Below are 49,419 nucleotides of genomic sequence, written 5' to 3' on the forward strand. Positions count from 1 at the left end.
GTATCCGCCTTTGACCGGCACTTTGAAGCCGAGGTTGCCGCCTTCTTCTTTGCGGGCGCTATTCCATGCCGCTTCTTCGGAGTCGACTTCGAAGTACGATTTGTTCATGCCCGTTTCGAAGCGGACGTCGTCGAAGATGAAGAACTCGGATTCGGGAGCGAAAAATGCGGCCGTACCGATTCCCGCTTGCTGCAAATATTCTTCCGCCTTTTGAGCGATCGAACGCGGGTCGCGCTCATACCGTTCGCCGTCCGGCGTATGAATGTTACACATAATAATCAAGGTTGGATGTGCGGTGAAAGGATCCACATAAGCGGTTTCCGTATCCGGCATCATGACCATGTCGGATTCTTCGATTCCGCGGAAGCCCGGGATGGAGGAACCGTCGAATGCCACACCGTTTACGAAAGTATCTTCGTCTACCTCACTGCTTGGCAAGCTGATATGCTGCGCTTTACCCAACAATCCGACAAAACGGAAATCTACCCACTCGATATTTTTTTCCTTGATCAGATTGAGCACATTTTGGACAGACATGATTTAAATCCTCCCATTTCCGAACATTCACCGCATCACGATCGATCATTGTTCAGGTTTTTTATTGATTATGGAATTAATTATAATCGCGGTTCAAAACAGCGTCAATACTTATGTAAGGTATTTTTTATTATCATGTCAGGTTTGCTTACATTGAAAGCGTTTCACTTCACAATTTCGACAAAAAATCCGCTATTTCATCATAGGCACTTTGGGAAAACGACACGAAATCCCCCTTATATGATCGAAAAGACAACGAAAAGACTCCCGCCTATGCGACGGGAGCCTGCAAGGATGACCTATTATAGATAGCTTTATACGTGAAGCGGCTCTTTCTTCGTCTCGAACGTTTTGCCGCACAGCGGCGCCAATTTCTCGAGATCCTGCAGCAGCTTGGCGAACTGGTCCGGGAACAGCGACTGTACGCCGTCTCCCGTCATCGAGTTGTCCGGATCCGTATGCATCTCGACGATCAATCCGTCCGCTCCCGCCGCTACCGACGCTTTGCACATCGTCTCGACCAGTTCCCGGCGTCCCGTACCATGGCTCGGATCGGAAATGACCGGAAGATGGCTCAGCTGGTGAAGCACCGGAATGGCCGTCAAGTCGAGCGTGTTCCGCGTGTACGTCTCGAATGTTCGGATTCCGCGCTCGCACAGCATGACGTTCGGGTTGCCGCCGGCCAGAATGTATTCGGCCGCATTCAGGAATTCGTCGTATGTCGAGCTGAAGCCGCGTTTCAGCAGCACCGGCGTTTGGATCGTTCCGAGCTTGCGAAGAAGGTCGAAGTTTTGCATATTGCGCGTACCGACCTGCAAAATGTCGGCATGCTCGGCGCAAACGTCGACATATTCCGGTGTCATGACTTCGGTGATCGTAAGCAGGCCGTGTTTCTTGCCGGCCTCGGCCATCATTTCCAAGCCTTCCACGCCTACGCCTTGGAAGCTGTAAGGACCGGTTCTCGGCTTGAATGCGCCGCCGCGAAGCACTTGACCGCCTGCCGCCTTCACGAGCCGGGCGATCTCGTCGATCTGCTCCGGAGATTCGACTGCGCAAGGACCTCCCATAATGACGAGCTCGCTTCCGCCGATCTCTACGCCCTTAATATTGATGACCGTATTGTCCGGGTGGAAATCGCGGCTTGCCAGCTTGTAGGACTTCGATATTTTGATGACGTTCTCGATACCGGACATTTGGCGGAGCTGCTCGGCCAGCTTCGGATCGGCCTTGCCGATTATGCCGATGACGGTGCGGTCCGTTCCTTTGGACACGTGGGCTTGCACGCCTTGCTTCTCGATATGGCGGACGATTTCGGCGATGCGCTCGTCGGAAACTTGGTTGGATGTTACTGCGATCATGATTATTCACTCTCCCTGTAGCTTTGCGTCCGGCGAACGGATCGCTTGTCTTTTCTCACTTAGACGCTTCAACGCGTATACGCTTTTAAGCTTTTATGCTTTTAATCGTTAAAGTAACTATACCCGATAAGCCTTTCCCCGTCAATAGGGAAAACAATGACATTCCAAACAAAAAAGATCGCCGGAACATAACCATGTTCCAAGCGATCCTTCGGGAAGATCAATGATTCGTTTGCTTCAGTATGAGCTGTTCCCGGCGCACCCGGCGCTTCTCGGAACGTTTCGCCGTAAACAGCTGGAGCAATTGCTTGAGCGGGAAATAAAGCAGCAGAGCGATCATCGTTCCGTCCACGATTCCGCCGACGATCAGCTTCGCGTTGACGTAGAGCATTTTCTCGATCCAATGCGGCAAAAACGAGATCCATTCGTTAAACCGGTCCGGAACGATCAAGCCGCCTACCTTCGCATTGAGAAACGCCACCGGAATGTAGATGATTTTCCCGAACACGAAGCCGATCAAGGCCCCGGCGATATTCGCCCGAAATAAATAAACAAGCGGGAAAATAAGGAAAAAGGCCAATCCGAACGTCGGCAAAGTGACCATCTCCACGGCAATGCCTATAGAGAAGCCCGCGGCCACTTTGGCGGCTCCGCCTTTCGCCCGCGACAGCTGCAAATATTTGTATCTAAACCATCGGGCTATCCCACTGAACGTCCGAGTGAGGCGCGACGGGTTGGCGGGTCTTGTTGTACGCTTCACTTGTACCGTCATCGGGTCCCCATCCTATTCTTGTGAAAGTGCTTTTACCGGCGGGAGCAGCTTGCTTTTGTTGATCGTCCGTTTGATTTCCCATGTCTCGGGACGATCGGGATCGAATTGTTCCAAATATCCGATCACTTCCCTCGTGATCGGAGTAGGCGTGGAAGCTCCCGACGTAACGCCGACCTTGTTAATGCCGGTCAGCCAACCGGTATCGATTTCCGACACATCGGATATCCGGTATGCTTTCGTTCCGGCTATCTCTTCCGATACTTGGGCGAGACGGTTCGAATTGTTGCTCCGCGGATCTCCGACGACGATGACAAGCTCCACTTCCTTCGCTTGCTCGGCCACCGCCTCCTGCCGCACCTGAGTAGCCAAACATATTTCGTTATGAATTTCGGCTGCTGGAAATTTCGCGATCAGCCGGTTCATAATGTGCCGGATATCCCATTGGCTCATCGTCGTCTGGTTCGTAATGATGATTTTGTCGACGGGCAGATCCAGCTGGCCGATCTCTTCTTCCTTCTCTATCAGGTGAACGTGATCCGGTGCGATGCCGATGGCTCCTTCCGGCTCCGGATGCCCTCTCTTGCCGATATAAATAATTTCGTAGCCCTGTCCCGTCTTCTCCCGGATCAGGTCATGCGTCTTGGTTACATCGGGACATGTCGCATCGACGACCGTCAATCCCTTCTCCCGGGCGCGCTTCCGTACTTCCGGCGATACGCCGTGGGCGGTGAAGATGACCGTCCCTTTCTCGATCCGGTCCAAAATTTCTAGACGGTTGGCGCCGTCGAGCGTAATGACGCCTTCGTCTTCGAACGCTTCGGTCACATGACTATTATGCACAATCATTCCCAAAATATAGATCGGCTTCGGCAAGTCGAGGTTGCGGGCCGTTTGGCGCGCGAGAACCATTGCGTCGACTACGCCGTAGCAATATCCTCTGGGAGATATTTTAAGCACTTCCATCGCAATCCGCCTGCTTTCGACACGATTTGACATCAACTGTTTACAATTTCATTATACCGTATTCAATAAGGATTAGAAAGCGAAGGCAGGACGGGCAGCCACACGATAAACGTGGTACCTTTTTCCTTCTGCGTCTTCACCTCGATCGAGCCGCCGTGAGCGTCAATTATCCATTTCGCGATGGACAGCCCGAGGCCGGTGCCGGATTTTTTGCCGCGCGACGGATCGGCCCGGTAAAATCGTTCGAAAATATAAGGAATCTCGTCCTTGTCCATCCCGATTCCGGTGTCGCTTACCCGGATCCCGACTTGACCGCCTGCTTGCAGCGCATCCAGCTCGACATGCCCCTCCTCGGTATATTTGAATGCGTTCTCGATGAGAATGAACAGCAGCTGCTGCAAATAATCTTTATTCCCCTGCACATAAACGTCGTTCAGAACGGCCAAATCCCCGGCTATCCATTCGGCGCTTCGCGGCAAAAACTGCGCCCGGCGAATCACTTCCTCGACAAGCGGCCTCATCTCCACGGGCTCTTGGCTCATCGTAAAGCCGGCGTCGGCCCGGGCAAGCGACAGCATATCGTTGACGAGTCTCGACATCCGCTCGGCCTCGGAAGCGATGTCGTGCATCGCCTCGAGCGACAGCTCGACATTGCCGTCCCGGATCACGCTTATGCCGGTACCGTCTTCTTTGCCCGATTCGAGCGCGGTCGATTTCCATACTTTCTCGAGCAGATCCACATTGCCCCGGATCGTTGTAAGCGGGGTGCGGAGCTCGTGCGAAGCATCCGAGACGAAGCGCCGCTGAGCGCGGTATGCGTCATCCAGCTCGGAATACATCCCTTGAATACGCGTAAGCATGCCGTTGATCGTATCGGTCAGACGTCCGATCTCGTCCATCGGTCCCGCGTAATCGATCCGTTTGCTCAAGTCGGCGCTCTTCTCCACGGCGTTCGCCGCATCGATCACGTTCTCGATCGGCTTCAACGCTTTTCTTGACAAAAACCAGCCTGCGGAGGCGGCGAGGAAAATCGTCAGCAAGCCTATGACGATCAAAATGAGCCTCAAATTGTACAAAAACTGCTCAACGTCGTCGAGTACGGTCGCAACCTGCAGCACGCCGACGAGAGAGCCTTCGAACACAAGAGGGCTATAATACATGAGCAGCTTGTACTCCTGATTGACGTTTATCGTCTCGAAGCCGTCGCCACCCTGCAATACCCGGTTAATCGATTCCTCCGAATATGGAAGGTTGCTGCGCAAATTGCTGGAGCGCTTGATCTGTCCTTGGGTCGAGATGCTTTGCAAATAAATGCCGGCGGATTTGAATTCGCGCAACTCCGGCAGCGAATAAAACACCCCGAAGCCGCGAATCTCTTTATTGACCTCCCGCGCTTGAATGACCAGCTCGTCGCGCAAATCGTTATGCAGCTTAAAGTTGAAAAACGCGTAGAGCGCTATTCCGAATACTAGCAGCGTAACGGCCAGTATGCCCGAATACCAAAGCGTCAGGCGCAGACGTATCGACATCCGTCATTCCCCTCTCAGTACGTAGCCCGCTCCCCGAACCGTTTGAATGATCCGCTTGCCGCCGTACTCCTCGAGCTTTTGCCGCAGCAGCGCGATGTATACTTCCAGCACGTTCGATTCGCCGCTGTAGTCGTAGCCCCATATTTTCTCCATAATGATATCCCGCGACAGCACCCGTTTCGGATTCTGCAGAAACAGATGAAGCAGATCGAATTCCTTGGTTGTCAGCTCGATCGTATGGCCGGCGCGGATCACCTCCCGCGTATCCAGATCAAGCATAATATCCTCGAACTGGGTCCGGTTCGTCTTCTGCTCCGCCGTATCCCCGCGGCGGCGCATCAGCGATCGGATTCTCGCCAGCAGCTCCTCGAGCGCGAACGGCTTGACCAAATAATCGTCGGCGCCCAAATCGAGCCCCCTTACCCGGTCGGCGACTTCATCTTTCGCCGTCAGCATCAGAATCGGCACCGAGCTGCCGCCTTCCCTGACGCGGCGGCATACTTCCCAGCCGTCCATCTGCGGCATCATGACGTCCAATATGAGCAAGCTCGGCTCCATCGCCAGCATTTGCCTCAAGCCTTCGGTGCCGTTGTTCGCCGTTGTGACGGTATATCCTTCGAATGCAAGCGAACGCCGCAGCATGGACGTTATTTTCTCGTCATCGTCAATTACCAAAATATGCTCTCTCAATCGTCCAACCATCCTTTTCCCCAAAAAGTGTAGTGATGCTTTGCAGTTTATTCCGAAACAAAATTTCCCAAAGTGAAGTGATGATTCTATCGTATAATACCCCGCATTGCGAAGGCAAATCCGGCGATTCGGATGTCTCCTCAACGAAAAAGGAAAGCAGGAGGAACGTCCCAGCGTCCCGCTCTGCTTTCCTCCTGCCGAATACGGCTTCCTTCGTTATTTATTCATGTCTCCAACGATGACAGCCGTCGTCAACGTTTTGCCGCTGCGGTGTACCGTGAGCGTTACTTTGTCGCCTACTTTGAAGCTTTTGATCGTATTGCGGAATTCTTCCGTGTTTTTCACCTTCGTGCCGTTCACTTCGGTGATGACGTCGTACGGCTGCAGGTCGGCTTTGGATGCCGGGCTGCCTTGGACGACGGAAGCGACGACCGTACCTTGCGCATTATCCAGCTTCAATTCCTTGACCCATTCTTCGGGAATGTCTTGAATGTTCACGCCGATGTAAGGGATCGGAATTTTCACGTTGTTTTTCAGGTTTTCCAGAACCGACGTCACCGTGCTGGTCGGAATCGCGAAGCCGATGCCTTGCGCCTGCGAGCTGACCGCCGTGTTAATGCCGATTACTTGGCCTTGCAGGTTCAAGAGAGGACCGCCCGAGTTGCCCGGGTTGATCGAAGCGTCCGTTTGCAGCAAATGCTTGTATTCCCGCGTTCCTTGGGTATCGCGAATGTCGATCGGGCGTTCCTTCGCACTGAGCACGCCTACCGTAACCGTATGGTCAAAGCCGTACGGGTTGCCGATCGCGACGACCCAATCGCCTACGCTGATATCGTCGGAGCTGCCGAGCTGCAGCATGTTGAAGTCTTTGCCGTCCTGCTTCTCGATTTTAAGCACGGCCAAGTCGAGGCTGTATTCCGATCCGAGCAGCTTCGCTTTTAACGGCTGGCTGTAGCCTTGGACTTCGACTTCGATTTCGTCGGCGCCGTTGATGACATGCTCGTTCGTAAGAATGTATCCTTCTTTATCGAAGATGAACCCGGAGCCCATGCCAAGCGTCTGACGCTGCGTGCCGTTGCCGGTATTCGGCTGCTGGCGCTGGCCGTTTCCGAAGAAATAGTCGAAGATATCGGAATTCGTACCGCTTCTGGAACGGCTGCTTGCTTTGGCGTACGTATTGATTTTTACGACGGCCGGGCTGGCATTGTTGACGATTTGCGAAATATTGTCGGGTCTGACGATCGATTCCAACGCCGCCGTCGTCGCGCCGCCGTTGCCGCCGCTGCCGTTCGCTTTCGTTACGGAGCTTGATATCGCGCCGTTATTTTGCGAAAGCACTCCCGCGTCGCTGAACAAATTCCATCTATCGGAGGCGAACATCAAGCTTCCGACCACGACCGCGCCCGCCAAGAAAGTAGCGAAGTACGATTTGAAGGAGCCCGATTTTTTCTTCCCGCCATTGAATTCCCATGGATTTTGCGAAGCCGGCATCTGCTGCATCTGCTCGCCCCGGTCGGTATATCCGTAATAAGGGCGTACGGGGCGCGGTGCGGTAATTTCAACATTCGACGTTCCATGCTCCGACGAAGCGGTTGTCGTTTCTCCCGTATCGTTGCCGGCCGATGATTTGAACGGGCCGTACGAATAGTAGTACGATGGTTTCTCGGTTTTGTCGTCGTGTTGCTCGTTATGGTTTGCGCGATTCGACTCGTCGTTCTGCGGTTTAAAGAAGTCGCTATAGTCGCGTTTGTTATTTTCCATTGCAAAATCCTCCTCCGGTTTACATTCTCCCTGCTTTCAATTGTATTGCTGTATGTTGTTCTTCTTGTCTATATATTGCACCCGCAACCTTAAACGAACATTAAAACAAACTAAAATGAAGCTAAATTTACCCCAAAAAGTGACGCGATCCTGTCGAAGCTTATTCCGATTACTTTTCGGGGACCCCGATACTTGCGCCCCAAAAAGTGACGCAAACGCTGTCGAAGCTTATTCCGGGTACTTTTCGGGGACCCCGATACTTGAGCCCCAAAAGTGACGCGATTCTGTCGAAGCCTATTCCGGGTACTTTTCGGGGACCCCGATACTTGCGCCCCAAAAAGTGACGCAAACGCTGTCGAAGCCTATTCCGCGATGCTTCTCTAGTTTGCTTCAATGCGCTTGGCGCAGCTATTCGCAGGGCTTCAGCCGCCGGATTTCCTCAACGTCTGCCTGCTAGCCACGAGGGGCGGCTTGACCCCTACCTCGGTTGAACTTTCATCAGCTAGTTGTGCCTAGCTTGGCTAGGCGCGCACTGGAAAACCTACATCTAATTTTGCCGAATCAGGCGGAAACCGGGGAGCTAACTGGAAAACCTGCATCTAATTCCGCGATAATGGGCGATATGGAGCGAATTCGATAATAATAGCTGCATCTTTTCCATTTAAAGCTGTCCAATATCGATAAAACGTAGAATTAACTACACCTTTTACAGTTATCGACATGCCTTAACCGGCAAACCAACCGGCCGCCCCCCGTCCTCCCTCCGAAACCAAAACAAGCAGGGGCTATACCAGCCCCTGCTCCACCTCTCGCAGCAATTCCGTCGCCTTCCTTACCCAGTGGTCTTCCACGCCGGCATCCTTGTCGACCGGATCCTGGAATTGGTCGATCATCGCCCCGAACGTACGGGGAACCGCTTCGGAATCCAGCCCTTCATTGTAGACGTGCTTCAGCACGAACGGCGTCCCCATCAAAATTTGCGTGCCTGGATTAGGCGACTCGGCGCCCGCCAGCTTGCCGCGGGTCACTTCGAACGGCAGCCGGAGCCACACTTTATTCGCTTCATCCAGCGAATGATCGAAGCAGCCGTGATCATAGTCCCAGTTCCCTCCGAGCGTGAACTGATACTGCTGCAAATGATCTTTGACGCGATCGAATTCGTCCGTACGGTTTTCCAGAGCGGATTGAATCGGCTTCATGGCGCACTCCTTGTTTTTAACAATAGTTTGCGCCAAAAATGCCGATTTTATCCCTGCCTCAGCCCGCCGGCTTGCCGCTCCAGCCTTTGCGGTGAGCGTAAATGGCAAGCTGCGTCCGATCCTCGACTTCGCATTTCATCAGCAGGTTGCTCACATGCGTCTTGACCGTCTTGATGCTGATATGCAGCTCGTCGGCAATATCCTTGTTCGATTTGCCGTCCGCGATCAGCAGCATGACTTCCATTTCTCTGCCCGTCAGTCCCGCTCCGTCATCTTGCCCGGATTGGGTGGAGCGCTGCCGCAGCCCTCTTGTCAGCGCTTGGGACACTTCGGAATTCATAACCTGCAAGCCCCGGTACGAGCTGCGGATCACATGGGCCAGCTCATCGGACGAAACGGTCTTCAGCACGTAGGTGATAGCCCCGGCTTCAATCGCCTGCAGCACCTTCTCATCCTCCAGGAAGCTCGTCAGCAAAATCACCTTCACCTGCGGATACAGCCGGGACACCTCGCGGGTCGTTTCCACCCCGTCCATAAGCGGCATCATGAGGTCCATCAAGATCATATCGGGAAGGCCGTCTTGTCCGGCTCCCTTCAATCGCTCCAAAGCGTCCTTGCCGTTCGCCGCCTCCCCCGTGACAAGAAAGTCGCTTTCCATTGACAAGTACGTTTTCAATCCGAGCCTCACCATATCGTGATCGTCCACAATCATAAGCTTAATAACGTTCTCCATATACGCATGCTCCTATTCCTGATCCGAACCTTGACCTTGGTCGGTTTTCTTCGCCGGATCCTTTGTCGGTACAAATTTCGGAATACTGACTTTAATTCGCGTTCCCGCGCCGGCTTTGCTTCTTACCTCCATATTTCCGCCAAGCTTCTGCGCCCGTTCGCTCATGGTCGACAGTCCGTAAGAGTTGACGCGGACGCTGTCGCTCTCGAAGCCTTGCCCGTCGTCATGGACTTGCAGGACGTACTGATTGCCGTTGTCGTGAAGCGACAACACGACGTGACGCGCCGAAGCGTGCTTGACCACGTTCGCCATTCCTTCTTGAATAATAAGAAACAGCTGATGCTCAATACCGTCCGACAACGATCCGCCGAGTCGAATATCCATACTGCCCTGCAGTCCGTTTTGCCGGCAGTAATCCGGAAACCATTTGTCCAGCGCATCCGATAGCCGTCTGCCCTCGAGTTCGATCGGCCGCAGCTGGGCGATCATGGAACGGAGCTGTTTCTGCGTCAAGTTGGACATCGACACGAGCTGCTGGAGAATCGGGCCGACCTTCTCCGTCTGCCCCCGTTCGACCATTTTGGACAACGACGAAGCCGACATATGGATCGCGAACATTTGCTGGCTCACCGTATCGTGCAAATCTCGGGCGAGCCTTTTCCGCTCCTCGATTACGGCATCTTCATTCGATTTGGCTTGCAGCATGACGTTCTCCTCGCCGACCTGCTGCAGCAGCATGACTCTTTTCTCGATCGAGGAAGCCATCTCGTTGAAATCCCCATATATACGGTCGAATGGATCCACCCCCAAAGGATGGACCCTCTCGCCCAAATTACCGTTGGCCAGCTGCAGAATGGCCAGATGCAGCCTGTCGATTTTGCGTTGGAGCTGGGCCGCGATCAAGTAGGCGATTACGAGCCCGGACACGACGAGCAGCAGCACGTACTCGATCCATAAATTGTTGACGCTGAGCGAATCTCGCCAGTATAACCATCCCAATGCGAAGCCGCCCAGCACGATGGCGATAGCGCCGAGAAAATAACTGAGCAGCTGCCACTTGATATTGATCGATCTCGTTAAACGATTCATCCGACCCGCTTCACCCTCACATCCCCGATGAACGTGCTCACGTTGACGCGAATCCGTTTATCCGCTTCGGCATAGGCCGGGGATTCGGCTTTCATATTGCGGAACAATCCGCCTTCCCATCTGTCGAACACGCTCATGTCGCCCAGAAAAGCCGATGCCCTGACGCTGATTTCGAGCTGCAAATCATTCGGGACGAATATTTTCACGTCTCCGACGAAGGACGATATATTGATCGTCGTTTCCCCGTAAGGAATATTGGCACGCGTCAAATCGATCTCCGTATCTCCGACGAAATGGGAGATGTTGAGCGGCTTCAGCTCCCAATATTCGCGGCCGATCCGCACGTCGCCGATAAAGCTGTTCCGGTTGTCGGCTCTGCCGTCGTAGGAGCAGCCGTCCCATCCATGGCTGTGCCCGCCGTGCTTCCACTGCTTCCATTCGTGCTTCCATTCGCGCTTGCGCTGCCTAAGCTCGTCTTTCCATTCCCGGTTGCGCTGCTTCCATTCTTGCTTGGCCTCGCTCCAGCTTCCCCCGCTATGGTTCATTGCCTGCGGCGGAGGCGGAGTTTGGGGGCCGGCAGTATACATCCCTTGAGAGCTATCGCCTGAAACCGGATCGGACGGGTTCGCATCGCCGCCGGAGTACGGTTTCCACTCTTTGGGTGTATATGGCTCAGGTTCAGGATCGATTCTTGGCGTCCTCGGCCGGAACAACATCTGCAAGCCGACTAGGATCAGGATAGCGGGTATCGCATATTTGAACAAATCCCCGACGCTGAAATTCGGAATCCAGCCGAAATTTTTATTCAGAAACACCAGACCGAGACCGATCATAACCGAGCCCCATATGAACGAGCCGATGTAGCCGTGTCCGAAGTGGCGTACGGCCAAAATCCCCTTAAGCCCGATAATGATCAGCACTACCGGCCAGAAGTTCGAGAAAATGTAACCCAGATCGACCGTAATCATGCCGGTCTGATTGAGCAAAAATACGATGCCGATCGCAATGAGCACCAATCCGCCGACCGACTTGCCCCAAAAGCCGTTTCTCATAGTGAATTCCTCCAGGCGTATGGTTCGCCACCCGTTCTGCTTACTAACATTGTATTGGATTTCCGGTAGGAAACAAAGAGTCGGCGGATTGATTCGTACTCCGTCTCCGGACCGAGTCTTGGATGGACTATCGGAAGCGAGGCTTCCGAGCTTCCGCAAAACGGAAAAACGCAAAAAGCCCCACGGAAAAGTGGGACCGGCGCATACTGATATCTCGAAAGGCGGGAGCCCGCGGGCCCCCGTCTTCTCATCTTTATTAGCGGTTGGTGTTCTGGTTGACGTTGTTTTGCGCTTTTTTGTTGGCGCCGGCTGTAGTCACTTCTTCGGCAAACTCGGCGTTGTTCTTCCGGTTTTTATTTTTGTTCTTCGCCATGTAAAGTCACCTCCACAAAACGTATTATTTGATGGAGGTGACTACTTTATGTAATCCCGTGCTTACCAACCGGTATGTATTCTTGTTACGTTACCGTCCTTATTCGGACTTCAAATACGGATCGTTCAGCATCGCCCTCAGCTGCTCCTTGCCCCGGTGAATACGAGCTTTGACGGTCCCGACGGGCAGATCCATCCGTTCCGCGATTTCTTTGTCCTTCCAATCGTAATAATATTTATAAGTCAATATTTGTCTTGTTTTGTCGTCCAGCTTCTTGATTTCTTCGAAAATGATATTGCGCATCACACGCTCCTCGACCCCTTCGGCCGCAACGAGCGGCATGCCGTTCTCCTCGGCGTCGCCGAGCGAGACGGCAACTTTGCGCTTGATCATATTGTATGCCGTATTGGTGGCGATCACTTTGGCCCATTGGATCAGCTTATCCCGGTCGCGCAGCGTATCCAGCTTGCGCAATATTTTCACCCACGATTCCTGTACGGCGTCCATCGCTTCCGTCTTGTTGCGAATGATAGAGTAAGCCACTATAAACATTTGCTTGTACACGTCCATTAGCAATGCATCTTGCTCTTCCGCGCTATTTAATTCCGTATGCAGCAATCCCGTTCTCATCAGGCTCATCTCCCAGAAACAGGAATTAACCATTGCCAATGAATGCGTTTCCTATATGGAACATATTAGCATAGAGTTGTAGAAAAAAAAAGAAACCAATGCACTGTTCTCGACAAAACAGGACATCGGTTTTTGCGGCTATAGATCCAACGAACCGATTTTTTGCGACGATACCGCAGTCATCACGTCATCCCACAAATCGAGCGTTTGTTCCGTGACGCGGCCGTTGCCATGCTTGACGACGAATACTTGGACGGTCCGTTTTCCCCATTCTTTATAGATTTGGGCCTTCGTTGTATAGTACAGGTCGATCTTCTTCCCTTTGATCGCCGAACCGGTATCGGCCACAATTCCGTAGCCGTACCCCGGGATGTAAAGAATCGTCCCGAGCGGAAACACCTTCGGATCGGCCGCTATGGTTGACAGCACTCCCTGCCGCACCTTTACCCCCGAGAACGTAATGCCGTACTCGGGATGGCCGGGTCTTTTGCCTGTAGATTCGACTCCCGCGTAATATCCCGTAGCGACTACTTCCATCGAGCCCTTAAATTGCGACACATCTCCATGCAGCATCGGGAACCGTTTATTTTTTTCGATAAGCTCCTGGCGGGATTTGAGTTTGGACAGTCTTTCCGCTACGGACTCGCCGGCGGATGCGGCGGCCGGAACGTCCGGTTTGACCGCTTGTGCGGGAAGCTGCGATGGTTCGTCGGAATTCAGCGGATTGCCGGCAACGGCGGATGCGGGAGCCGCGCCCCCCGATGTTACGGAATACGCTTTTCCGGCGGCCGAGTTGCTTTCCATAGGTCCCGGTACGGCCAGCAGTGCCGAACAGAGCAGGGCGGTCCGAAACCGTCTGGATTGACAAAACGTCGACAATAACATTATATGGTTACCTCCAATTAGGAAGAGGTTTCCCCGAAATGCGGCGATCTATACGGGAGCCGGAACTTAAAAACGGAATGGTGTTGAATCGGCGGGCACTCCCTATGCAAAAGGAAGAACCAGCCTTGTTACTTGCATTGCTCGACATCCGGCACAACGAGAGCGGTGTTCGGAAATCGAATCATCCCATTTTGCTTGACGCTTGTCGATTGAAAGGCCTCCGCAGGCCGCCAAAAACCCCCGTGAACGATCTGTTCATGGGGGTTTGATATGGCGTTTGCTGCCGCAGCCTCATTTGCGATTCCGGATATCATCGTTGATTCTCTCCGCGACCTGCTCCGCTTCCATTACGCCGATGTCGCCTTCTCCTCTGAGGCGGACGGAGACCATGCCGTCGCGTGCTTCATCCTCGCCGACGATGAGCATGTAGGGCGTTTTGGACAGCTGTGCTTCGCGGATTTTGTAACCGAGCTTCTCGCTTCGCAAGTCCGCGTCCGCCCGGATGCCGGCCGTGCGAAGCAGCTGCACCGTCCGTTTGGCATAGTCGTCGAATTTCTCGGACACGGGAATGACCGTCGCCTGAACCGGAGAGAGCCATACCGGAAACGCTCCTGCGTAATGCTCCGTCAAAATGCCGATAAAGCGGTCTATCGACCCGTACACGGCGCGATGAATGACGACGGGGCGAAGCTTCCGGTTCGACTCGTCCACGTAGGATAGGTCGAATTTGTCCGGCATTTGAAAATCCACTTGGATTGTGGCGCACTGCCAGCTTCTTCCGATCGCGTCACGGATATGGAAATCGATCTTCGGCCCATAGAAAGCTCCGTCGCCTTCGTTTAGACGGTATTGAACGCCGCGCCGCTCCAGTACGTTCCGCAAAGCCCCCTCCGCCTGCTCCCACAATTCGTCGGACCCCATCGATTGTTCGGGTCTTGTGGAAAGCTCCATCGCATACTCGAACCCGAACACACTGTACATGCGGTCGATCAGATCGATAACTTGGCCGATCTCATCCTCGATCTGGTCCGGACGGGCGAAGATGTGGGCGTCATCTTGGCAAAACGTGCGGACACGCATCATCCCGCCCAAGCTCCCCGACAGCTCGTGACGGTGCACCTGTCCGAATTCCGACAGCCGGATCGGCAGCTCGCGGTACGAATGCATCGTATTTTTGTACAGGATCATATGACCGGGGCAGTTCATTGGCTTCAAAGCAAAAGCCGTCTCGTCGACTTGGCTGAAATACATATTGTCGCGATAATGATCCCAATGCCCGGACTGCTCCCACATTCTCCGGTTCATCATGAACGGAGTGCGGACTTCTTCGTAGCCGTGCTCGGCTTGCAGGCGGCGCGAGAACTGTTCGAGCTCATTGCGGATAACCGTCCCCTTTGGCAAATAAAACGGCATGCCCGGCGCTTCCTCGGAAAACATGAACAGCTCCAGCTCCTTGCCTAGCTTGCGGTGATCCCGCTTCTTCGCTTCCTCCAGCCTGACGAGATGCTCCTCCAGTTCCGCCTTCCGCGGATAAGCCGTACCATATACGCGCTGCAGCATCTTATTGTCGGAATTCCCGCGCCAGTATGCGCCCGCAACGCTTAGCAGCTTGAACGCCTTAATGCGCCCCGTCGAAGGGAGATGCGGTCCCCGGCACAAATCGGTAAACTCGCCCTGCTCGTATAGCGAGATGACGGTATCCTGAGGCAGATCGCGAAGCAGCTCCAGCTTGAGCGGATCGTCCAGCTCGGAGAATAGCTGCACCGCTTCTTCGCGGCCCACTTCCCGGCGCCGGATCGGCAAATTCTCCTGCACGATCTTCTCCATTTCCCGCTCGATGTTCTGAAGCTCTTCCGAAGACAACGGGTGCTCGAGATCGACATCGTAGTAAAATCCGTCCTCAATGACCGGGCCGATTCCGAGCTTCACCGATTGATGGCCGTAAATCCGTTTCAGCGCCTGCGCCATCAGGTGAGCCGTACTGTGGCGATACACTTCGAGTCCTTCCGCCGATTCGAGCGTCACAATCTCCACCTTCGCGTCCCGCTCCAGCCGGTAGCTCAAGTCGACGGCTTTGCCGTCCACTTTTCCCGCCACCGCGTTTTTTTTCAACCCCTGGCTGATCGCGCCCGCTATTTCCTCGATGCTCGTTCCTGGTTGAAACTCCTTGACCGCCCCGTCGGGCAATTGGATTTGAATAGACATACCGACTTCCTCCTTTATATGGTTTTAAATGCATCTCGCCTCCGTTAGGAACTTTAGCGGATGACGTTTCTTCTTTCTAACGACCGGGACTTGCCGGTCCGAAAGCCCAGGTCGTAAGCTAGGGCGGTAATTCCGTTAAAGTTCCTTAGCGGAAAAAAACGCTTGATTTCTCGTTCCTCGACCCGAATAGCGGAATATATTGCATCTATTTTCTCTTTTTTCAGCGGATTGCTCGCCATTTCCGGTCATTTTTCAGGAAATAAGATCTTTTTTTCCTCTATTTGTTCGGCGCAACGAGTTTCCGCCCGAATAACGTCATTTTTTTCCTTTATTTATTGGAGGCAAAAAAAACACGCCCGATCCCGTGAGGGACGAGCGTGCTGCCGTGGTTCCACCCTTGTTCGTTTCGCCGGACGTCCCCGAAAGGACGCAAAGCAAAACCTTATGGCATCCGGTAACGGGGATGGGACGGCATAAGCTACCCGGGACCGCATCGAACATAATGCAGGTCCTTTCGCAAATGCGGCTGCAAAGTGGTAAACGTCCGGTTCGGACTTGAGGGGCTCTCACCTGTCCCCCTCTCTCTGGAAAGCGTCACCGGCGTTCTTGTCTTCGGTCGATGCCTATATAGTATGGGAGTGAATCAAACTTTCTTCGTGCGAATCTCTTCGGTAATCATCGATACGACCGCGTCGGTTGCGTGAGCGCCGATGTCGCCTTCGCCGCGCTTACGGACGGACAGCGTGCCGGCGTTTACTTCATTCTCGCCGACAACGAGCATGTAAGGCGTTTTCTCGAGCTGCGCTTCGCGGATTTTGTAACCGAGCTTCTCGTTGCGGAGATCGGCTTCGGCGCGGACGCCTGCGGCCAGCAGCTTCTCGGTCGCTCGCTTCGCATAATCGTCGAATTTGTCCGATACGGGAATGACGACGGCTTGCACCGGCGACAGCCAGGTCGGGAGCGCGCCGGCGAAGTTTTCGAGCAGGAATGCGGTCATCCGTTCCATCGTGCTTATGATGCCGCGGTGAATGACGACCGGGCGGTGCTTGTTACCGTCTTCGCCGACATACTCGAGCCCGAACCGCTCCGGCAGCAGGAAGTCCAGCTGTGCGGTAGAGAGCGTCTCTTCCTTCTTGAGCGCTGTCTTGATCTGCACGTCGAGCTTCGGTCCGTAGAACGCCGCTTCGCCTTCGGCTTCGTAATACGGCAGCTTCAGCTCCTCGACGACCTCCTTCAGCATCCGTTGGGACATTTCCCACATCTGATCGTCCGGATAATATTTCTCGGTGTCGTTAGGGTCGCGGTACGACAGACGGAAACGGTACTCCTTGATGCCGAAGTCTTCGTATACGCGCTGGATCAGTCCGATAACGCGCGCGAATTCTTCCTTGATCTGATCCGGCCGCGCGAAAATATGGGCGTCGTTCAACGTCATGGAACGTACGCGGTGCAGACCGGTCAGCGCTCCGGACATTTCGTAGCGGTGCATCGTGCCGAGCTCGGCGACGCGGATCGGCAGGTCGCGGTAGCTTCTCATATCGCTCTTGTAAATCATCATATGGTGAGGACAGTTCATCGGACGGAGCACGAGCTCCTCGTTGTCCAGCTCCATCTTCGGGAACATGTCTTCCTGATAATGCTCCCAGTGTCCGGATATTTTATACAGCTCCACGCTGCCGAGAACCGGCGTATAGACGTGATGGTAGCCGAGCGATTCTTCCAGATCGACGATGTAGCGTTCCAGCAGGCGGCGAAGCTTCGCGCCTTTCGGCAGCCACAGCGGAAGTCCTTGCCCGACTTCCTTGGAGAAGGTGAACATTTTCAGATCTTTGCCGATCCGGCGATGGTCGCGTTTCTTCGCTTCCTCCAGCAGAACGAGATGTTCGTCCAGTTGTGCCTTTTTCGGGAAAGCCGTGCCGTAAATGCGCTGCAGCATTTTGTTTTTGGAATTGCCGCGCCAGTATGCGCCCGCGACACTGAGCAGCTTGAACGCCTTGATGCGGCCCGTCGAAGGCAGATGCGGCCCCCGGCACAAGTCGAAAAATTCGCCTTGATCGTAAATCGTAATGACGGAATCTTCAGGAAGATCGCGGATCAGTTCCAGCTTGAGCGGGTCTTCCAGCTCGGTGAAAATGCGCACCGCTTCTTCGCGGCTTACTTCGCGGCGGACGATCGGCAAATTTTCCTGCGTAATTTTGTCCATTTCCTTCTCGATCTTCTCGAGATCTTCCGACGACAGCGGCTGCTCCAGGTCGATATCGTAGTAGAAGCCGTCTTCGATGACCGGACCGATACCTAGCTTGATCGCTTTGGTGCCGTAAATCCGCTTCAGCGCTTGAGCCATCAAATGCGCCGTGCTGTGGCGGTATACTTCGAGACCGTCGGCGGAATCGAGCGTGACGATCTCCACCTTGGCGTTGCCTTCGAGCTTATGGTTCAGGTCGACGACTTTGCCGTTTACCTTGCCGGCGATCGCATTTTTTTTCAGGCCGGAGCTGATCGAGCCGGCTACGTCTTCGATGGTCACTCCGGTTTCGTATTCGCGGACCGCTCCGTCGGGTAAAGTTACTTTGACAGACATGCTTGTCTCCTCCTAGTGTTTGGTTTGCTCTTGCAATTGATCTTGCTCTTGAAAGCCTGGAAAGCGGAGCTTTCCGGCGATTTGCTTTGCTTTGCTTTTGGCATTTGGCTTTTGCCCTTTAAAGCTTGGAAAGCGGAGCTTTCCGGCGATGCTTTTTGCCTTTGCCTTGCCTTTGCCCTTGCACTTGCTCTGCTCGAAAGAAAGCTTCATGACACCGTCATGACGCGGCTCCCTAAACGCAGCACCCATCGATCCTCAGAAGCAGCAGTCAGACCATAAAGGGGCATCAACTTCCCATACACCCGCCGCATGAAAGCGGGTCTTCAGGAAGAGAGGCGTTCTCCGGAAGGGAAGCCTCTCTTCCTGAAGACATAGAGCGCTCCCCGCACCCTGGTTCCGCCGAAGACGGCCCCGTAACTCCGACGCACCCTTGCGGGGTCTTGGGGTAGCCGCCCCGAGTCCTCCCCCTTGGCGAAGGGGGAAAGAGGGGGATCGACCTCAAAGAGCGCTCCCTGCACCCCACTTCCGCCGAAGACGGCCCCGTAACTCCGACGCACCCTTGCGGGGTCTCGGGGCGCCGCCCCGAGTCCTCCCCCTTGGCGAAGGGGGAAAGAGGGGGATCGATCTTCCTGAAAGAGGGGGATCGATAAACGCAAAAAACACGCTCCATCCCAAAAGGGACGAGCGTGTCTATTCTCGTGGTTCCACCCTGATTCGTTCCGCGGCCGTGAATAAGCGCGAAACCTTTCGGCATCCGGTAACGGGGATGAGACGGTGGCGTCTACTGCCGGCCTTGTCGGAAACGCGGCGCGGGTTCAAGCCAAAGCTGCAAAGGGGTAAATCCGCTGTTCGAACAGAAGGAGATTGCAGCGCGGGTCTCCTCTCTCTGGACAGTCTCTCAGGGATTCATGTCTTTGGTCGTCGCTTGTTGTCGGTTTATGTGTAAACATAATACAGCAGCGACGGGAACGTGTCAAGGGTACAGCTGATCTTTATTTTTGCCGGTCAAGACGCTGCCGCACACTTTGCAATACGTGCATACCATCGCCCGGTTTTCGAAAATTTGCATAATCGTCTTGATGACCTGCTCTTCCGGATCGCGCGTATGGATTACGATTTTTTGCGGGGACACGGAAATGAGCGTACTGACGATCATGTCCTCGAAATTGATTTCCTTATCCAGCAGCTCGAGCGTAAAGCCTTCGAACTGCTCCGTATCGATCGGATTCATCTGCTCGTTGTACAGCGTAAATTCATTGCCGCCGCGATGCATCAGATGAGCGACCGGAATTTTCGTTTCCTGGATATACACGAAATATTTGAGCAGGGAGATGAACTCTTGATACTGCTGGTCCATAATATATTCGTCAATGGCGTATTCCGCCACTTCCCGAAGTTCGTCCATATAATCCGCCAAGCGGAATCGGATAAACCCCACTACGTTCATGACGTTGTTTTGCTCCAAATAAGAGAAAAGCGCATCGGCGATCTTATGCTGTCTTCTTTGCCGGGATTTGGGCAGATCGGCGCTGGGCTCGGGCTGGTCCAACACTTGCCGGCAATATTGCTCGATCGAGGAAATGTCCACCTCGTCCACATACCGGTAATGCCCCGTAATGATCTCGCGCAGCAGCCGCTGTTCCATTTCATCCAGCATAAAGACGGCTAACGTCTCGGCCGTCATCCGAAAAACGGCAGAACCGGACGCTTGCAATTGAAACTCGGGCAATACGGCGACGCAGCGTATGGTCGAATGGGTTTTGAACGAATCGCATTCGAATCGGACCTGATGTCCGGCTGTATGTAAATCCCGTGCGGACAACGATAAACGAACGTACAGCTTATCGGCGAACGCAGTCCAGTTTTTTGACAGCGTCAAGGCGAACAGTTCCATCGGACTCACTCCTTTCTTCGCGAACGATGAGATGATTTGCTTTTTTAAAGTATATGGTCGGAGCGGGCCAGATATACAAACAACAATTTGGCACAACCCGTCCGGTTGCCCGGAATAGTTGGACACCAAACGGCCGGGATGGTGTATAATGGGTGTCGGGAATAAGTACTGCATAGCAGTCGGAACTTTCGGGGAGGATGATCGGCATGGCACAAGCGGAATTGCTGCTGGACGCGAAAGCGGCGTTAGGGGAAGGTCCAAGCTGGGACGAACGAAACGGCCTGCTGTATTGGGTCGATATCGACGGGAAAGCTCTTCATACATACGAACCAAGCACGAAGAAAACAGCCGTCATCCCGGTAGGGCAAAAGATCGGCGCAGTCGTACCGCGGCGGTCGGGCGGTGTCGCCCTAGTACTGGAAGACGGGTTTTATGCGTACGATTTTGCCGGCGGAGAGCTTGTCTTTCTTGGCAATCCGTCCGGGCGGAAACCGAACACCCGGTTCAACGACGGCAAGTGCGATGCGGCCGGAAGGTTCTGGGCCGGTACGATGAGCTTGAACGGGACGGCCAATCAAGGCGCGCTGTATTGCCTGGAGCCGGACTTGACGATCCGGACCATTTTCGAGAACGTCACCTGCTCCAACGGTTTGGCTTGGAGCCCGGACAACCGGACAATGTACTATATCGATTCGCCGACGAAGAAAGTAATGGCGTACGAGTATGACCTGCAGACGGGAGAAATGAGCAATCCGAGCGTTGCTATAGAGGTCACCGAGGAAGGAGCCGTTCCCGACGGCATGACGTGCGACGCGGAAGGCATGATTTGGGTAGCGTTGTGGGGAGGATACGGCATCCGCAGATGGAATCCGCATACGGGCGAGCTGCTGCTGAAAGTGGATGTTCCTGCGGAGCAATCCAGCTCTTGCGTCTTCGCCGGGCCCGAGCTGGACGAGCTCTATATTACTTCCGCGAGAGTCGGCATCAGCGAGGAGGAGCAGCCGCTCGCCGGAGGACTGTTTTTGTACAAAAGCGGCGTCAAAGGGCAGCCGACATACGCTTTCGGCGGATAACTTAATTGCCAACTCTCCAAATGCGGAGCTCGCATCATGTCAAAAAACGCCCCGAACAAAGGCCTGTCGGCCCAAGTTTGAGGCGTTTTTCATTTTGTGATATAAATGCGGGGAACCCGCTTGCCGATCAGGCAGACGACTTCGTAGTTGATCGTGTTCATGTGCGAGGCGATTTCGTCGATGGAAATGAAGCCGCGCTCCCCGTCTTCCGGCGTCCCGCCGAACAACGTGACCTCGTCGCCGACTGCCGCACCGGGAACCGTCGTTACGTCGATCATCGCCTGATCCATGCATATTCTTCCCGCTACGGGCGCCCGCCTGCCGCGAACAAGCACCGAGCCTTTGCCTGACAAGGCACGCGACCAACCGTCCGCATATCCGACCGGAACGGTCGCGATGAACGAATCGCGCGGCGGCGAGTACGTGCAGCCGTAGCCGACCGACTGCCCTTCGGGCACCGGTTTCAGCATCGATATGCGCGTCTTGAAGTGCATCGCCTGCCGCAGAAAAGGCATCGACGCTTTCATAGCCGGCGAAGGCGAAAGCCCGTACATGCCGATCCCGACCCGCACCATGTCTAGGTGCATATCCGGGAAATGAATCGCGGCCGCGCTGTTGCAGCAATGATGGAGCGGAATCCGGACGCCGCGTTCCCGCAAATAGGCGATGCATTCGGCGAAACGGCCGTACTGCGTGCGGGTATAGGCCGAATCCGGCGCATCCGCCTCGGCGAAATGGGTGAAGAGCCCTTCTACCGCGACATAAGGCGACGACATCGCGCGTTCGGCCATTTTCCTTATTAGCTCCATGTCGGTCAACCCGATGCGCGTCATCCCGGTATCCATCTTCACATGAATAAGCGCCATCTTCCGCTGCCGCTCCGCGCAGCGCATTACCTCATCCAGCACGGCATCGGAATAGACGGTTATCGTGATGCCGTGCCTGACAGCCGTTTCCACGGAACGCGGCGGCGTGTAACCGAGCGCGAGAATCGGCGACCCGATCCCCGCCGCTCTAAGCTCAAGCGCTTCGTCGAGCAGCGCGACCCCGAGATAGTCGGCCCCCGCCTCGATAGCCGTACGCGCCACTTCCACCGAGCCGTGCCCGTAGCCGTCGGCTTTGACGACGGCCATGAAGCGGCAGCGCCCGTTCAGCCTCGATTTGAATTCGCGCACATTATGCGCGATCGCATCGAGCCTGATTTCCGCCCACGTGTCGCGGTAACCGATCGACGGCCATGACCCGCTACGCACTGACGGTTTCCATCCAGGCGGCGACAGGCACGTAGTCGATGCCGAGATCTTTCGCCACCGACTCGCAAGTAATATGCCCGCCGGCCACATTGACTCCGAGACCGAGCGCGACATTGTCCGCAATCGCCCGGACGATGCCCTTGCCGGCGATTTGCAGCGCGTATGGCAAAGTCACGTTCGTCAGCGCGACGGTCGACGTCCGCGGGACGATGCCCGGCATGTTTGCTACCGCATAATGGATAATTCCATGCTTCTCATAAGTCGGCGCGTCGTGGGTCGTTACCCGGTCGACCGTCTCGAATATTCCGCCCTGATCGACGGCGACGTCGATAATGACGGAACCCGGAGCCATCGCCTTCACCATCTGCTCCGTCACGAGCTTGGGCGCTTTCGCTCCCGGTATGAGCACCGTGCCGATGACAAGATCGGCTTCCGCTACCGCCTCGGCGATATGGTACGGATTCGACATGAGCGTGTTGATCGCATTGCCGAAAATATCGTCCAGCTCGCGCAGTCTCGCCGCGCTTACATCGAGCACGGTCACGTCCGCGCCGAGCCCGACGGCGATTTTCGCCGCATTCGTGCCGACGACGCCGCCCCCGATAATCGTCACCTTGCTGCGCCTCACGCCCGGAACGCCGGACATCAGCACGCCTTTGCCGCCCCGCAGCTTCTCCAGGCATTGCGCGCCGATCTGCACCGCCATCCGTCCGGCCACCTCGCTCATCGGCGTAAGCAGCGGTAGCGTGCCGCCGGTTCGCACCGTTTCGTAGGCGATCGCCGTAACGCCGCTTTCCGCAAGCCTTTGCGCCAGCTCCGGAACGGCAGACAGATGCAAATAAGTAAATAAGATCAAGCCCGGGCGAAAATAGCGGTATTCTTCCGGGATCGGTTCCTTGACTTTCATGATCATATCCGCCATCTCCCAAACCTCGCTCGCGCTGCTTGTGATAACGGCGCCCGACGCGGCATATTGCTCGTCCGCGAACCCGCTTCCCGCACCGGCTCCGCTTTCCACGACTACCCGATTTCCCGCTTTGGTCAGAGCGCTTGCCCCGGACGGGGAGAGAGCCACGCGGTTTTCGTTATTTTTCAGTTCTTTCGGAATTCCAATCAGCATCACAGATTCCTCCCGTCAAAGTCCATCGTTGACCATCCGTAACGCCCAACCGTATTCCGAATCCGGTTTCCCGCGAATTATTCCGCGCTTCTCGGCTGCGTCATTGCCCAGATCGAGATTGAGGTTTCCGTGCCCTCGTTCATGAAACGATGCGGAACGGTGGATTGGAACGAGATGCTGTCCCCAGCCTCCAGCACGTACCTTTTGTCGCCGTACAGCACCGTAAGCTGCCCTTGCTGCACGAACCCGCATTCTTCGCCGCCGTGGGAAACCTGCTGCTCGCGCTCGTGCGCTTCCCCGGGCTGAATCTCGATCAGCAAAAAATCGAGTTCCCCTTTACTGTGCGGAGTAAGCGAATGGTACACCACATTCGAATTCGGAAAATGAATCTGCTTCCGTTGGTCTTTACGGACGACAACATGCTCATCGTCTTGCCCGTTATCGTCTTCGAAAAAAACATGCAAAGGAACATCGAGCACCTTGCACAGCTTCCAAAACAACACCAATGTAGGAATGACTTGCCCCCGCTCGATCTGGCTGATCTGGCCCGTGCTCACATTCGCCTGCTCCGCGAGCTGCTGCATCGTCAAGCCGCGCTGCTTGCGAATCGTCCGCAGCTTTTGTCCGTTAAACGCCTCCGACATTTGTAAAATCCACTCCCATCTGGCAGCATTCTCCACCTTATGCTTCTAGTCTACTATTAACGCTTCTGTGGAAGCAATTCGGTCGAGCGGATGAATCGGCCGGACGATTCGCCTGTAATCGAATCCCGAGAAATCGAACGTCGACAGCCCCGGACAATCGACAGTCATAATGCGCGGAACCCGGTTCTGGAAAAAACCGCGGAAATGCTGGCTCGATTTGATCCCGATCACCTTGTACCGGAGCATATCGATGCCATGAAGCTTGAGCAGTTCGTCATCGAGCAGCTGCGATTTGATGCTGGTCACGATGACGTCGACGTTGCCGATCCGAAGACGGGCGGTTTGACCCAGATCGATCTTCTTGCCGCGCCACATCGGCGACGTCTGGACGAAGGTGCCGTCCGTCAGCATTCGGACCAGGGCGACCGTACTAACCGGACTGCCGTGCAGGCCGTCCGTTTTGCCGCCGAGCTCCACCTCGATCCGCGCGCCGACGCCGGCTCGATGGGCCGCCTGAACGACGTCCGGATCGCATATGTGGCAGAAGCAGGTTTGCGGGACGTTCGCCGCCAGCATTTCGCGCAGCAGAAACGTGCCGTCCCCCGGGGCGCCCGCGCCGGGATTGTCCGACGTTTCGTTGATGATCACCGGTACTTCGTCCGCGGCAAGCGCCGCCATGAGCCCGTCGGCCGGCGACGGGTACTTCACATTGAAGGCGTCGCGCCTGCGCCATACTTCGTCGGCCGCGTCTGCAGCGGCTTCGCGGGCCAGTCTGTCGTCCCCGTCGGATACGGCCAGAACGGACGCGCCGACTTCCGGCGAATCGGTATAAGGGAACCCGTGGAAAAACGTGCAGTCCAGCATGCCCGGACGATTCTCCCAAGCCCAGCACGCCTCGTTGACCTCCTTCGCGGGCCCGAACAGCGTCGTCGACGTCGGGATCAGCATCGGCAGCTTGACGAGATGCATGCTCGGCCGGATCGTCCCCGATATCATCGCGCGCAGGCGGCGAATCGCCTCACGGCCGCGGTCGTATTCGTCCGAATGCGGATAATGATTAACCCCGAGCAGCAGATCGGCATGCCCGACCATTTCGTGCGTCATGTTCGCGTGCAGGTCGAGCGTCGCCGCTATCGGGATGTCTCTGCCGAATTCCGCCCGGATCGCGTGCAGCAGTTCGCCTTCGATGTCATCGCTCGTTTCCGCGATGCCCGCGCCGTGAAGGGCGAGGCAGATCGCGTCGAGAGGTCCGGCATTCCGCAAGCTGTCCAGCAGGCGGAGCTTGATGCGCTCCCACGTATCCGCGGCAATGATACCGGAAGGCTCCGCCGATACCGCTAGTGTCGGCACGAGTTCGATACCGCCGAGGTCGCGGGCTTCGTCGATCATGCCGCCGATATAGTCGCGCACCCCTTCGTGCGCCGGGAAAATGTGCCCGCCCTCGCACCATTCCTGGCGGCGGAACGCCGCTTCGTCGGTCCGCTCGCTCGAAAAGGTGTTCGTTTCGTGCAAAACTTGTCCTATTGCGATGCGCAATTCGCGTTCACTCCGAAACGAAGCGGCCCCGCCGCCTTCACTTTGATGCGGACGACATTGCCCGGCAAATAAGTAAGCGGTACGAGCTCCATGTCGACGATTTCGGTCGCTTCGGGATCGGCTCCCATTTCGACCGCTTTGTTCACGGCCTGCTCCCTCGCCTGCCGCATCGCTTCCTCGCGGGTAATGCCCTCGAGTCCCCAGAGCGCATCGACCTCGCCGCTCGCGTCGGCGGTAGCGGCGCCGATCGCATTGGCGCAGCCGAAATTGTCGGGACGAATCATGTCGCCCATGCCGTCCACCCGCTCCGGCATCAGGATGCTGCCACCGCCGACGAGCACGACGGGAAGCGGCTGCGTCGACGTTTTGATCCGGTCGCATGCGCCGGCCACCATGCGGACGATCTCGTCCATCGCCCGGCGGACGAAATCCGGATCAAGATCGGCGAGCCGCGAACGGTCGCAGTTCGGCGCATCGATCGAGGCTACTCCGGCGGCGATCGCGATATCCGTAGCGGTCAGCGTGTCTCCGCCGAAACAGAGCGCTTTCTTCGTAATCTCATACCCGACGCTGTCCGGACCGACGCGGATTTCGCCGTTCTCCACGGTTACGACGCTGCCCCCGCCGAGCCCGATCGAGATCAGGTCCGGCATGCGGAAGTTCGTCAGCACGCCGCCGACTTCGACGGCGATCGCCGATTGCCGGGGGAAGCCGTTCACCATGATGCCGACGTCGGTCGACGTGCCGCCGATGTCGGCTACGATGCAGTCCTTGAGCCCGGACAAATAGGCGGCCCCGCGCAAGCTGTTAGTCGGACCGGAGCCGATCGTCAAGATCGGATAGCGGATCGCGTAGTCGAGCGCCATCAGCGTGCCGTCGTTTTGGGCGAAAAACACTTTGCATCGAATGCCGAAACGGTCCAGCGCTTCGGTCAAGCCTTGGGCGGCGCGCAGCGCGACCCCTACGACCGAAGCGTTCAGCAAAGTCGAATTTTCCCGCTCGATCAGGCTCAGGCTGCCGATTTCAGCCGATACCGTGACGGCGATACCCGGTCCGAGCACTTCCCTGGCATATTCCGCAAACTCTTTCTCATGATCGCCGTTCACCGGCGAGAAGATCGAGCAGACGGCAATCGATTCCGCGCCGCTCGCTTTGATCCGCTCCAGCACTTCGAGGCATTCCGCCCTGTCGAGCCGCTTGCCGGCAAGCGGGCGGCCGTCGTATTCGAACCCGCCGTGAATGAGATACGGCTCCGCTCCCATCGCCTCCACCAGATCGGCCTGCCAGTTCGTGAGCGGCGGAACGCCCCGTCCCGCAGGCAAGCAAATGCGTACGACGGCAACCCGCGACAGCAGCTTGCGGCGGATGATGGCGTTCGTGGCATGCGTCGTGCCGAGCGAGACGTAGGCGATGTCCGCCGTGTCGACTTGCGATTGCTCGAGCACCGTCCGGATTCCGTTGAAGATGCCTTGCTGGACATCCGGGGTCGTGGCCGACTTCGTCGACGCGACTACGCGGTTCGCCTCGTCCAGAATGACGACGTCCGTATTCGTGCCGCCGACGTCGATGCCGATTTTATATGAATTCGTAGTCATTTTTTCGCCTCATCCTTTCCGTACGCTGTTCGCAAGTTGTTCGACGGGGATAAACGGCAGATCGAAACCGAAATAGCGCGGCCCCCATATTTCCAGAGCTTTGTCCGAGCGCATGATCGGCGGAGTCGGAATGCCGATGCAGACGACCCGGTAACCGAAGCGGAGCGTTTCCGTCGTGATCGGTTTATACGTTTCCATATCGAGGAATGTAATGAGATCGGGCACGGTCGCTGCAACTTGATCGTTGCGGTACGCAATCAGGTTCTCGTTCTGGAAGTCGACCTGGAAACGGCTCCCGGCGTCTTCGCCAATGCCTTCGAGCTTTACCGTGCCGCGGGTGAAGCCTTCCGCCGTAGTCCGGTCGACGTCGACGATCTTCCCTTCGAACAGCACGACGGGAGCGCCGTATATCGAAGCGGCCAACGCTTTGGACATTGCTTCAAGCGGGCTTTCATGCCGTTCTCGGGCATGAACGATCGCTTTGCCGATATCGATCAGCAGCGTCGTCGTGCCGTGAATCGACGACTCCTTCATCTGCTCCCCGGTCATCGGGTATTCGGCGATGTGCCCGACCCCGCCCATCCGCACCGTAATGCCGCGGGCGATATGCTCCATCATCGCGTTGTCGACCGTATTGACGAGGCACCAGTTGCCCCGCTCGTCGGTGATGACCATCGGCGTCCCGTGTACGCCGTATACGTTGAACGTCTCCATCTGCAGCTCCGGGAAAGCCCGCCCCATCCCGTCCGCATCGACGAGCGGCAGCCCGGCGCGAGCCGCCACGACGAAAGGCACAGTCGAATTCAAGCCGCCGCATTCCATCGGCATGACGGCAAACGCTTTTTTGCCGAGATGATCCTCGAGACGCCGAAGCGAATGCAGCGCCTCGTCGCCGTTCGGAATTTTCTCGAAGAAGACGGTCGGCGCGCCCATCATCGCCACCGGAACGACAAGGACATCGTCAGGTACCTCATCCGGCGACAGCAGCGTAACCGGACCGCATTCCCGGATCGCCTTCTGCGCCATCAGCTTGCCGATGAACGGGTCGCCCCCGCCCCCCGTGCCGAGCACCGCGGCGCCGAGCGCCAAGTATTCCATTTCTTCCACTCCTATTGTGCGAGCCATATTCAGTCTCCTTTATCCGTCATTTGTTCCATATTGTGACCCATTCTAGAAGCCGTCTTCCCGTTCTTCGACATATCCCGAAGTCATCGCAAGATTGATGCTTTTGCCGATCGCGTATATGCCCCAATGAGCGACGAGCGCGACCACGAGCGAATTCAGCGACGGAATGCCCCAGTTCACATAGACCCCGGCCAGTATGCCGAGCGCCCAGGCGATAAAGGCCGGCCATACGACGGCCGCATATTTCGTGCCTTTGCCGAAAGTATACCCTTGCTTGTGAACGAAGAAGTAATCGGCGATCAGAATGCCTGCCACCGGCGGAACGGCTACGCCGATCGCGATCAGGAAGCTGATGAAGTGATTGGCCATGCCGGCCGCACCGACGATCGTCGCAATAACGCCGACCACAAGCACAAGCTTGCTTTTCGCAACGCGGAAAATGTTCGACAGCGACAGCGACGCGGAGTACAAATTGCTGTCGTTGCTTGTCCACTGAGCGGCGATAAGAATAAGCAGCGCGGGAATCCCGAGACCGAGCTGCAGCATCGCCGCAGGCAAATCGCCCGTTCCCATCGTCATCGCCGTGACAGCGCCCGCAAAGATGATGAAACCGTTCGCAATAACCATGCCGATCATAATCGCCGTCCATGATTGTTTGGGAGACTTCGCGTACCGGGCGATATCCGGCTGAATGACCGCACCTACGGCAAATGTTCCGATGACGAGCACGATTCCTTCCATGAGCGTAATCGGCTTCGTAATGTTGGACGTCAACCCTCCGATGCCCCCGACCTTGTCGAGTCCCATTACGACCCCTACGATACACAGCAATATAAGCAGCGGAATGGCGATGTTGCTGAGCAGGCGGATGCCCTTGAACCCGATGTAAGCGGTTAAAATCATCAGCGCGCCTCCCCAGGCCGCCGCGACCGGAATTCTCGTGATCACTCCCGCTTCCGGATACATCGAATTCACCGTTTGTCCGAAAAATCCGGCTTGTACCGAAAACCAGCCGATCAGCGTGATCGCCCACACCAGGCTGATGACGAGAGAGCCGTATCTTCCGAACGCATATCGGGACAGCATCGTCGTCGAGACGCCGGTCTTCGCGCCGATCGCCCCGGTAAAGCCTCCGTACAGCGCCAAGATGAGGTTGCCGACCAAGATGGAGATCATGATCTGTTTCAACGAAAGTCCTGCAGTCAATGCCGCGCCCGCAAACATGCCGGATACGGCCATGCAAAAGCCGGAGGTGACAAACGTAATTTCCCACCACGGCCGGCGGTTGGCCATCGGCACCGGCTCCATGGCGAAGTCGTTCGCTTGGTTTTGGGCTTGCGGTTCGGCTTGAGACCCTTTCTTCATTTCACTCACGGTAATTTCCTCCTCGATGAATGGGGTGGAAGCGGAAAGCGAACGAAAGTAAGCGCATACAAAATGACTTTTAAAAAAAGCTCAGCGACTGCGGTAGCAAAATCGCAAACAAACTATGCGCGACAACCCGGGCTCTTGTTGCGACGCTGTGTCGCGGGCGGTCGAACCGACTGCATTTACGAAATAAGGGGTATTAGCAGCCGTTATTGTTTGCCACACCGAAGTTTTTTGCGAAATAAGAACGGTTTGAGAGGTACAAGCATCTCTTATTGGCGAATGCGGACACGATTCGCAATAAATAAGAATCGGTAGAGAGACTGTTATTTTTCATGATGATGGTCCATTGGGTCTAACAATTGTGCGCGGTTCCGAAAAAGCGTTTACATTTCAGCGTTAAGTTGTCATCGTCGCCAGCTGATCATCCCCTTGTTCCAAACTTCAAATTTAATATATTGAATTTCCTGTGCCTTAATTATAATAAGATGAAATTATTCCTGTCAATTATATTTTTCAAAATAATGAAGAAAATTATGATATATTAATATTTTCCATCAACAAAAAACGCTTGCTTACCCCAATCCCGCAACCGGAATCAGGATAAACAAGCGCTGCCGCAGCTGCTCGCAATGTAACACGGTAAATCCTTCAGTTCTGCATCACAAAATCGTTCTCGACCTTCGCGTTCACATCGTCGAACACGCGCAATATCTCGTAGCGCGTATTGCGCTGTGCAGGCACTTTGCCCGCTTGGCGGATCAGATCGAGCGTCGAGCTGATGTTGACCTTGTGAGTCGTGCCCGCCGCGGAGACGACGTTCTCCTCGATCATCGTGCTTCCGAAATCGTTGCAGCCGTAATGGAGCGACAGCTTGCCGACTTCCGGCCCCATCGTCACCCACGACGATTGGAAGTTCGGAATATTGTCGAGCATGAGGCGGCTGATGGCGACGTTTTTCAAGTATGCGTCGGGTCCGAGCTTCTCCGCCTTCAGGTTCGTGTTGTCTGGCTGGAACGTCCACGAGATGAACGCCAAAAATCCGGGCGACGGGTACTTGTTGTTGATGCACTCGTCCTGGGCATCGCGAACGCGCAGCATGTGCAGCACGCGTTCCTCCATCGACTCGCCGAATCCGATGACCATCGTGGCGGTCGTATTCATGCCGATCCGGTGGGCGGTGCGCATGACGTCCATCCATTCGGTCCAGCTGCCCTTGAGCCGGCTGATCTTGCGCCGCGTCCGGTCATCCAATATTTCCGCGCCTCCGCCCGGGAGCGAATCGAGGCCGGCCTCATGGATTTGCCGCACGACTTCTTCCAGCGACAGCCCTTCGGACACCTCTTTCATCTTCCATATCTCAGCCGGCGAGAAAGAGTGCATCGTAATATTCGGGAAACGCTGCTTGATCCCCCGCAAAATATTCGTATAATAGCTGAACGGCAAATTCGGATTCGTGCCGCCCTGCATCAAAATTTCGGTACCGCCTACGTCGATCGTCTCCTGAATCTTCCGGTAAATCGTCTCGTCCGGCAGCACATAGCCTTCCTTGGACCCTGGAGCCCGATAAAAGGCGCAAAACCGGCAGTACACGTCGCAAATGTTCGTATAATTAACGTTCCGTCCGATAACGAAAGTCGTAATCGGCTCCGGGTGAAATTTCAACATGATCTTGTTGGCGGCCGCGCCCATCTTCTCGATTTCATCGGAGTCGTAAAGCGCCAAGCCGTCTTCCAGATCCAATCGTCCTCCCGCCAGCGCTTTGTCCAATATGCGGTCGATCCGGCTCATCCTTATCACTCCTTCTTCTGTTCTATTCTATCGTATCATATCGACAACGTGAAAAACAGAAAGAAAAGTGACGATTCGGCGGAATCGTCTTCCATCCTTTCGTTTTTTTCCATGCCAAAAAGCTGCCCCGGTATGGGACAGCTTTTTGGCATGGGTTGGGTTGGGTAGTCTTGCTTGGTTCGTTTCGTTTCGCAGAAACTTATTTTTTATTTGAACGGCTTCAATTGCTTATCAGCCGGACGTACCGCATTGACTTGGTCAACGTAGGCTTGGAAAATTTGCTGTCCTTTGTACTTGGTCATCAGCTCTTCACGGTATTTCGGCCAGTTGGAGGCGTCCTTATCGTCAAAGAGAACTACGTTTTGCAGACGGGCCATTTCCTTGCGGAAGTCGCCGATGTTCATGCCTTCCGGCGGCGCCAGCGTGACCGGTTCGCCCGCATGCTTCGGAATCGCTTCGACGAATTTGAGAACCGCGCGGTCGCGGTCCGATACCCGCGGATCGATAACCTCGAGACCGAGAACGGACGGCTCGTCGAGGTTCGTGAAAAATTTCCAAATGTCGAGGAAGCTGCCGTTTTTCGTAATATTGGCTTCGTAAGAGGCCGGATCGATTGTAATTTTCTTGCCGTCTTTCTTGTAATCTCTGCCTTCCAGACCATAGTGGGTCATCAGGTAGCCTTCTTCGCTCGCGAGCCAGTCGAGAATTTCAACCGAACGTTTGACCTTCTCCGGATTTTTCTCCGCGACCGTTTTGGAGAACAGGAACGGACTTGCTCCGCCCGTCGTTCCTTGCTTCCAACCGTAAGGCTGGTTCGCGAACGGGAAGATCGGCTGCCAGTTCGCCTTCGGATCGATTTGCTTCGTACGGCTTTGGACGCTGTTCGGAACGGATTCCAAAGCGAAGTTTTTATCGGTAGACCACAGGACGCCGACTTTGCCTTGAGCGCCTTTGTCCAGATGCTGCGGCGTTTTGTTGACGAACCAGTCGGGATCGACTACGCCGTCTTTGATCATGTCCTTCACGTTTTGCAGGACGCTTTGCAGCTTCAGAGAGCTTTGCGTCTCTACGAACTCCAAGTTTTTGTCGTCGATCATGAAGTCGGCGACAAGGCCGTTGTTCACCCAAGCCGGGAAATCGAGCGGCAATCTTCCGCCTGCCGCGGCAGCGCTGAAGCCGTACGTATCCTTCTTGCCGTTGCCATCCGGATCGTCATTCGTGAACTTGCGCATCGCGTTCATCAGCTCGTCGTACGATTTCGGAGCTTGCAGGTTGAACTTGTCGAGCCAGTCTTTACGGATGTAGAACGAGCCGTACGTATTGCGCTGGAACGGCATCGGCGAACGGGAATGCTTGATTCCCTTCAGCTGATAGTTCTTGATTTCGTCTTCCGTAATCCACTTGAAGTAGTTCGGCATCGTCGCCTTCGTCACGAAAGCGCTTTGGTCCGCGAGCAATCCGTCGACCGCAAACTTCTGGCTTGCCGCGCCGTTGGCCAGGAACATATCCGGGTGATCGCCGCTCGTCATAATAACGTTGATTTTGTTGTCATAGTCGGTTCCGAAAGGCAAATAATCAACCTTCAGCGATACGTTGAACTTCTCCTCGATCGCCTTCTTGACGAAGTCTTTATCCGCCGAAGGAAGCGATGCGTTGGCCGGTGCGAAAATGAACCAGCGCAAATCGAGTTTTTGTTTTGCCGTTCCGGCGTCATTACCCGATGCGGCGGGCGTTTTCTCTTCCTTCGTCCCGCATGCGCTCAGCACCATGGTGCTCACGAGCATGACCGCGCCTAACACTTTTAATGTTTTCATGGAATCCTCCCAGATCTGTTTTCGGAAGCTGCTCCGGTTTTTACATGGCTGCTTGCTTCGAACCCCTTTGACAAATCGTTGTTCCAAACCGATACAACTTGCTGCAGGCCGTATGCTTCTTCCATTCCGCCTGGGCAACACCTCCCGTATAGGGTACGTCCTACTGGCCTTGGACATGCAGGAAACGCTTCCAATATGGGTATAGAGACTTGACAGGCCGAGCATTAGGAACTAGAACCTGCCAAACTCGTGAAACCTTGTTTACGCGATGACATGGAGGTTGTTCAAATTGACTTCCCCGTCCAGCGTCTCGCCCGCCATAAACCGGCGGATTTCTTCTATCGAATAACGTGCCAAACGCTGCTTCCCGTTGTTGACCGCGCCCGCGATATGCGGAATGAGAATGACATTCGGCAAGCTGCGGAACGGATGGTCCGGACTCGGCGGTTCGGGTTCGGTTACGTCGATGCAGGCGACAAATCTTCCTTTGGCCAGCTCTTCCACCAGTTGTCCCTCGTGAACGAGACTGCCTCTCGCGGTATTGATCAGAATAGCGTCGTCTTTCATCAAGGCGAACGTCTTCGTGTTGAACATATGGTTCGTTTCCGGAATGGAAGGCGCATGGATCGAGATGACGTCCGATAGCCGAAGCAGTTCTTCAAGTTCGACTTTCCGGCAGCCGAGCGCAGCGGCCTCTTCACTCGAAACAATCGGATCGTACAGTAAAATATCGACCTCGAACTGTCTCAGCAGACGAATGTAATGCCGGCCCGCTCTCCCCGCGCCGACGACGCCGATCGTGACGTCGAACATTTCGCGGATCAGCTCTTTCCCTTCCTCCCAATATCCCGCCCTGGTGCTTCGGGCGAGCTCCCACATCCGCTTGAGCGATGTGATCGTAAGTCCAAGCGCGGTTTCGGCTACGCCGACGCCAAGCGCATCGTTTGCGCTGCTCACCCGTATCCCGCGTTCGATCAGCTCCGGAGTTACTATGCCTTTGACCGTTCCGGCCGCGTGCGCGACCAGCTTCAGCCGCTTCGCTTCACGAAGCACTTCGGCATCGAATGGAGGACAGCCCCAGGACGTTATGACGAAATCCGCATCGCGGATCAGCTCCGCAATTTGCTTCTTATCCGGATTGCCGGGGTTCGGGTTGACGACGAGTTCGCCCATTTGACGGAGCCGGTTCAAATGTTTCTCGGTGAATATTTCTCCCCAGACATCGATTCCGGGTACCAAAGCGATTCGATTCATGATGCTCCCGCTTTCCGTATTTGGTTTGTGTTAACTCACAACTAACTCTGAATGACTCCATAATAACGAATACATTTACGATTTGTCAACATAAAATCGTTTTCATTTCGTTTTCATAACATATATCTGACTCATAAAATCCACTTTAGCAGTTACACAGCCGCCGAAAACAGCATTTCGATCTGCATGCACTCGTTCTCCGCCTCTGCAGAACAAATAAAAAAAAGCCCCGTCCGGAAAGGGATGAGCTCTTCAATACACTTCCCGGCTCACCGTGAGTCACCAAGGAAGCAGTTTCCAACAAAAAAAACTAACGAAACTGGCAGACAATTGTTATCAATGACATATTGTAACTTTCATCTGCTATATTTTTGTAAAGCTTCCGGTCGACCTCTCGATACAACAAAAAAGCCGGCTCCTGAATCGGAGTCCGACTTGTCATGGCGTGCGGCTGAGGCTTCTTATTTCGTTCAGCGCTTTTTCAATTTTGACGCATACGTTCTGCTCCGATTCGATCCCGGCCCAGTACAGCTTCACTTCGTTAATGATCGCCGTCAGCATCTCGATCGTCACATTCAGATCGGTGTACAACCTGTATGTCGGCACGATATCGCGATGCATCGGATAGCGCAGCGGGCGGAACATCGTCTCTTGTCCGATCCACTCGGCGGCCGGCTTCAAGGCGGGAATGCTTAATGTCCGCTGGCGGATGTTCAACTGGGAACGGTAAGAGGTCAAATAATCGACGAACGTCTGCGCCGCTTCCTTCTGCTCGGACTTCGCGTTAATGCCGAGCCCGATCGCGATAAGCAGCGTTTTCGGATTTTCGATATAGGGCAGCGGGGCGATATCGTATTCGAAATCGGCTTTTTTCAGTTCGTTCAAGCTGAAATAAGTCGTCATGATCATCGAGACCTTCTCCTGCAGGAACAGCTTCTCCGCATCCGCTTCCTCGTAGAACAGCGGCATGATCGTCTGATTCATCACGATGTCCCTGCACAGCCGAAGCGCTTCCATCCACGGGCCTTCGCATATCCGCACCGGCTCCCCTTCAGGCGGCAGCCTCATCCCGCTCTGCAGCAGAAACACCGGCCAGCGGTTGTTCGACAGCAGGTAGAAGTAAAATCCGTACCGTTCATTCGGAACGGCCAGACGGGCGGCGGCCTGCTTCAGATCTTCCCACGTCCAGCTGCTATCCGGCTCGAGTATGTTCATTTCGCGAAAATGTTTGCGGTTGTAGCAAAGCACGACCGGCGAGAACGTAAGCGGCTGGACCAGCAGCTTGCCTTCGTGCGTAAACGCTTTACTCAAGTACGGGTAGATGTCCCCATTCGGCTGCTGTTGTTCGAGCAGCTCGAGCGCGTCGTATTCGACCATCTCGCGAAAGTTCGGAACGTTGACCGTCACGACATCCATAATGCCGGATTCGAGCGACTGCCTCACGCTTACATAATGCTCGAGCATCATCGTCTGTACGCGGATGCGGGGGTACAGCTTATGGAACTGCGAGATGAGCGTGCCGAGGTCCGTTTCCTCCACCGTCGACCGGTGGCAGCCGAAGCGGATCGTAACCGAATTGTTGTCCGAGACGTCGGCGATCCGGTTGCCGACCTTCGGTATTTTCTCGATCAAGCCTTCCGACACGAGAATGTCGAGACAATGCCGGACCGATTTGTTGCTGATCGTGTACAATTTGCCGAGTTCGCGTTCCGACGGCAAAAATTCGCCGACGTTCCGTTTGCCCGAAACGATCTCGTCGCGAATCGAACGGATCATCTCGTCCATCCGTTTCGTTAGTGTTTCCCGGCTAGGTCTATTTGCCATTCCAACCCTCCATCGACCTGAAACTATTTATCCATAAATTTTATATAAAGGCCAGCGGGGTTTGCAATAAAGCTATATTACCATAAACCGGGTAAAAAGATAGTAGCAACAAATTCGAATAGAACAGAGGCCCCTTCTCCAAGTTAAGAGAAGAGGCCCGAGTAATCGTGGTCCGCTAATGGCTCAGCCGAGCTCCGCCTTGGCCGCGTCGAAGGCGTTCGACAGATCGGCGATCAAATCGTCGACATGCTCGATGCCAACCGAGAAGCGGAGGAGCCGGTCATCCACGCCTACTTTCCGGCGTATTTCTTCCGGAATATCCGCATGGGTTTGCACCGCCGGGTAGGTCATCAGCGACTCCACGCCGCCCAAGCTTTCCGCGAAAGCAATCAGCCGGATATGCCGCAGAATCGGCTCGATCGTGCGGGCGTCTTTCATCCGGAACGAGAAAATGCCCGTATTGCCCGAAGACTGCCTGCTCTGGATGTCGTGCCCCGGATGGGACGGGAGCGCCGGGTAAAACACTTCCTCCACCATCGGATGGGTCAGCAAAAATTCGGCGATTTTCGTCGCGTTGTACTGATGCCGTTCCATGCGCAGCGCCAGCGTCTTCATCCCTCTCATGAGCAGCCACGAATCCTGCGGATTGAGCACGGCGCCGATCGAGTTGTGCAGGAACGCCATCTCGGCCGACAGCTCTTTGCCTTTCGTAACGATCAGCCCGGCGAGCACGTCGTTGTGGCCGCCCAAATATTTGGTCGCGCTGTGGATGACGATATCGGCCCCGAGCTCGATTGGCCGCTGGAAAAACGGCGTCAGCAGCGTGTTGTCGACGATGGTGACGTACCCTTTGACCTTCGCCCACGAACAAACTTTCTCCAGATCGGTAATCATCATGAGCGGGTTCGTCGGCGTCTCGATCACGATCGCTTTCGTGTTCGGCCGGCTGGCGCTCTCGAGAGCGTCGAGATCGTTAGTGTCCACATAAGTGGCGGTTACCCCGAACCGTCCCATCACTTTCTCGATCAGACGGTATGTACCGCCGTACAGATCAAGCGATACGATCAGATGGTCGCCTTGTCCGTACATGGCGAATATCGTTTGCAATGCGGCCATTCCGGAGCTGCACGCGAAGCCCGCGTCGCCCGATTCAAGCTCCGCGACCGCCTGCTCCAGCACGGCGCGCGTAGGGTTTTTCGTGCGCGAGTAGTCGAAGCCCGTGCTTTGTCCGAGCCGCGGATGACGGAACGCGGTCGCTTGGTAAATCGGGAAACTGACGGCGCCTGTCACCGGTTCGGACTCGGAACCGATCTGTGCCAAACGGCTTTCAATTTTCATACTTGATTATCCTCCTAGGCATAATGGGAATTTGAGGCATACGAACCCCTGTTGCAATGGAAGGGCGGGGGTACGTGTGTTTAAAAGGGGAGGAACCGCCGTAACGGCGGCTCCGTCTCGGACACTTCACTCGCGGGCGTCTCCCCGCACCGGGCACGAAAGGTTACAGTCCGGCTCCGTACGTCAGCCACTCTTCGTCCGGCTGCTTTTTCTTGAGCGCGGCCAAATCGAACGGCGTTTCTTGATAGACGTAGTAGTTGAGCCAGTTGGAGAAGAGCAGGTTGGCGTGCGCCCTCCAGGTGACCAACGGATCGCAGCTCGGGTCGTTGTTCGGGAAATAGTTTTTCGGCACTTCGATCGACAGCCCTTTGGCCACGTCGCGGTCATATTCCCATTTTAACGTGCAAGTGTCATATTCGGAATGCCCGGTTACGAAAACATGCTTGCCGTCCTTCGTCGCGACCAAATAAATGCCCGCTTCCTCCGATTCCGACAAAATCTCGAGCTCCGGTACTTGCTCGATATCTTCTTTGCGCACTTCCGTATGACGGGACTGCGGGACGAAGAACAGTTCGTCGAAGCCGCGCAGCAGCTTCACGTGTTTCGCCGTCGTCGCGTGAGGGAACACGCCGAAAATTTTGTTCGGCACCGGATATTTCGGCACCCCGAAATGATGGTACAAGCCGGCCTGCGACGCCCAACAAATGTACATCGTCGAAGTGACGTTCGTCTTCGTCCAATCCATAATTTGCTGAAGCTCGGACCAATAGTTGACTTCCTCGAATTCCATCTGCTCCACCGGCGCGCCGGTTATGATCATTCCGTCGAAATACTCGTCCTGCACGTCCTCGAACGTTTTGTAGAACGTATTCAGATGCTCGGCGCTCGTATTTTTGGACGTATGTGTCTTCGGATGAAGGAGGACGAACTCCACCTGCAGCGGCGTGTTGCCGATCAGGCGCAATATTTGCGTTTCCGTCGTTTCCTTAGTCGGCATCAGATTGAGTATCGCTATTTTAAGTGGACGAATATCTTGATGAAACGCGACGGTTTCGTCCATGACGAAAATGTTTTCCTGAATCAATACTTCTTTGGCGGGCAAATGATCGGGCACTTTGATGGGCATCGTGATCACTCCTTCGTGTAAGTTAAATAGGCCTTTCTCCATAGATGAAGAAAGGCCACCGCTTCGCATGTGCTCGCATGTCCTCTCTCATCTCTCAGAAACGTTCATGACGTTCCCGCAAGAATTAGCACCGTGCATCTCCGTCTCACGTGACGAATTTGTCGGTTGCCGGGCTTCATAGGGCTGGTCCCTCCACCTACTCTTGATAAGAGTTCCAAAGCATATTCGGTTATCGTTACTTAATATTAATTTAGCCGATCGGAGCGATTTCGTCAAGATGCGCCGTTACAAGCATATGCGCTCGGCTATTCCCCCGCCGACACGTTTCATGGCACTCCGCATAGGATGTAGGACCCTAATGTTTAAGTTTTCGTTAAAAGAAGACACATCGACCGAACAGGCGGCATTTCCCGGTTCATACGCCGTACGAGTCGACTCGGGCCATCTTGTGCGCTTGACGTTCGAAGCGTTATACTAGATTACGTTCCCGGAAAGTGAAGACAAGCTCTGTGCTTGATCCTCTTCCTTCATGGGGTCGATGAACGATTGGAATCCTACTATGATTCATTAAAAGGGGTGAACGATGCATGGACGTGGACCGACCCGGACCGACAACGAATCAACTTCATAGCCGCGAACGGCAGCATGGTCTTCCGTCCGATGCATCGCGCCTTCTGATAGAACGCATGGCGTAACCGGACTACCTTCTGCCGTTCCCGAAGCTTAAGGCGAATCGTTTGCTGCGTCTTTGTTGGCCAATTTTCCAGACTGGCCTGCATTACAGGGCAAGCGCCTCCTGGCATGGCGTCCGCGGCCGGATCTGAACAAGCTGCGTAGGGTGCGGCAGTTTCATTTCGGCAGCGTGCGATGTCCTTTTGGCGTTTCAAGCAAATCGCATGGTGACAACCCGCATTCCGGGGAACACTGCTAAGGGGTGAGACAGATGAAGGTACGTCTGGTACAAAACGGATTGTTTACGCAAATCGACGATGTGGCCACGGCACTTGTGCCCCCGGCAAACGGCTTTTACTGGATCGACGCGAATCTGGAAGATCTGGAAATGCTGCAGCCGTTATTCCAGCTTCACGATCTCGCTGTGGAAGACAGTCTGAACGAGGAAGAGCAGCGCCCGAAAATCGAGCTGTACGACTCGCATTATTTTATCGTCATCAACAGCATCCGCTTCGACGACGAGGAAATCTTTTTGCGCGCATTGAATATATTTTTGTTCAAGCATACGATCATTACGATTACCCGGCAAAAAATCAACGAGATTCGTTCGATCAAGCCGGTGCTCTGGGAGGAGGAAGTCAATTCCCCCGACCGTTTCCTGTATCATCTCGTAGACCTGGTGGTGGACAATTACTTCAGCGTCGGGGACAGGATCGAAGCCAAAATCGAATCGCTCGAGGAAGACATTCTGGTTCACACGAAGAAATCGCATCTGAACGAGATCATAGGGCTCCGCAGCGAAATTTTATGGCTCAAAAAGATGCTCGTGCCGCAAAGGGACGTCATCTGGTCGCTCAACAAAAAAGAATTGCGGCTGATCGACGACCAGCTGCAAAAATATTTCGGGGACATTCACGAAAACGCCGTGAAAATTACCGAAACGTTCGAGACGTTCCGCGATCTGATGGGCAACTTGCGCGAGGCGTACCAGTCCAGCTTGTCCAACCGCACGAACGAAATTATGCGCATCTTCACCGCGCTTACGACGATATTCATGCCCATGACGATTATTACGGGCATATACGGCATGAACTTCGACGTCATGCCCGAGCTGCATACGCCCCACGGCTATTATGCGGTACTCGCGGTCATCTTCGGAGTCGGCTTGTCGATGTTTTGGTTTTTCAAAAAGAAAAATTGGTTCTGATCCGGCCTCGGAGGCTGTCTCATCCGTCATAACGCGACGGCCGGGACAGCCTCTTTGTCCGCGCTTAGTTATGCCGATTGCTCCGGCAATTCCCGCGCGTCCGGCTCGGCCGCCTCCACTACGTCGATCTTCGCCCTCCGGTAGCGGATCCGCAGCAGTCTGAGCCACTCGTAGGCGCGGCTGAGCGACTCTTCGTCCAGCGTCTTCTCGTCGTAAAGCCGCTTCAGAACGGGGCGGAGAAACCGGTCGCCCAGAGCGCCGAACTCGCTCCACGCCTTGTCGACCAGCGGCTGCGGAATGCTCTCGAGCTCGGCGGCAATGAGCGGCTCCAGCTCATAGCCTTCCTTGTCCAGCTCCTCGATGCGGGTCATAAGCTCTCGCCGGCTCAGGGAAAACAGTGGCTCCAGCTCGTTCAAGCTCGTGCCCGCGGCAACCGCCTCCAGAAGCTTCCGCTTCAATTCCTGCTTCGCGGACTCGCCCTTGCGGCGCTGCTCCTGCCGCTCGCGGAACCATTCCTCGGCCGCCGCCCCGTCCACCGCTTCCTCCACCCAGTCGAGCGGAAATGACGTCGGTCTCGCCGCACTTTCCGTCAAGGCGAGGATGTCCGCCCCGTACAGCCCGGCCTTATGCTCGCCGAAGCCGGGAATTTGCAGCAGTTCTTCCATCGTTTGCGGGACAAACGCGCTGATCATCTTGATCAGCCGGTTGGAAGCGAGTATGAACGGCGATTTCCCTTCATTCGCCGCCTGCCCGTTCCGCCATCGGCGCAAAGTCTCGTACAGCTCCGCATCGGCATGCAGCTCTCCATAATATTCCAGCTTGCGAATGAACAACCCTTTCCCCGCGTGCCTTGATTCCCGTTCCACGGCGAGCTCGACCAAAGGACGGTATCCGTCGCGGCGCTTATCCGTTATCCGGGATCGGAACTCTGCGATCATCTCGTCCCAAGCCGTCCCGGTATACCAGCTTTCCTGTGTCGGGATTCCTCCGCCGCCAGGCTCGTGCCACCAGACGCGCCATTCGCCGAACTCCTCGGCTATCGATACTTGTGCCGTTACGTTGCCGTCATGCTCGGTCTGCTTCTCGAAGCTGTTCAGAAAAACAAGATTCATAAAGGTCTCCTCCTTCGTTTGGCGGCACGACAAAAAGCACCCCTTCCACATGAAAGTAGAAGAGGTGCTTCCTCCGGCCGATATGCTGATTTCATTGCAATCATACCACAAAGAGGGTCACAATACAATATTTGGCGATCGCATATTCGAGTCCGCTCACAATCCGCTCGCCGGTATAAGCACCGTGACGGTCGTCCCGGCATCGACTTCGCTCTCGATATGCAGCTCGGTAGCGTACGCATGCTTAAGCCTCGTGTTGATGTTCCGCAAGCCGACGCCCGATCGCGTTCCCGGCTGTCCTGCCGAATCGGGGAATTCCAAGGAGAGAACCGCCGCCACTTGCTCTTGCGTCATCCCTACGCCGTTGTCCGCAATGACGATGCAGCAATGACCGTCCGCTTCGTGTACTTTGATCTCGACGGTACCGCCCTCCGTCCGTTTGCCGATGCCGTGTCTAATCGCGTTCTCGACCAGCGGCTGCAGCAGAAGCGGGGGAAGCGCGAAGCCGAGGACGCTTTCATCGACCTCGTATTCCACTTTGATGCGGTCCCGGAAACGTTCTTTCTCAATATCTACGTATGCCCGAATCAGCGCCAGCTCGTTATGGAGCGGAACGCTCTTCTGAATATTGCTGAACGAGAAGCTGCCGCGTAAATAATCGGCTAAGTCGCCCGTAAGCTTTCTCGCCTTCTCCGTGTTCGTATAGCTTAATGCGATGACCGTGTTCAGCACGTTGTACAAGAAATGCGGCTTGATTTGCGACTGCAGGAACGCCACCTCCAGATCGACCGCCTTGCCGGCCGCCTCCTTCATCAACAGCAAGCTTTTGACGCGCGCCTTCAGCTCGTTCGCATCGAACGGCTTCGGCAAATAGTCGTTCGCCCCCGCATCGAATGCGGCGAGCTTGTCTTCCTCCTGAATCGACGCGGTCACCATCAGCACCGGCATTTCGAGCATGCTGTGCTTGCGTCGTATCGCCCGGCACACTTCGAACCCGGACAAGCCCGGCATCATCAAATCGAGAACGACCAGATCGATCGCAGGCCGATTCTCGATTTGCCAGATCGCTTCGCTGCCGTTCTGCACGGCGATAACCGTGTAATCGCGGCTTCCCAGCACGTCGATCAGCACTTTCAGGTTGGAGAAATGATCGTCGACGACAAGCACCGTATATGGACCGCTTCCCTCGACCACATATGGCGTCTGGAACTCGTACTCCTTCTCGGTTTGACCAACATCTCCATTGTGCTGCGCGATGCCGGGCTTTGCCCGTTTATCCCGGTCCGCGATCGGCAGCGTCAGCGTGAAGATCGTCCCCTCGCCCTTGGACGAGCTGACCCTTATCGTTCCATGCTGCAGCTCGACCAGCTGTTTGACGATCGGCAGCCCGAGACCGAAGCTTTGTTTGGAATCGATCCGGAACGTTTTGAAAGGCTGGAAAATATAAGGGAGCTCGTCCTCTTCGATGCCGCCTCCGGTATCTTGTACCGAAATGGCCGCCATGCCGCCCGCCGCCTCGGCCGACACCTCGATCGTTCCGGATGCGGTATGCTTCAGGGCGTTGTCGAGAAGATTGCCGATAATTTGCTTAAGCCGGAATTCGTCCGCCATTACATAAGGAAAGTCGTCAGGAATCCGGTTGACGAGCCGTACGTTCTTTCCGGCTATCAGGTAAGAGAACACTTTCAGCGACACTTCCACGGTCGAGCGCAAGTCTACCGCCGTCGGATGAATGGACAGCTCGCCTTCCTTCAGCTTGGAAAGGTCCAAAATATCGTAGACGAGCCGGGACAGCTTCTTGGCCGTCAGCGTGATCAATTCGGCTCTTTCCCGATGTCCGGACGCGAGCGGCTGCCGCGTGTCGTCTATCATCGACTGCGCGATGTTCATCATGCCGTGCAGAGGCGTTTTGAATTCGTGCGCCGTATTCGTCAGAAACTCGTCCTTCAGCTTATCCGCACGAAGGAGCTGTGCCGACAAGTTTTCATTTTGCTTGAACGCATTCGAGAACCGCAGCGACATGAGCAGAGCGAGCATGAGCAAGAACACGAACGGCTCGACCGGTTTAAAGTAAAAGACGGGTACGGCAAAGTAAATATTGATGTTCTGGATAAAAGCGTGCACGTTCAAGGCTATCGCCGCCAGAACGAGGTACAGCGATCCTTCCACCTTGCGCAGGGCGGCGGACATGAGCACGTAGACGCCGTAAATGAACGGCAGCGTCGCCATCAGGGACGTGACCGGCAGCATGTACACGGTCTGGGTCCAAGGATAAAAGAATAGTTCCATGAACAAGAGCAACGAACCGACCGCAAGCCCGATCCGGATAATCAGCAGGGAGCAGAACGGGCGGAAAGCCGTATAGAGGTAGAGCAGAAGCGCCATTCCCGCCCCCGTCGACGAGCAGATCTGCACGCGCAAATAAAGCCACGTCGGGATCGAGCCAAACATATCGTATAAAATTCTTTCTCCCCTCGTCGAGCAGAACAAAGCGAAGAACAGACTGAGAAGGCCGAATACTAGAAGCGAGTAATCGTTTCTGCGCTGCGAATACAAGCCGACAAAGTACAAGCCCATCATAAAGAAACAGATGAATACGGTCCAGTCATGTGCGAGCGCCTTGCTTTGAATGGCGGTAATTTGCCCCGGATCGCCCAAATAAATCGAATGGTTGATCCCGCTGCCGCCCGGAAAATGATAATTCGCCGCCTGAACGATCAGTTCGTTCATGCCCGGACGGAGCGTGAAGTAACCGACGGACGGTTTGTTTTTCCCTTCATTAGACGATGGTTCGCCGGACGGTGTTCCGCTTGAGGTCACTTCCTCGCCGTTCACGATAATGCGGCTCGACATCTGGATCGAGAGCGTCTTTAGTCCGAATGTCCGCTCTCTGTCTCCCATATGCAGAAGCAGCCGGTACGTCGCGCTCCCGTACACGTCCGTCTTGCTCGTCCATGAGCTTGGAACGGCGATCGTATCGGGCGCGAGGCGGCCCCCGCCGGCAAAATCCGCGGCATCGAGCAGCCGGTCCGGATAAAATTCCCATTGTCCATCCAGCTTCACGACGCCGTCCCGCTCAAACCGCCACTGCGTTAAATCCAAAACGCCTTGCGACGCTTGCGCGGATTGTTTGCGATTGTCTTTGGCGATAAAGGGGATCATCCCGTATGTGGCTGCAATCATCGCAGTCGTAATAAGCAGTGCCAACCAATGTCGCTTCATATTGGGCTCCTTCATGCCAAGTATCCGGCACGACTTCGTACATGTTAGTTCGATACCGGGGCAAAAAAAACCTTCTATTCCTTTCCGGGCACGTGAGGTCGTGATCGACCGGGTGGAGGGGGACGTTTTGCCGACATTGGCGCATTCATGTATAATCGAGGTACTAAACGATGACGGGGGACCGATCCATGTCCGCGAATTCATTCGATTTTTTGTACGACCATACGGAAGACACGAGAACGCGCTTCGTCTGCTTCATTACGCCTTCCTTGCAGCGTTTCGATCTGGCGATCACGAGCACGAGCCGGTTTTACGGCAAACAGCTTATTACCGATATCCAGTCCGGCAAGACGGCCATCATCGGCCCTGACGATCTTAACGAGCCCGGCTATCTGGAATACGTGTATAAGCTGTCCGAAGAGGACGGAGAAGACCTCCGCAATTTTCTGATCGAAGTGGTAGGCATGATCAACTTCACCGATATTTAATTGGTCCCCCAAAAGTGAAGCGCATCCTCCGAAGCGCATTCCGAGTACTTTCGGGGGAGCCCCCTGAAAGAAGCCCCCAAAAGCAGGGCGTCCCACGAAGCGTATTCGGGTACTTTTTGAGGAGCCCCCCGCCAATTACGGAACTGCAGTACGTTATTCGAAGTAATCCGGCTCCACTTGCAGGAATAGCGGAACTGCAGTTCGTTATTGGTACCCAAACTGCCCTTTGGGGCATCTTTGAGAACAAATAAGGTACCTGAATTCCGCTATTTCCCTCCGGCAACGTATTTCCCTCCATATAGCGTACTCCAGTTCCGTTATGACCTCAGATCAACGAAACGGCCAATACCGACACGCTCGTCCCGATGAAACAGCCGGCGAAGCAATCCGAAGGATAATGAAGCCCCAAATACATCCGCGACATGCCGACCGTGGCGGCAAGCGGAATGACTAGCAGCGACAGCCATGCCGACGCCAGCGCGAACGGAATGAATACGGAGAATGCAGCCGTCGTATGTCCCGAAGGGAACGAAGGGTCTTTAAGCGGCTTCGGCCCCGTAACAACCCCGTGCAAAGCCATATACGGCCTTCTACGGTCCACCTTCCTCTTGATGATTGCGGCCAATACATGGCTCACCGCCAAAGATACGAGACTTTTCCAGCCGACATCCCGCCAAGGCTCGGGTGCGAACAAGACGAAGACAAGCACGAACGAAATCGTGAACGACGCTCCCCCCAAATGGGTGAACCAGCCGAACAGCCGATCGAGAGCGGAATGCCTGATCTTGCCGTTGCACCATCGAAACACCCGGTTATCCCATTCCCGCAAGCGCGGAATCCAACGTTGTGACATGAAGCGCCTCTCCTTATGAATGACTCGCGAAACTTCTTCGACCTTATATTACTGGATTAGAGCGCTCCCCAAACCGGTCTTAACGGCAGTTTATCCCAAGACTAAAGTCCAGTCCGACTGCCGACCATTCCGAATTTCATAAAAAAGCGCAGTCGTGGAACAATACTGGGAAAGCTTCGTCATCTCTTATCTACATAAAAGTTCAACCCCCTTAAGAATGCATCGCTTCGCACGGTAAAGCAAGCATTAATTGATCTTTATCGTTAACAATTACTCCCGAGGAGGAATTCTCATGTATGAGGAACGGAACGCCGCTGACGGGTTTCTAGAAGAAGACCGCAGCGAGTACACCGATCTGGCTACCGTCGAATCGCAGCGCAACGATCTGACCGCTGAAGAATTTCCGGAAGGTCCGTACGGCTCCAGCCTGTTGTCGGAGTCATTGGGCAAAAGCACGCCGTGGCGGCAAGACCAGCGTCCGCCCAATACGTTTACTTATGAAAACCGCGATCTCCACGAAGGGCTTGACCGCGGAGGCTATCCGAACGAGCACCCTACACATGACGAGCCGGGGGACGAAACCCCGGTCGATTGATGATCGCATGATTGCGGCAACGAGGAAGGGCGCAGACGGGTTTTCACCTGTCTGCGCCTTTTTCAATTTGTCCTTTATTTTACTTTTATGAAAATATCTGGTCCGACCTTGTCAGGGACGAAAGCAAAACGAGCGGGTTCGCGAGCATCGAATATATATACGATCATTTCCGCTGCTTTTCGTTTCCGTTATTCCTGAATCTTCTTCAACATGCCTTTGTAGACGCCCGGCACCGATCCTTCGATCGGGATCGCTCCCACCGCTTTGTTGTAAAACTCGGTCGGGCCCGCGCCGCCGATGATCGCATAGGCGTAGCCTTCGTCACGCAGCCCGTGCATGCACGCAAGCAGCAGCGCCTTGCCTACGCCTTTGCCCCGCATCGACGGATCGACGCCGGTCGGACCGAAGTAGTTTTTGCAGGTCGCCTCATAACAGCCGAAGCCGACAACCTTTTCCCCTTCGGTCGCGATGAAGCACGATACCGGCAGGCGGGAAAACGCCACGTCGACCTCGCTTTCCCAATGGGCGTTGAACGTACGGCGCACCCAGTCTTTGACGATATGCTTCTCCGGGGCGAGCCCCCGCCGAATGACGATTCCGGATTCGGCCAATTGGTTGATGATTGTTGTTTTCTCGGGCAGTTCATACAATTTGACGAGCATATCCGGCATGGGTGTTCACTCCTGTAAAATTGGTATATTAGGCAGATACAGCGGCAGCTATGTACAAGTTTTAACTGGATTAACTGATCTGCTGAGCGAGTCCTTTGAATTCCAGCTCTTCGAACTTCTCCCGGAGACGGATCAAATCCGGCGACCAGACGCAGCCGTCGATCGGACAGCTGACCGGAACGTCGCAGCGGATCGTTGCCAAATCGCGGGACAGATGGAGCATGTCGAGCGAGGCTTCTATTTTTTTGCGGATGCTCGCCGAGACGGAATCGAGATTGGCCAGTATGCCGTCGATATCGTTGTATTCGGCGAGCAGCTTGAGCGCCGTCTTCTCCCCGATTCCTTTGACGCCCGGGTAGTTGTCGCTCGTGTCGCCGGTCAAGCCTTTCAGCTCGATAATTTGCCGCGGCGTCAATCCGCGTTCTTCGAGCAGAGCCGCCTCGTCGTATACCGCATAGTTGGAAGCGCCTTTCTTCATGATGACGACATGCACCCGTTCGGCTACGACCTGCAGCAAGTCGTGGTCGCCCGTCAGCACGAATACGTGCGCCTGCTCATCCGCATAATGACGGGCTAACGTCCCGATGCAGTCATCGGCCTCGTATCCGGCCAATCCGACGTTCGGCACGCCGAAGCTGTCGACCACTTCCTTGACGAGGTCAAATTGGGGGATCAGCTCTTCCGGCGGCGCCTCCCGGTTTCCTTTATAATCGGAGAACTGCTCGGTGCGGAACGTGGTGCTCCCCATATCCCAGCAGCAGACTACGTGCGTCGGACGAAACCGTTTGACGGCGTCCGTGAAATATTTGACGAAGCCGTGCACCGCGTTGGTCGGCAAGCCGGCGCTCGTTTTCTTGATATACCCGCTGTACGCGCTGGCGTAATAGGCGCGAAACAATAACGCCATGCCGTCCACTAGCAGCACAATGCGACGGTCGCTCATATCCGTTCCCTCTCCCTCTCTCTTGTAGCGCAATCTACTAGCCATTATAGCATATATGTTCCCATCGCGAACGATATTAAGAAAAACCGTCCGGTTCCCGGGCGGTCCATTAGTGTGTAAACCCATACGTCAGCGCGTTGGGAGGGAATGGGTACCCTGCTCCAACCGCTGTTGAAGACGTCTTGTCTTGATTAGCTTTGGCGGTAACAACACGACTTCAAAGGCGGCCCGTAAACTTTCCGCTTCAATACCCATTCCCTTGAATCTCTTACGAGCTGTCTTCCACTTGATACTGCTTCAACTGTCTCTTTGCAGGTCAGGCCCCATATACTTGACCGGCCACGATCCGTTAAATGGAAAACCTGTAGTAAATACATCAAAAAAAGAGCAAACAGCAAGCAATAACTGGAAAAACTACAGTAGCGTTGCATTAAGGCTAACATCATGTAGCAAGTGAATTTTGTGATTGTTTTCACATAATTTTTCTTTGTACAACTCGAAAAAGGTTGTCTACTCGTAAGAGCAGGAACATCCATTTACAAAT

General features: G+C 55.0%; 40 protein-coding genes and 1 riboswitch (1 of these 41 cut by a window edge). Of the genes, 5 read left to right on the forward strand and 35 right to left on the reverse strand.

From position 1 onward, the window contains the following. The 17 genes from glnA to FE783_RS29430 form a co-directional block, all read right to left on the reverse strand. Nucleotides 1-537 carry the 5' portion of a type I glutamate--ammonia ligase gene (glnA, locus tag FE783_RS29350; RefSeq protein WP_138882954.1) on the reverse strand. It extends 888 nt beyond the left edge of the window, so only the first 537 of its 1,425 coding nucleotides appear in the window; the start codon lies at nt 535-537; the stop codon falls past the left edge of the window. Between the two features lie 314 nt (nt 538-851). Then, on the reverse strand, nt 852-1,895 hold the full coding sequence (gene aroF / locus FE783_RS29355) for a 3-deoxy-7-phosphoheptulonate synthase (RefSeq protein WP_138882955.1): 1,044 nt from the start codon (nt 1,893-1,895) through the stop codon (nt 852-854). Nucleotides 1,896-2,115: 220 nt separating this feature from the next. After that, nucleotides 2,116-2,667: a DUF2062 domain-containing protein gene (locus tag FE783_RS29360; RefSeq protein WP_138882956.1), complete on the reverse strand. Its 552-nt coding sequence runs from the start codon at nt 2,665-2,667 to the stop codon at nt 2,116-2,118. Between the two features lie 12 nt (nt 2,668-2,679). After that, complete coding sequence (locus FE783_RS29365; protein ID WP_138882957.1) at nt 2,680-3,630, reverse strand: 4-hydroxy-3-methylbut-2-enyl diphosphate reductase; 951 nt, start codon at nt 3,628-3,630, stop codon at nt 2,680-2,682. Nucleotides 3,631-3,692: 62 nt separating this feature from the next. Beyond that, nucleotides 3,693-5,159 (reverse strand): sensor histidine kinase, encoded by a 1,467-nt coding sequence (locus FE783_RS29370; RefSeq protein ID WP_138882958.1) that lies wholly within the window; start codon nt 5,157-5,159, stop codon nt 3,693-3,695. Nucleotides 5,160-5,162: 3 nt separating this feature from the next. Next, nucleotides 5,163-5,849 carry a response regulator transcription factor gene (locus tag FE783_RS29375; protein ID WP_138882959.1) on the reverse strand — a complete coding sequence of 229 codons (687 nt, stop codon included), beginning with the start codon at nt 5,847-5,849 and terminating at the stop codon, nt 5,163-5,165. A gap of 216 nt (nt 5,850-6,065) precedes the next feature. Continuing rightward, the gene (locus tag FE783_RS29380; RefSeq protein ID WP_138882960.1) at nt 6,066-7,610 is read right to left on the reverse strand and encodes a S1C family serine protease; all 1,545 of its coding nucleotides are present in this window, start codon (nt 7,608-7,610) and stop codon (nt 6,066-6,068) included. Between the two features lie 785 nt (nt 7,611-8,395). Then, complete coding sequence (locus tag FE783_RS29385) at nt 8,396-8,809, reverse strand: YugN family protein (protein WP_138882961.1); 414 nt, start codon at nt 8,807-8,809, stop codon at nt 8,396-8,398. Nucleotides 8,810-8,867: 58 nt separating this feature from the next. Continuing rightward, on the reverse strand, nt 8,868-9,542 hold the full coding sequence (locus FE783_RS29390; RefSeq protein WP_138882962.1) for a response regulator: 675 nt from the start codon (nt 9,540-9,542) through the stop codon (nt 8,868-8,870). A gap of 12 nt (nt 9,543-9,554) precedes the next feature. Next, complete coding sequence (locus FE783_RS29395; protein ID WP_138882963.1) at nt 9,555-10,631, reverse strand: HAMP domain-containing sensor histidine kinase; 1,077 nt, start codon at nt 10,629-10,631, stop codon at nt 9,555-9,557. Beyond that, nucleotides 10,628-11,683 (reverse strand): cell wall-active antibiotics response protein LiaF, encoded by a 1,056-nt coding sequence (liaF, locus tag FE783_RS29400; protein ID WP_138882964.1) that lies wholly within the window; start codon nt 11,681-11,683, stop codon nt 10,628-10,630. Before liaF ends, FE783_RS29395 begins: the two co-directional genes overlap by 4 nt. A gap of 472 nt (nt 11,684-12,155) precedes the next feature. Next, nucleotides 12,156-12,686 carry an RNA polymerase sigma factor gene (locus tag FE783_RS29405; RefSeq protein WP_158302098.1) on the reverse strand — a complete coding sequence of 177 codons (531 nt, stop codon included), beginning with the start codon at nt 12,684-12,686 and terminating at the stop codon, nt 12,156-12,158. A 138-nt stretch (nt 12,687-12,824) separates the two neighbouring features. Beyond that, nucleotides 12,825-13,571 (reverse strand): 3D domain-containing protein, encoded by a 747-nt coding sequence (locus tag FE783_RS29410; protein WP_338015919.1) that lies wholly within the window; start codon nt 13,569-13,571, stop codon nt 12,825-12,827. A 291-nt stretch (nt 13,572-13,862) separates the two neighbouring features. Further along, nucleotides 13,863-15,776, reverse strand: coding sequence for a threonine--tRNA ligase (gene thrS, locus FE783_RS29415; protein WP_138882966.1), 1,914 nt, complete (start codon nt 15,774-15,776; stop codon nt 13,863-13,865). Between the two features lie 643 nt (nt 15,777-16,419). Further along, nucleotides 16,420-18,357 (reverse strand): threonine--tRNA ligase, encoded by a 1,938-nt coding sequence (gene thrS / locus FE783_RS29420; RefSeq protein ID WP_138882967.1) that lies wholly within the window; start codon nt 18,355-18,357, stop codon nt 16,420-16,422. 12 nt (nt 18,358-18,369) lie between these two features. Beyond that, nucleotides 18,370-18,606, reverse strand: coding sequence for a hypothetical protein (locus FE783_RS29425; RefSeq protein ID WP_138882968.1), 237 nt, complete (start codon nt 18,604-18,606; stop codon nt 18,370-18,372). A 724-nt stretch (nt 18,607-19,330) separates the two neighbouring features. Beyond that, nucleotides 19,331-20,251: a putative sporulation protein YtxC gene (locus FE783_RS29430; RefSeq protein WP_158302099.1), complete on the reverse strand. Its 921-nt coding sequence runs from the start codon at nt 20,249-20,251 to the stop codon at nt 19,331-19,333. A gap of 206 nt (nt 20,252-20,457) precedes the next feature. On the opposite strand from FE783_RS29430, the gene FE783_RS29435 reads away from it, so the two are divergent. Continuing rightward, on the forward strand, nt 20,458-21,324 hold the full coding sequence (locus FE783_RS29435) for an SMP-30/gluconolactonase/LRE family protein (protein WP_238403301.1): 867 nt from the start codon (nt 20,458-20,460) through the stop codon (nt 21,322-21,324). Nucleotides 21,325-21,413: 89 nt separating this feature from the next. Here FE783_RS29435 and alr read toward each other — a convergent pair whose 3' ends face one another. From alr to metA, 13 genes are all read right to left on the reverse strand, one after another. After that, complete coding sequence (gene alr / locus FE783_RS29440; RefSeq protein ID WP_238403302.1) at nt 21,414-22,577, reverse strand: alanine racemase; 1,164 nt, start codon at nt 22,575-22,577, stop codon at nt 21,414-21,416. After that, nucleotides 22,570-23,697, reverse strand: a complete 1,128-nt coding sequence (gene ald / locus FE783_RS29445) for an alanine dehydrogenase (protein ID WP_138882972.1) — start codon at nt 23,695-23,697, stop codon at nt 22,570-22,572. Before ald ends, alr begins: the two co-directional genes overlap by 8 nt. Nucleotides 23,698-23,774: 77 nt before the next feature. Then, nucleotides 23,775-24,341, reverse strand: coding sequence for a cupin domain-containing protein (locus FE783_RS29450; protein ID WP_138882973.1), 567 nt, complete (start codon nt 24,339-24,341; stop codon nt 23,775-23,777). Nucleotides 24,342-24,386: 45 nt separating this feature from the next. Continuing rightward, nucleotides 24,387-25,877 (reverse strand): M81 family metallopeptidase, encoded by a 1,491-nt coding sequence (locus FE783_RS29455; RefSeq protein WP_138882974.1) that lies wholly within the window; start codon nt 25,875-25,877, stop codon nt 24,387-24,389. Then, on the reverse strand, nt 25,862-27,472 hold the full coding sequence (locus FE783_RS29460) for a hydantoinase/oxoprolinase N-terminal domain-containing protein (protein ID WP_138882975.1): 1,611 nt from the start codon (nt 27,470-27,472) through the stop codon (nt 25,862-25,864). Before FE783_RS29460 ends, FE783_RS29455 begins: the two co-directional genes overlap by 16 nt. A 9-nt stretch (nt 27,473-27,481) precedes the next feature. Further along, a complete protein-coding gene (locus FE783_RS29465; protein WP_138882976.1) occupies nt 27,482-28,597 on the reverse strand; it encodes a DUF917 domain-containing protein in 1,116 nt (371 codons plus the stop codon). Between the two features lie 45 nt (nt 28,598-28,642). Further along, the gene (locus FE783_RS29470; protein ID WP_138882994.1) at nt 28,643-29,962 is read right to left on the reverse strand and encodes a cytosine permease; all 1,320 of its coding nucleotides are present in this window, start codon (nt 29,960-29,962) and stop codon (nt 28,643-28,645) included. 654 nt (nt 29,963-30,616) lie between these two features. Beyond that, nucleotides 30,617-31,756 carry a cyclic dehypoxanthinyl futalosine synthase gene (mqnC, locus tag FE783_RS29475; protein WP_138882977.1) on the reverse strand — a complete coding sequence of 380 codons (1,140 nt, stop codon included), beginning with the start codon at nt 31,754-31,756 and terminating at the stop codon, nt 30,617-30,619. A 206-nt stretch (nt 31,757-31,962) separates the two neighbouring features. Continuing rightward, nucleotides 31,963-33,570: a type 2 periplasmic-binding domain-containing protein gene (locus FE783_RS29480; protein ID WP_158302100.1), complete on the reverse strand. Its 1,608-nt coding sequence runs from the start codon at nt 33,568-33,570 to the stop codon at nt 31,963-31,965. A 261-nt stretch (nt 33,571-33,831) separates the two neighbouring features. Next, nucleotides 33,832-34,824, reverse strand: a complete 993-nt coding sequence (locus tag FE783_RS29485) for a hydroxyacid dehydrogenase (protein ID WP_138882979.1) — start codon at nt 34,822-34,824, stop codon at nt 33,832-33,834. Nucleotides 34,825-35,262: 438 nt separating this feature from the next. Then, nucleotides 35,263-36,648 (reverse strand): extracellular solute-binding protein, encoded by a 1,386-nt coding sequence (locus tag FE783_RS29490; protein WP_138882980.1) that lies wholly within the window; start codon nt 36,646-36,648, stop codon nt 35,263-35,265. A 183-nt stretch (nt 36,649-36,831) separates the two neighbouring features. After that, complete coding sequence (locus tag FE783_RS29495) at nt 36,832-37,986, reverse strand: PLP-dependent transferase (protein WP_138882981.1); 1,155 nt, start codon at nt 37,984-37,986, stop codon at nt 36,832-36,834. A 163-nt stretch (nt 37,987-38,149) separates the two neighbouring features. Further along, nucleotides 38,150-39,112 (reverse strand): homoserine O-acetyltransferase MetA, encoded by a 963-nt coding sequence (metA, locus tag FE783_RS29500; RefSeq protein ID WP_138882982.1) that lies wholly within the window; start codon nt 39,110-39,112, stop codon nt 38,150-38,152. A gap of 84 nt (nt 39,113-39,196) precedes the next feature. After that, nucleotides 39,197-39,324: riboswitch (SAM riboswitch) on the reverse strand. A gap of 334 nt (nt 39,325-39,658) precedes the next feature. On the opposite strand from metA, the gene FE783_RS38750 reads away from it, so the two are divergent. Continuing rightward, a complete protein-coding gene (locus tag FE783_RS38750; RefSeq protein ID WP_274381466.1) occupies nt 39,659-39,790 on the forward strand; it encodes a hypothetical protein in 132 nt (43 codons plus the stop codon). Nucleotides 39,791-40,055: 265 nt separating this feature from the next. Beyond that, nucleotides 40,056-40,991 (forward strand): magnesium/cobalt transporter CorA, encoded by a 936-nt coding sequence (corA, locus tag FE783_RS29505; RefSeq protein ID WP_138882983.1) that lies wholly within the window; start codon nt 40,056-40,058, stop codon nt 40,989-40,991. Nucleotides 40,992-41,059: 68 nt separating this feature from the next. Here the strand turns inward: corA and FE783_RS29510 are convergent, their stop codons facing one another. Then, the gene (locus FE783_RS29510) at nt 41,060-42,103 is read right to left on the reverse strand and encodes an HRDC domain-containing protein (protein ID WP_158302101.1); all 1,044 of its coding nucleotides are present in this window, start codon (nt 42,101-42,103) and stop codon (nt 41,060-41,062) included. A gap of 156 nt (nt 42,104-42,259) precedes the next feature. After that, a complete protein-coding gene (locus FE783_RS29515) occupies nt 42,260-45,325 on the reverse strand; it encodes an ATP-binding protein (RefSeq protein ID WP_158302102.1) in 3,066 nt (1,021 codons plus the stop codon). Nucleotides 45,326-45,513: 188 nt separating this feature from the next. Here FE783_RS29515 and FE783_RS29520 point away from each other — a divergent pair, with 188 nt between their 5' ends. Beyond that, nucleotides 45,514-45,813 carry a DUF3055 domain-containing protein gene (locus FE783_RS29520; protein ID WP_138882986.1) on the forward strand — a complete coding sequence of 100 codons (300 nt, stop codon included), beginning with the start codon at nt 45,514-45,516 and terminating at the stop codon, nt 45,811-45,813. A 325-nt stretch (nt 45,814-46,138) separates the two neighbouring features. On the opposite strand, the gene FE783_RS29525 is transcribed toward FE783_RS29520, so the two are convergent. After that, nucleotides 46,139-46,666, reverse strand: a complete 528-nt coding sequence (locus FE783_RS29525) for a phosphatase PAP2 family protein (RefSeq protein WP_138882987.1) — start codon at nt 46,664-46,666, stop codon at nt 46,139-46,141. A 292-nt stretch (nt 46,667-46,958) separates the two neighbouring features. Here FE783_RS29525 and FE783_RS29530 point away from each other — a divergent pair, with 292 nt between their 5' ends. After that, entirely contained in the window at nt 46,959-47,261 is a 303-nt protein-coding gene (locus FE783_RS29530; protein WP_138882988.1) for a hypothetical protein, read from the forward strand. Between the two features lie 188 nt (nt 47,262-47,449). On the opposite strand, the gene FE783_RS29535 is transcribed toward FE783_RS29530, so the two are convergent. Together FE783_RS29535 and FE783_RS29540 are read right to left on the reverse strand one after the other, a co-directional pair. After that, nucleotides 47,450-47,932 (reverse strand): GNAT family N-acetyltransferase, encoded by a 483-nt coding sequence (locus FE783_RS29535; protein ID WP_138882989.1) that lies wholly within the window; start codon nt 47,930-47,932, stop codon nt 47,450-47,452. Between the two features lie 70 nt (nt 47,933-48,002). Continuing rightward, entirely contained in the window at nt 48,003-48,875 is an 873-nt protein-coding gene (locus FE783_RS29540; protein WP_138882990.1) for a 5'-3' exonuclease, read from the reverse strand. Nucleotides 48,876-49,419 lie beyond the last annotated feature (544 nt).

It is taken from the genome of Paenibacillus mesophilus (genome assembly GCF_005938385.1).
Classification (GTDB): domain Bacteria; phylum Bacillota; class Bacilli; order Paenibacillales; family NBRC-103111; genus Paenibacillus_AB; species Paenibacillus_AB mesophilus.

Bases quoted from the DNA above. Each gene is read 5' to 3' on its own strand.
- FE783_RS29520 (WP_138882986.1), top strand. From the start codon at position 45,514: ATGTCCGCGAATTCATTCGATTTTTTGTACGACCATACGGAAGACACG.
- FE783_RS29485 (WP_138882979.1), bottom strand. From the start codon at position 34,824: ATGAATCGAATCGCTTTGGTACCCGGAATCGATGTCTGGGGAGAAATA.
- FE783_RS29530 (WP_138882988.1), top strand. From the start codon at position 46,959: ATGTATGAGGAACGGAACGCCGCTGACGGGTTTCTAGAAGAAGACCGC.
- FE783_RS29470 (WP_138882994.1), bottom strand. From the start codon at position 29,962: ATGAAGAAAGGGTCTCAAGCCGAACCGCAAGCCCAAAACCAAGCGAAC.
- FE783_RS29370 (WP_138882958.1), bottom strand. From the start codon at position 5,159: ATGTCGATACGTCTGCGCCTGACGCTTTGGTATTCGGGCATACTGGCC.
- FE783_RS29460 (WP_138882975.1), bottom strand. From the start codon at position 27,472: ATGACTACGAATTCATATAAAATCGGCATCGACGTCGGCGGCACGAAT.
- FE783_RS29390 (WP_138882962.1), bottom strand. From the start codon at position 9,542: ATGGAGAACGTTATTAAGCTTATGATTGTGGACGATCACGATATGGTG.
- FE783_RS29385 (WP_138882961.1), bottom strand. From the start codon at position 8,809: ATGAAGCCGATTCAATCCGCTCTGGAAAACCGTACGGACGAATTCGAT.
- FE783_RS29465 (WP_138882976.1), bottom strand. From the start codon at position 28,597: ATGGCTCGCACAATAGGAGTGGAAGAAATGGAATACTTGGCGCTCGGC.
- FE783_RS29450 (WP_138882973.1), bottom strand. From the start codon at position 24,341: ATGTCGGAGGCGTTTAACGGACAAAAGCTGCGGACGATTCGCAAGCAG.
- aroF (WP_138882955.1), bottom strand. From the start codon at position 1,895: ATGATCGCAGTAACATCCAACCAAGTTTCCGACGAGCGCATCGCCGAA.
- FE783_RS29535 (WP_138882989.1), bottom strand. From the start codon at position 47,932: ATGCCGGATATGCTCGTCAAATTGTATGAACTGCCCGAGAAAACAACA.
- FE783_RS29395 (WP_138882963.1), bottom strand. From the start codon at position 10,631: ATGAATCGTTTAACGAGATCGATCAATATCAAGTGGCAGCTGCTCAGT.
- FE783_RS29525 (WP_138882987.1), bottom strand. From the start codon at position 46,666: ATGTCACAACGTTGGATTCCGCGCTTGCGGGAATGGGATAACCGGGTG.
- thrS (WP_138882966.1), bottom strand. From the start codon at position 15,776: ATGTCTATTCAAATCCAATTGCCCGACGGGGCGGTCAAGGAGTTTCAA.
- FE783_RS29430 (WP_158302099.1), bottom strand. From the start codon at position 20,251: ATGGAACTGTTCGCCTTGACGCTGTCAAAAAACTGGACTGCGTTCGCC.
- corA (WP_138882983.1), top strand. From the start codon at position 40,056: ATGAAGGTACGTCTGGTACAAAACGGATTGTTTACGCAAATCGACGAT.
- FE783_RS29360 (WP_138882956.1), bottom strand. From the start codon at position 2,667: ATGACGGTACAAGTGAAGCGTACAACAAGACCCGCCAACCCGTCGCGC.
- FE783_RS29435 (WP_238403301.1), top strand. From the start codon at position 20,458: ATGGCACAAGCGGAATTGCTGCTGGACGCGAAAGCGGCGTTAGGGGAA.
- FE783_RS29510 (WP_158302101.1), bottom strand. From the start codon at position 42,103: ATGAATCTTGTTTTTCTGAACAGCTTCGAGAAGCAGACCGAGCATGAC.
- FE783_RS29480 (WP_158302100.1), bottom strand. From the start codon at position 33,570: ATGAAAACATTAAAAGTGTTAGGCGCGGTCATGCTCGTGAGCACCATG.
- ald (WP_138882972.1), bottom strand. From the start codon at position 23,697: ATGCTGATTGGAATTCCGAAAGAACTGAAAAATAACGAAAACCGCGTG.
- FE783_RS29540 (WP_138882990.1), bottom strand. From the start codon at position 48,875: ATGAGCGACCGTCGCATTGTGCTGCTAGTGGACGGCATGGCGTTATTG.
- FE783_RS29405 (WP_158302098.1), bottom strand. From the start codon at position 12,686: ATGAGAACGGGATTGCTGCATACGGAATTAAATAGCGCGGAAGAGCAA.
- FE783_RS29410 (WP_338015919.1), bottom strand. From the start codon at position 13,571: ATGTTATTGTCGACGTTTTGTCAATCCAGACGGTTTCGGACCGCCCTG.
- FE783_RS29380 (WP_138882960.1), bottom strand. From the start codon at position 7,610: ATGGAAAATAACAAACGCGACTATAGCGACTTCTTTAAACCGCAGAAC.
- FE783_RS29425 (WP_138882968.1), bottom strand. From the start codon at position 18,606: ATGGGTGCTGCGTTTAGGGAGCCGCGTCATGACGGTGTCATGAAGCTT.
- liaF (WP_138882964.1), bottom strand. From the start codon at position 11,683: ATGAGAAACGGCTTTTGGGGCAAGTCGGTCGGCGGATTGGTGCTCATT.
- FE783_RS29495 (WP_138882981.1), bottom strand. From the start codon at position 37,986: ATGAAAATTGAAAGCCGTTTGGCACAGATCGGTTCCGAGTCCGAACCG.
- metA (WP_138882982.1), bottom strand. From the start codon at position 39,112: ATGCCCATCAAAGTGCCCGATCATTTGCCCGCCAAAGAAGTATTGATT.
- FE783_RS29365 (WP_138882957.1), bottom strand. From the start codon at position 3,630: ATGGAAGTGCTTAAAATATCTCCCAGAGGATATTGCTACGGCGTAGTC.
- thrS (WP_138882967.1), bottom strand. From the start codon at position 18,357: ATGTCTGTCAAAGTAACTTTACCCGACGGAGCGGTCCGCGAATACGAA.
- mqnC (WP_138882977.1), bottom strand. From the start codon at position 31,756: ATGAGCCGGATCGACCGCATATTGGACAAAGCGCTGGCGGGAGGACGA.
- FE783_RS29515 (WP_158302102.1), bottom strand. From the start codon at position 45,325: ATGAAGCGACATTGGTTGGCACTGCTTATTACGACTGCGATGATTGCA.
- FE783_RS29490 (WP_138882980.1), bottom strand. From the start codon at position 36,648: ATGGCAAATAGACCTAGCCGGGAAACACTAACGAAACGGATGGACGAG.